At 34.5% G+C, this 53,511-nt stretch carries 48 protein-coding genes, 1 tRNA gene and 3 pseudogenes; 9 read left to right on the top strand and 43 right to left on the bottom strand.

Features of this window, described 5'->3' with window-relative positions; all coding sequences use genetic code 11:
- The 4 genes from CAT7_RS07775 to CAT7_RS07760 form a co-directional block, all read right to left on the bottom strand.
- Positions 1-383: serine hydrolase (locus CAT7_RS07775; protein WP_007724130.1), on the bottom strand; the 383-nt coding region annotated here is incomplete at its 3' end.
- Between the two features lie 202 nt (positions 384-585).
- Positions 586-1,824 carry an MFS transporter gene (locus CAT7_RS07770; RefSeq protein ID WP_007724128.1) on the bottom strand — a complete coding sequence of 413 codons (1,239 nt, stop codon included), beginning with the start codon at positions 1,822-1,824 and terminating at the stop codon, positions 586-588.
- Between the two features lie 394 nt (positions 1,825-2,218).
- Positions 2,219-3,727: a DUF1846 domain-containing protein gene (locus CAT7_RS07765; RefSeq protein WP_007724124.1), complete on the bottom strand. Its 1,509-nt coding sequence runs from the start codon at positions 3,725-3,727 to the stop codon at positions 2,219-2,221.
- 315 nt (positions 3,728-4,042) lie between these two features.
- A complete protein-coding gene (locus CAT7_RS07760) occupies positions 4,043-4,567 on the bottom strand; it encodes a DUF1456 family protein (RefSeq protein ID WP_007724122.1) in 525 nt (174 codons plus the stop codon).
- A 332-nt stretch (positions 4,568-4,899) separates the two neighbouring features.
- Between CAT7_RS07760 and uraA the strand changes: the two genes are divergently transcribed.
- Complete coding sequence (gene uraA / locus CAT7_RS07755) at positions 4,900-6,174, top strand: uracil permease (RefSeq protein ID WP_007724120.1); 1,275 nt, start codon at positions 4,900-4,902, stop codon at positions 6,172-6,174.
- An 85-nt stretch (positions 6,175-6,259) separates the two neighbouring features.
- Here the strand turns inward: uraA and CAT7_RS07750 are convergent, their stop codons facing one another.
- Complete coding sequence (locus CAT7_RS07750) at positions 6,260-6,817, bottom strand: NUDIX hydrolase (RefSeq protein WP_007724118.1); 558 nt, start codon at positions 6,815-6,817, stop codon at positions 6,260-6,262.
- 453 nt (positions 6,818-7,270) lie between these two features.
- Between CAT7_RS07750 and CAT7_RS07745 the strand changes: the two genes are divergently transcribed.
- Entirely contained in the window at positions 7,271-8,461 is a 1,191-nt protein-coding gene (locus CAT7_RS07745; protein ID WP_007724115.1) for a coenzyme F420-0:L-glutamate ligase, read from the top strand.
- A 198-nt stretch (positions 8,462-8,659) separates the two neighbouring features.
- Positions 8,660-9,256: an acetate uptake transporter gene (locus tag CAT7_RS07740; RefSeq protein ID WP_007724112.1), complete on the top strand. Its 597-nt coding sequence runs from the start codon at positions 8,660-8,662 to the stop codon at positions 9,254-9,256.
- Between the two features lie 109 nt (positions 9,257-9,365).
- Here CAT7_RS07740 and CAT7_RS07735 read toward each other — a convergent pair whose 3' ends face one another.
- From CAT7_RS07735 to CAT7_RS07715, 5 genes are all read right to left on the bottom strand, one after another.
- Entirely contained in the window at positions 9,366-10,241 is an 876-nt protein-coding gene (locus CAT7_RS07735) for an alpha/beta fold hydrolase (RefSeq protein WP_007724110.1), read from the bottom strand.
- Between the two features lie 29 nt (positions 10,242-10,270).
- Positions 10,271-10,978, bottom strand: coding sequence for a DNA alkylation repair protein (locus CAT7_RS07730; protein WP_007724104.1), 708 nt, complete (start codon positions 10,976-10,978; stop codon positions 10,271-10,273).
- A gap of 62 nt (positions 10,979-11,040) precedes the next feature.
- Entirely contained in the window at positions 11,041-11,742 is a 702-nt protein-coding gene (gene gloB / locus CAT7_RS07725) for a hydroxyacylglutathione hydrolase (protein WP_007724101.1), read from the bottom strand.
- A 632-nt stretch (positions 11,743-12,374) separates the two neighbouring features.
- The gene (locus CAT7_RS07720) at positions 12,375-13,541 is read right to left on the bottom strand and encodes a GTPase (RefSeq protein ID WP_007724099.1); all 1,167 of its coding nucleotides are present in this window, start codon (positions 13,539-13,541) and stop codon (positions 12,375-12,377) included.
- 493 nt (positions 13,542-14,034) lie between these two features.
- On the bottom strand, positions 14,035-14,637 hold the full coding sequence (locus CAT7_RS07715) for a DUF4230 domain-containing protein (RefSeq protein WP_007724097.1): 603 nt from the start codon (positions 14,635-14,637) through the stop codon (positions 14,035-14,037).
- A gap of 578 nt (positions 14,638-15,215) precedes the next feature.
- Between CAT7_RS07715 and fabV the strand changes: the two genes are divergently transcribed.
- A complete protein-coding gene (gene fabV, locus CAT7_RS07710) occupies positions 15,216-16,409 on the top strand; it encodes an enoyl-ACP reductase FabV (protein ID WP_035019529.1) in 1,194 nt (397 codons plus the stop codon).
- A gap of 69 nt (positions 16,410-16,478) precedes the next feature.
- Here fabV and CAT7_RS07705 read toward each other — a convergent pair whose 3' ends face one another.
- The 4 genes from CAT7_RS07705 to CAT7_RS07690 all read right to left on the bottom strand — a co-directional run bounded on the left by CAT7_RS07705 (position 16,479) and on the right by CAT7_RS07690 (position 19,684).
- The gene (locus CAT7_RS07705; protein WP_007724091.1) at positions 16,479-17,198 is read right to left on the bottom strand and encodes a YoaK family protein; all 720 of its coding nucleotides are present in this window, start codon (positions 17,196-17,198) and stop codon (positions 16,479-16,481) included.
- Positions 17,199-17,256: 58 nt separating this feature from the next.
- Entirely contained in the window at positions 17,257-18,045 is a 789-nt protein-coding gene (gene yghU / locus CAT7_RS07700; protein ID WP_007724089.1) for a glutathione-dependent disulfide-bond oxidoreductase, read from the bottom strand.
- 102 nt (positions 18,046-18,147) lie between these two features.
- Positions 18,148-18,765 (bottom strand): NAD(P)-dependent oxidoreductase, encoded by a 618-nt coding sequence (locus CAT7_RS07695; protein ID WP_007724086.1) that lies wholly within the window; start codon positions 18,763-18,765, stop codon positions 18,148-18,150.
- Positions 18,766-18,889: 124 nt separating this feature from the next.
- Positions 18,890-19,684 (bottom strand): CPBP family intramembrane glutamic endopeptidase, encoded by a 795-nt coding sequence (locus CAT7_RS07690; RefSeq protein WP_007724085.1) that lies wholly within the window; start codon positions 19,682-19,684, stop codon positions 18,890-18,892.
- Between the two features lie 228 nt (positions 19,685-19,912).
- On the opposite strand from CAT7_RS07690, the gene CAT7_RS07685 reads away from it, so the two are divergent.
- Entirely contained in the window at positions 19,913-20,293 is a 381-nt protein-coding gene (locus CAT7_RS07685; protein ID WP_007724081.1) for a VOC family protein, read from the top strand.
- Positions 20,294-20,507: 214 nt separating this feature from the next.
- On the opposite strand, the pseudogene yghU (CAT7_RS07680) reads toward CAT7_RS07685, so the two are convergent.
- The 5 genes and pseudogenes from yghU (CAT7_RS07680) to CAT7_RS07660 all read right to left on the bottom strand — a co-directional run bounded on the left by yghU (CAT7_RS07680) (position 20,508) and on the right by CAT7_RS07660 (position 23,960).
- Positions 20,508-21,296 (bottom strand): annotated as a pseudogene (gene yghU, locus CAT7_RS07680) (glutathione-dependent disulfide-bond oxidoreductase).
- A gap of 148 nt (positions 21,297-21,444) precedes the next feature.
- The gene (locus CAT7_RS07675; RefSeq protein WP_007724077.1) at positions 21,445-22,095 is read right to left on the bottom strand and encodes a hypothetical protein; all 651 of its coding nucleotides are present in this window, start codon (positions 22,093-22,095) and stop codon (positions 21,445-21,447) included.
- Between the two features lie 344 nt (positions 22,096-22,439).
- Entirely contained in the window at positions 22,440-23,189 is a 750-nt protein-coding gene (gene arr, locus CAT7_RS07670; RefSeq protein ID WP_007724073.1) for an NAD(+)--rifampin ADP-ribosyltransferase, read from the bottom strand.
- Positions 23,190-23,230: 41 nt separating this feature from the next.
- The gene (gene rlmH, locus CAT7_RS07665; RefSeq protein ID WP_007724069.1) at positions 23,231-23,710 is read right to left on the bottom strand and encodes a 23S rRNA (pseudouridine(1915)-N(3))-methyltransferase RlmH; all 480 of its coding nucleotides are present in this window, start codon (positions 23,708-23,710) and stop codon (positions 23,231-23,233) included.
- A gap of 67 nt (positions 23,711-23,777) precedes the next feature.
- Positions 23,778-23,960 carry a CxxH/CxxC protein gene (locus CAT7_RS07660; RefSeq protein WP_007724067.1) on the bottom strand — a complete coding sequence of 61 codons (183 nt, stop codon included), beginning with the start codon at positions 23,958-23,960 and terminating at the stop codon, positions 23,778-23,780.
- 279 nt (positions 23,961-24,239) lie between these two features.
- Between CAT7_RS07660 and CAT7_RS07655 the strand changes: the two genes are divergently transcribed.
- The gene (locus CAT7_RS07655; protein ID WP_007724064.1) at positions 24,240-24,749 is read left to right on the top strand and encodes a ClbS/DfsB family four-helix bundle protein; all 510 of its coding nucleotides are present in this window, start codon (positions 24,240-24,242) and stop codon (positions 24,747-24,749) included.
- 57 nt (positions 24,750-24,806) lie between these two features.
- Here the strand turns inward: CAT7_RS07655 and CAT7_RS07650 are convergent, their stop codons facing one another.
- The 7 genes from CAT7_RS07650 to CAT7_RS07620 all read right to left on the bottom strand — a co-directional run bounded on the left by CAT7_RS07650 (position 24,807) and on the right by CAT7_RS07620 (position 32,737).
- Complete coding sequence (locus CAT7_RS07650) at positions 24,807-26,123, bottom strand: S1C family serine protease (protein ID WP_007724062.1); 1,317 nt, start codon at positions 26,121-26,123, stop codon at positions 24,807-24,809.
- A gap of 195 nt (positions 26,124-26,318) precedes the next feature.
- A complete protein-coding gene (locus CAT7_RS07645; RefSeq protein ID WP_424650656.1) occupies positions 26,319-27,128 on the bottom strand; it encodes an MBL fold metallo-hydrolase in 810 nt (269 codons plus the stop codon).
- Positions 27,129-27,313: 185 nt separating this feature from the next.
- Positions 27,314-28,171 carry a two-component system regulatory protein YycI gene (locus tag CAT7_RS07640; protein ID WP_007724058.1) on the bottom strand — a complete coding sequence of 286 codons (858 nt, stop codon included), beginning with the start codon at positions 28,169-28,171 and terminating at the stop codon, positions 27,314-27,316.
- Between the two features lies 1 nt (position 28,172).
- Positions 28,173-29,474: a YycH family regulatory protein gene (locus CAT7_RS07635; RefSeq protein ID WP_007724057.1), complete on the bottom strand. Its 1,302-nt coding sequence runs from the start codon at positions 29,472-29,474 to the stop codon at positions 28,173-28,175.
- Complete coding sequence (gene walK / locus CAT7_RS07630; RefSeq protein WP_007724056.1) at positions 29,471-31,315, bottom strand: cell wall metabolism sensor histidine kinase WalK; 1,845 nt, start codon at positions 31,313-31,315, stop codon at positions 29,471-29,473. Before walK ends, CAT7_RS07635 begins: the two co-directional genes overlap by 4 nt.
- A gap of 6 nt (positions 31,316-31,321) precedes the next feature.
- A complete protein-coding gene (gene yycF / locus CAT7_RS07625) occupies positions 31,322-32,029 on the bottom strand; it encodes a response regulator YycF (protein WP_007724055.1) in 708 nt (235 codons plus the stop codon).
- Positions 32,030-32,218: 189 nt separating this feature from the next.
- Complete coding sequence (locus CAT7_RS07620; protein ID WP_007724054.1) at positions 32,219-32,737, bottom strand: PTS sugar transporter subunit IIA; 519 nt, start codon at positions 32,735-32,737, stop codon at positions 32,219-32,221.
- A gap of 336 nt (positions 32,738-33,073) precedes the next feature.
- Between CAT7_RS07620 and CAT7_RS07615 the strand changes: the two genes are divergently transcribed.
- Together CAT7_RS07615 and CAT7_RS07610 are read left to right on the top strand one after the other, a co-directional pair.
- The gene (locus CAT7_RS07615) at positions 33,074-33,529 is read left to right on the top strand and encodes a hypothetical protein (RefSeq protein ID WP_007724053.1); all 456 of its coding nucleotides are present in this window, start codon (positions 33,074-33,076) and stop codon (positions 33,527-33,529) included.
- A gap of 27 nt (positions 33,530-33,556) precedes the next feature.
- Entirely contained in the window at positions 33,557-33,940 is a 384-nt protein-coding gene (locus CAT7_RS07610; protein ID WP_007724052.1) for a YtxH domain-containing protein, read from the top strand.
- Between the two features lie 114 nt (positions 33,941-34,054).
- Here the strand turns inward: CAT7_RS07610 and CAT7_RS07605 are convergent, their stop codons facing one another.
- On the bottom strand, positions 34,055-35,515 hold the full coding sequence (locus tag CAT7_RS07605; protein ID WP_007724048.1) for an alpha-amylase: 1,461 nt from the start codon (positions 35,513-35,515) through the stop codon (positions 34,055-34,057).
- 224 nt (positions 35,516-35,739) lie between these two features.
- Here CAT7_RS07605 and CAT7_RS07600 point away from each other — a divergent pair, with 224 nt between their 5' ends.
- Positions 35,740-35,955 carry a DUF378 domain-containing protein gene (locus tag CAT7_RS07600; protein ID WP_007724045.1) on the top strand — a complete coding sequence of 72 codons (216 nt, stop codon included), beginning with the start codon at positions 35,740-35,742 and terminating at the stop codon, positions 35,953-35,955.
- Between the two features lie 66 nt (positions 35,956-36,021).
- On the opposite strand, the gene CAT7_RS07595 is transcribed toward CAT7_RS07600, so the two are convergent.
- The 16 genes and pseudogenes from CAT7_RS07595 to dnaA all read right to left on the bottom strand — a co-directional run.
- A complete protein-coding gene (locus CAT7_RS07595; RefSeq protein ID WP_331279873.1) occupies positions 36,022-36,834 on the bottom strand; it encodes a ZIP family metal transporter in 813 nt (270 codons plus the stop codon).
- Between the two features lie 318 nt (positions 36,835-37,152).
- Positions 37,153-37,225, bottom strand: a tRNA-Lys gene (locus CAT7_RS07590).
- A 142-nt stretch (positions 37,226-37,367) separates the two neighbouring features.
- Positions 37,368-38,660, bottom strand: a complete 1,293-nt coding sequence (locus tag CAT7_RS07585; protein ID WP_007724040.1) for an adenylosuccinate synthase — start codon at positions 38,658-38,660, stop codon at positions 37,368-37,370.
- A gap of 188 nt (positions 38,661-38,848) precedes the next feature.
- Positions 38,849-40,234, bottom strand: a complete 1,386-nt coding sequence (gene dnaB / locus CAT7_RS07580; protein ID WP_007724038.1) for a replicative DNA helicase — start codon at positions 40,232-40,234, stop codon at positions 38,849-38,851.
- Between the two features lie 202 nt (positions 40,235-40,436).
- Positions 40,437-40,892, bottom strand: coding sequence for a 50S ribosomal protein L9 (gene rplI / locus CAT7_RS07575; RefSeq protein ID WP_007724036.1), 456 nt, complete (start codon positions 40,890-40,892; stop codon positions 40,437-40,439).
- 4 nt (positions 40,893-40,896) lie between these two features.
- The gene (locus tag CAT7_RS07570) at positions 40,897-42,897 is read right to left on the bottom strand and encodes a DHH family phosphoesterase (RefSeq protein ID WP_007724034.1); all 2,001 of its coding nucleotides are present in this window, start codon (positions 42,895-42,897) and stop codon (positions 40,897-40,899) included.
- A gap of 518 nt (positions 42,898-43,415) precedes the next feature.
- A complete protein-coding gene (rpsR, locus tag CAT7_RS07565) occupies positions 43,416-43,655 on the bottom strand; it encodes a 30S ribosomal protein S18 (protein ID WP_007724031.1) in 240 nt (79 codons plus the stop codon).
- Between the two features lie 30 nt (positions 43,656-43,685).
- Positions 43,686-43,769 (bottom strand): annotated as a pseudogene (locus tag CAT7_RS12700) (single-stranded DNA-binding protein); the annotation flags it as partial.
- A pseudogene (gene ssb / locus CAT7_RS07560) lies at positions 43,749-44,204 on the bottom strand (single-stranded DNA-binding protein); the annotation flags it as partial. The pseudogenes CAT7_RS12700 and ssb, both read right to left, overlap by 21 nt.
- Before the next feature lie 48 nt (positions 44,205-44,252).
- On the bottom strand, positions 44,253-44,552 hold the full coding sequence (rpsF, locus tag CAT7_RS07555; RefSeq protein ID WP_007724024.1) for a 30S ribosomal protein S6: 300 nt from the start codon (positions 44,550-44,552) through the stop codon (positions 44,253-44,255).
- Positions 44,553-44,919: 367 nt separating this feature from the next.
- Positions 44,920-47,505, bottom strand: a complete 2,586-nt coding sequence (gene gyrA / locus CAT7_RS07550) for a DNA gyrase subunit A (RefSeq protein WP_007724014.1) — start codon at positions 47,503-47,505, stop codon at positions 44,920-44,922.
- Positions 47,506-47,528: 23 nt separating this feature from the next.
- Positions 47,529-49,466, bottom strand: a complete 1,938-nt coding sequence (gyrB, locus tag CAT7_RS07545) for a DNA topoisomerase (ATP-hydrolyzing) subunit B (protein ID WP_007724011.1) — start codon at positions 49,464-49,466, stop codon at positions 47,529-47,531.
- 2 nt (positions 49,467-49,468) lie between these two features.
- Positions 49,469-50,590, bottom strand: a complete 1,122-nt coding sequence (gene recF / locus CAT7_RS07540) for a DNA replication/repair protein RecF (RefSeq protein WP_007724008.1) — start codon at positions 50,588-50,590, stop codon at positions 49,469-49,471.
- Positions 50,590-50,841: a S4 domain-containing protein YaaA gene (gene yaaA, locus CAT7_RS07535; RefSeq protein WP_007724005.1), complete on the bottom strand. Its 252-nt coding sequence runs from the start codon at positions 50,839-50,841 to the stop codon at positions 50,590-50,592. Before yaaA ends, recF begins: the two co-directional genes overlap by 1 nt.
- A 267-nt stretch (positions 50,842-51,108) precedes the next feature.
- Positions 51,109-52,251, bottom strand: a complete 1,143-nt coding sequence (gene dnaN, locus CAT7_RS07530; RefSeq protein WP_007724002.1) for a DNA polymerase III subunit beta — start codon at positions 52,249-52,251, stop codon at positions 51,109-51,111.
- Between the two features lie 182 nt (positions 52,252-52,433).
- A partial coding sequence (dnaA, locus tag CAT7_RS07525; protein WP_007723999.1) for a chromosomal replication initiator protein DnaA occupies positions 52,434-53,511 on the bottom strand: 1,078 nt, incomplete at its 5' end.

The following is a 53,511-nucleotide window of genomic DNA, read 5'->3' as shown; positions in this document are numbered from 1 at the left end:
TCTTTTATCCAAGCTTTTAAATTCTCTAAACCGGCATAAGAAATTAATTGGTTTGTCGCTTCATTATCTGAAACAGCGATCATCAATTGTAAGAGTTCTTCAATACTCCACTCTTCAACAGATGTCAGAATATGAAGTACTCCCGATCCATTTGCACGACCTGACTTTGAAACGTTTATTCTATCTGTTAAATTAAAATTCCCTTGAATTGCTTGTTCGTAATAATAGAGATAGATAGGCAGCTTTATGATACTTGCTGAAGGAAACATTGCTTCTTTATTTTCACTAAATAACAATTCTTTTCCATCATGAATATAAATTCCACTTTCCATATAAGGTGTAAAATCTGTTTTCAATTCTTGAATTTCCTTATTCCAGTCCATTTTCACCCTCGTTTCTTTTCTCACATTAAAATTTCATATATTTATTACTTAAAATTAATTATATAGAATTTTTTTATTTACTACAACATTATTGTAACGCTTTCATGTCAGGTGTGTTATTTGTCTCATACTTTATAAAAAAAACCCACGACTCAAAAAAATTGAGTCGTGGGTTTTTAATTACGCATAGTTTTCAACGGATTTAAGCTCTTTTTTTTGTTTGATTTGCAAGGAAGAAAAAGATTAAACAAATGATCATCAATGCAATACATACGATAATGGTTAATTGGTAAGTTCCAGTTAAGTCATAAAGCAGACCTAAAATTGGATTTCCAATTGCCAAACCAATATTTGCTGCAACAGCTAGCATGCCCCAGATAGCAGTGAAATCTTTTTTTCCAAATAAATCTAATGTAATCAATTGGTGTAGAACGTTTGGTGTTCCTGCACACATGTAATACATCAGTAACGCTACGAATAAAATAATTGGTGAACTGGTTGAAAAGAAAATGACGAAGGCTAGTGTAAAGATAATGGCTAAACCTGTATACGTCGTTTTAGCACCAAGTTTATCGCTGATGGAACCCATAGCAATCTTAGAGATAATCATAGCCACTGAAGCTACAGACATCATAGCACCTACTTGAACGATGTTAATACCCGTTGAAACTAAGAATACTTGTAATTGTTGAGTGAATGTACTAACCATTACAAACGAGATAAAGGCAATTGCAGCAAAGTAGAAGATAGGTGAACGTACTGCTTCAGCAAATGTTAATCCTTCAGACAACACTTCTTCTGATTCGTTCGTTGCCATTACTGCATTCGGCTCTTTAATAGTTGATTCTTCCTCGCCATAAGCTACTGCTCCCAAATCTTCCGGTTTATCTCTAAGCAGCAAAGCTCCTCCAAGAACAGCTACCCCGTAAAAGACAGCCATTAAATAATACCCTGCGCTGAAACCACTATTTTCTACAACAGATGGAATAACAGCATTTACTACAACTCCACTTAACCCCATTGATGCTGCAATTATACCCATAACGGTTCCATGTTTTTTAACGAACCAATTATTTACCATTGTTATTGCTACCATACTTGTGGAAACCATTAATAACAAACCAATTAGAGATGCTGCAAGGTAAAATGACCAAATTGTTGTACTATTAGCCATCCAAATGAATCCTATAATTCCTGTAATCCCACCCACAAAAGCAGTCTTTCTCAATCCTATTTTTGGCATCAGGCTTTTAGATAAGACTGGGATACTGACAATTCCAATTAAACTTAAGCAACTGCTTACAATACTGAATTGAGCAACAGTGAATCCTAATGCAGTTGTTACTGGAACAGTAAATACTCCCATTCCATTAATTGGAATACCTAGACCTAACATCAATAACATTCCCGCGATGACCATTCTATAGTGTTCTTTTTTCATTTTGTATTTCCTTCCATAATTAAAGTATGTGCTTTCATTTCAATTGAAATAAAGCCTTTAGCTCAATTCTTATCTTTATTATTTCATAAAAAACGAATCCTTCTCACTTTCGATTAGTATCACATTACAAAAATACATATCATATTGTGATATCCTACTGCATTAGTCAGTATAATAAAAATAGTTACACCGGTCAACCTCTTTTTTATATTAATTATTATTAAACGCTTCCATTTAATAGCTGAGTTATTCTTGTAAATCTCCTTCTTATTTTGCACGTTCTCTTTACTTCTTTATTTTATAACGCTTCTTTTATTTGTCCATTTAATTGAATCCCTGTTTTTAGCCCTAAAAAAGAGAGGTTAGACAAAAGTCTCACCTCTCTTTTTTCTATTTAAATATAATATAAATTTTCTGATGGATAGAACGGATCACATGTGATATCTAATCCTAATTTACGCAGAGCTTGTTCATCATCTTTATTCAGCATAACCGTTGAATGTGCTTGAACATCTTGTAGCCCAGAGAGTTTATTATACGCTAATTGAGCCGTCGGATTGGTAACTGCACTTATAGCTAGTGCAATAAGCACTTCATTTGCATTCAACGCTGGCATTTTACTATGAAGATCTGTTACTTTAAGTTTTTGGATTGTTTCTAAAATATTTGGTGATAACAAATGAATTTCATCTGAAATATTAGCCAATACCTTAATTGAATTTAAAATACCTGCAGAACAAGAATCCATTAAAGCTGTCGTTCTACCCGTAACAATTTGACCATCCTGTAATTCAAATGCGATAACAGCTGGCATATCAGGTGCTTCAGACTGTTCTCTTATCTGCTCTGCATATTTACGAGCTGGTGCAACCGGAACTCGATCTTCTTTTTTCAGTTCAACTTCTTCCATAATTAATTTCATATGGTTTAAAATTTCTTCGTCAATCAGCCCTTTTTTAAAGTCACATTCCGTTAAAAAGCTTCTGCGAATGATTTCTTGTTTAGAGGCATCTCTAATAACTTCATCATCAGTAATACCAAATCCTACTCGATTAACACCCATATCTGTCGGAGATTGATAGACGGATTCTTTTCCAGTAATTTTTTCAATGATGCGTTTAATAACTGGGAAAGTTTCAAGATCTCGATTATAATTGACCGCTACTTGATTGTATTTTTCAAAATGAAAATTATCGATCATATTCACATCTTTCAAATCTACAGTAGCCGCTTCATAAGCAATATTAAGCGGATGTTTTAACGGTACATTCCAAACTGGAAAAGTTTCAAATTTTGAATACCCAGCTGTCTTCCCTTGATGGCGTTCATGGTATAGTTGATTTAAACACGTTGCTAGTTTCCCACTTCCAGGACCGGGTGCTGTAACAACAACGATTGGTTTAGTTGTTGGAATATAAGCATTTTTTGCAAAACCTTCTTCACTAACAATCGTTTCAATATCTGATGGATATCCTTCAATTGCAGCATGCGTAAATACTTTGATATCTCTTCTTTCTAGTTTATTAATGAACAGTTTTGTAGAAGGTTGACCGTTGTAGCGCGTAATAACTACACTGTTTACTTCTAAACCATATCCTCTTAATTCATCAATTAATCTTAAAACATCCATATCATAAGTAATGCCGTAATCGCCACGAATTTTATTCCGTTCGATATCTCCAGCGTACACACAAATAATGATCTCAGCTTGATCTTTTAATTTTTGTAACAACTTAATTTTTGCATCTTCATCAAAACCTGGTAATACTCGTTTGGCATGTTTATCACCAATCAATTTTCCACCAAATTCAAGATACAACTTGTCGTAATCATTTACTCGTTCTAAGATATATTTTGATTGTTCTTCAATATATTTCTGTGGATCAAACCCTGCTTTTTTCATGTGCTTTCCTCCTATATAATTGCTGGATTTTAGCAGCTGCCTTTTTAAACAAAAAAAAGTTAGACGATTTTTGTCGTACTAACGATTTTTATTTTCTAACCACTATTAAGAATAAATAAGTTCACTTATATCTTGCCTAAATCTAACGTTTTATTTTTACATCCTTTTCAATTATAGTGGTTTATTTTTTATAATCAATGTATTTTCTCTATGATTTTTTGTTTCTCTACAAAAAAAATACCAGACTGAACTTCAGCAATGAAAACAGAAGTTTAATCCAGTGTTTTTTTTAGAACAGCTTATTAGAGCAATTAACTATTCGCGCCACGCTATAGCTAAACCTTTCAAAAAATTCCTAGCGTAGCGATCGCCACATTCTTTGTAATTTCGATGTCCTTCTTTTCTAAAAACTGCACTTAATTCGCTTTTTGAAATTTCCACTCCCGCATTTCCTAGAACACCCAGCATATCATCACTTGTAAGGGAAAGAGCTATTTTAATTTTTTTCAGCAAAATATTATTTACGTTTTTATTCGTTATTATCAATGAAACAGGCTTTTCTGGTTCTGTGACTTCTGAATCTTTTTTGCCTCTTTTGAAGATAATTAAACCATTTAAAAAGCATTCTAACGTTTGGTTAGAGCAATCTTTCACGTATTCATTTTTTTGAAACTCATCTTCTTTTGCCGTTTCATCTTTTTGTTTTTTCGACTTATCCAGCATTTTTTTTACATCTTCTTTTGTTATTTCTAAACCGCCTAATTTAAAAATTTCTACCATATCTGCATCTTTAATATCTAATGCGTATCTTAATCTTACCAATCGATCATTATTGTTCATCTTATTTTGCCCTCCAAAAGCTTTTTCAAATTGCTATCTTCTATCTAGTATAAAGCTTTATTCACCTTATTGCACCTTTTGTCAGCAGATAAAAATCACTTATTATCCCTTTAAGGTGCTTCTGCTTTTAAGAATTATGGGTTATTTACAGATTGATTGTTGTAATCCAAATTGTTTACTGCTAGAATAAATCAAAGCGAAGTCCTTTTAAATTAATCCAGAGAGATTAAAAAGGGTAACAAGTCAATTTATGATACGATACCTGAGGTCCTTTTGCGAATACACCATTCAAGAAGGGCATTTTTTGTGCCCAAAAATAGGAGGAATCGTATATGTCAAGCAAGAAAATTATTCAAGTTAATGAAAAGGTCCCTGTAAAATTACTGGTGCCGTTAAGTTTGCAACACACTTTTGCAATGTTTGGCGCTTCTGTATTAGTGCCTATCATCTTTGGTATTGACCCTAGTATTGTCTTATTAATGAACGGAATTTCTACGTTATTATTTATTCTTATCACCAAAGGAAAAGCTCCTGCTTATCTTGGTTCAAGTTTTGCTTTCATTGGACCTGCAAGTATTATTATTGCGAATCAAGGATTTGCTTATGCTCAAGGAGGTTTTGTCGTCTTAGGGATTATTGGTTGTCTTTTAGCCTTATTCATTCGACGTGTAGGTACAGCATGGATCAACATTGTTCTTCCACCAGCAGCAATGGGTGCAGTCGTTGCTTTAATTGGGTTGGAACTAGCTGGAAACACCGTTCAAGGCGGTTCAATCGGTGCAAACTTAATGACCGAAACGGCCTCATCGCAAGACTTCATTGTCTTTTTCATTACATTAGGTGTAGCAATTTTAGGTTCAGTACTGTTTAAAGGATTTTTATCAACCATTCCCATTTTAATCTCAATTGTTGTCGGTTATCTCTCTGCTGCAGCTTTTGGAATGGTCGACTTTACACCTTTAATGGAAACCTCATTGTTTACCCTGCCCCATTTTCAATGGGCAAAATTCGATGTGAATGCCATACTAACAATGCTCCCGGTTCTGCTTGTCTTAACTTCTGAACACATCGGGCATCAGGTTGTTACTTCAAATGTTGTCGGCCATGATCTGATAAAAGATCCTGGATTACATCGCTCTTTATTCGCCGACAATTTGGGCACTGCTTTATCTGGTCTGATTGGTGGGGTTCCAACAACAACTTATGGTGAAAATATTGGAGTAATGGCTATCACACGCGTATACAGCGTTCGCGTAATCGCTGGAGCAGCCATCTTTTCAATCTGCATGGCTTTCATTGGGCCTTTAGCAGCGTTTATCTCGACAATTCCAGGAAATGTAATCGGTGGAGTAACCTTCTTGCTTTACGGGATGATTGGAACAAGTGGATTGCGCTTATTAGTGGAATCTAAAGTAGATTATAGCAAATCAAAAAATTTAATTTTAACTTCTATCGTTCTTGTTGCTGGTTTAAGCGGATTGACGGTTAATTTTGCGGGAATCGAATTAAAAGGAATGATTCTTGCGAGTGTAGTTGGAATTGTTTTAAGTGTCGCCTTTTATTTATTTGAAAAAGCCGGCATAATGAACGAATCAGACGAAGACTAAAAGGTAAATAAAAAAGCTGGGTACAAGTTTCTTCTATGACAAAATAGAGAGAAAACTTGTATTCAGCTTTTTTTTAATTCTTTATTTACGATTTTTTTAATTTTTCATTCAACTTTTGATAAATGATTTTCATCTCGGGCTCCACACATGCTTCGACAGCTTCCTCTAGTTTCATCCATTTTATTGCACTATTTTCGTCCTCATTCACCATTGTTTGCTCAGTTTCATTCGCTTCAATCAAATAGGTTACGTTCAAATGCAAATGTGTTGCAATTGGATTACCCTTTTTTATATGACTAGGAACGCCTAGAATTTCTACCGAATAAATCGTAGTTGCTAAAGGAATGATCTGCGTCAAACCGGTTTCTTCTGTTGTTTCTTTCAAAGCCACTTGTAACAAATTTGCATTCCCATCTGCATGTCCACCAACCCAAGACCATGATTGATAGATGTTGTGATAGGCCATTAAAACTTTTGTACGTTCTGGATTAACAATCCAAGCTGAGGCTGTAAAATGCGCAAATTCATTTTCGCGCGTCAGCAAATTGTCAAAAGTATCTATATACTTTAGGATAACTTCTTGTTCTTTAGCTTCTTGAGTAGTATAAGGTATGTAATGGCTGATTTGTTCTCTTAAGTTCATCTAAGATTCTCCTTTAGTAAATTCTATAGATAATATTGAACCATTCAACTATTTACTGATTTGACTTTCTATAATTAAATAGGTCCTTTTAAGTCTACTTTTGTTTAAAGTACGCTTAGTAATTATACCACAAATGCTCTATTGCATTTAAACTATGGATGTCTCCGAAACCTATGTTAACCGCCCTTAATTCTTTGTTTATCATACTATTAATTCATAGTACACAAACTCCTTTTGAGTACAAATGAGTTTAAATCCATACTTCACTAACGGAGTAGGAGACAATTTTATTTAAAATAGAGATATAAGAGAAATACTTTTTTCAATAACGCACTATAGTCACCTAGTATATTATTCTATTTTACTTCTAGCCATTCAAAAAGGTATAATAAGGATATAGTGTGTAAATTGTTATGCCTATTTTTATAAAGCAATATATTAGAAGAGATCAAATTGGAAAACACAGTAGGAACAGTAGTACGCGGCCTTCGCGGTCCAATCATCAATAAAGGCGACGATATTGAACAAATTGTAGTGGAGACTGTATTAAATGCAGCTAAGAATGAAGATTTTTCTTTTGAAAATCGGGATATTGTTACTATAACCGAGTCAATTGTGGCACGCGCACAAGGAAACTATGCATCAATTGATGATATTGCTGAAGATATCAAAGCAAAATTCGGCGATGAAACAATCGGCGTCATTTTTCCAATATTAAGTCGTAATCGCTTTGCAAATATCTTACGCGGTATTGCAAAAGGTGCAAAAAATATCGTTTTAATGTTGAGTTACCCTTCTGATGAAGTAGGGAATCAACTTGTTGAGATCGATGAACTGGATGTCAAAGGTGTGAATCCATGGACAGATGTTTTAACTGAAGCTGAATTCCGTGAGCATTTCGGTTATAAAAAACACCGATTTACTGGAATCGATTATATCGATTACTATAGAGAGTTGATTGAAGCTGAAGGCGCAACTTGCGAAGTCATTTTCTCAAACAATCCCAAAACTATTTTAACGTATACTAAACATGTCCTAACGAGTGATATACATTCACGTTTTAGAACAAAACGTATCTTATCAACTAATGGTGCTGAAACAGTATACGGCCTTGATGATATTTTAACAACATCAATCAACGGCAGCGGCTTTAATGAAACTTATGGCCTGCTTGGATCCAATAAAGCAACAGAAAATACCCTGAAACTCTTTCCAAACAATTGCCAACCAATTGTTGATGGTATTCAAGCCAAATTAAAAGAACTAACAGGTAAAACAATTGAAGTCATGGTATATGGTGACGGGGCATTCAAAGATCCAGTTGGTAAAATTTGGGAACTTGCAGATCCAGTTGTTTCGCCTGCATACACCATAGGACTTGAAGGCACTCCAAACGAAGTGAAGTTAAAATATCTAGCCGACAATAACTTCTCTCATCTTCGTGGAGAAGATTTAAAACAATCTATTTCTGAATACATCCAGAATAAAAAGGAAGATCTAGTTGGCACGATGGAAGCGCAAGGTACTACTCCACGTAGATTAACAGACTTAATCGGTTCATTATCTGACTTAACCTCTGGCAGCGGAGATAAAGGGACACCTATTGTTTATATTCAAGGTTACTTCGACAACTATACAAAATAAGTTTAATACAAAAAAGACAAATTTCAAAATAAGTCATTCCCTAAAAATCTAATTTTTAGGTTTTTTTTGTATATAAATATGATTAATAGCTTCAAAGCATTTAATTCAGATTTTTATTTGACTTGCATAAACTACCTTCTGTATAATAAGAATCGCGCGATTTTTTTGCGACTATTATATTTAGAGGAGATTTACAAATTGGATAAAGATAAATTAGGTAAAACAGTTACCTTTAAAGAAATCACTGCAAACCCTGCTCCACTTGGGCTTTTGGGTTTCGGAATGACTACTGTATTGTTAAATCTTCATAACGCTGGATTTTTCCCAATGGATTCAATGATTTTTGCAATGGGCATCTTTTATGGCGGGTTTGCACAAGTTATTGCAGGAATTATGGAATGGAAGAAGAATAATACATTTGGTGCTACAGCATTCACATCTTATGGATTCTTTTGGCTATCATTGATTGCAATAAACATTTTACCTACTATGGGTTTAGGCGAAGCGCCTTCTAGTCAATCTATGGGAGCTTACTTATTCATGTGGGCTATCTTTACATTTGCTATGTTTATTGGAACTCTTAGAATCAATAAAGCTTTACAAGTTGTATTTGGATCATTAGCACTTCTATTCCTTTTATTATCTTTAGGTCATTTTACAGGCTCTGCACTTATTTTAACCATTGCTGGTTACGAAGGAATCATTTGTGGATTCTCAGCAATTTATGCTGCAATGGCACAAGTTTTGAATGAACTTTATGGAAAAGTTATTATGCCAATTGGCGAAGTGAAATAATAAAAATTAGTAAAGGCACACCGTCCAGTAATAAATGGATGTTGTGCCTTTTTATATGAGTTTATTATTCTGGTTACCGTTAGTTACAGTTAAATACGCTCAGGGAGAACTACAAAGGGGGCTCTTCACTAATAATAAAATCAAGAATCAGCTTATTGACACGTTCGGGTTCTTCATGGTGTACCCAGTGAGTAGCTTCTCCCAGCAATACTCCTCGACCATCATCACAAAATTCGAGACTTTTACGGGCCAATTCAGGACCTAAAAATTGATCTTTAGCTCCCCAAACCAAGAAAGTTGGCACAGTTACTCGGGAAGGAACATCCGAACTAGTATAGTTGGATACCAAAGCACGGTACCAATTGATCATTGAGCGCATAGCACCTGGCTGAGACCACGCAGTTCGATATTTTTGTAAGTCTTCTTCACTGAAGGTTCCTTTTCGGCTGCTGGCCACTAATGCCTTCTCCACAACTTTCCAATTAGACATGCCAAATAGTTTTTCCGGCAATCCTCGTAATTGGAAGAAAGCAATATATGAACTTTTCAGAATTTGTAAGGGATGTGTTAAAAGTTGGTTACTCATAGCTAATTCGTGTGGAGCGTTAAGAATAATTAACTTCTGCAGTAACTCGGGATATTCTCTCGCTACTCTCCAAGCCACGATTCCACCCCAGTCATGACCGACTAGAATCACTTTTTCTTTTCCAGACGCTTTGATCAAACCAGCAATGTCTGCAGCTAAATGATCCGTTCGGTAGTCACTTACTTTTTTAGGCTTATCGCTAAGATTATAGCCTCTTTGATCTGGTGCCCATACTCGAAATCCTTTATTTGCCAGTTCAGACATTTGGCTATTCCAACCATACCAAAACTCGGGAAACCCATGTAATAAAATCACTAACTGCCCGTCTTCAGGTCCTTGTTGGACAACATGCAACTTAATCCCATTCGTTTCAATAGACTTATGCTCTTGCATTCCCATACCTTAAAACCTCCTATGTGAAGCTAGTCTTAACACCTTACATATTTACGTTTAAAGCCGATTCTTCCTTTTTCTACTTGTTTTTGAATACTCTCATAAGCATTTAAAGTACTGTCTTTTTTGTTTTCACGTTTGACTTCCACTGTACCTACTTCCATTGCTGTCTCAATTGCCTTTTCATGTAAAGGAGAAAATGAAATCCCTACAGTGGATAGAAAATTATTCATGGACGCTTTCGTTCGTTCCGGCGCATCATGAATCGTCTTTTTCACATGATCAAGCATGCCAGAGATCTTGTCCTCAGAAAATTCATTGTCTGAACGATTTCCTAAAAGCCAACAATAACAACTCCAGCCCGCAGACATCCTCAATTCTTGACCACTTGCGATCCATTTATCCGCAACATCTTGTGCAATATCTGACTCAGATAATGTCACAGCTACCACAAAATCAGATAACATATAAAAATAAGCTGCATCCATCCAACGATCAAAATCCAACTCCGTCATAACTTTTGGATCCGAAATGACACCTGCAAAATACATGGCATCGTAATTACCTGTAGCATAAAGCTCTTCTGCTAAAGGTTGATTTTTTTTTATCTTCTTTGACATAGGTTTCATTTCACCTGTTGTTACACCAAAAAGCGGCTCCTGTGCGCCATTAGATAGATATATTTTCTTCATTCTTGGCTTACTTAAGTCTTCAAGCTCTTGCATAACTGTTTCAAAATTCATAATTGTTTGTATCTCCTTACATAATTTAGTAAAAACTTAGTGTCAGGATTTGAATGAATAATCTAAAACTCATCACGAGCATTACGCAACTCTTTAAAGTCTTCCATCTTCTCTGCTTGCAGAAAGAGATTGATTTTTTTCTCCCTGCCAATCGTTGTGGGTAAAGTTGGTTTTCCTTTTGCACGCATTTCATTGACTTGGTCTAAGGCTTCAGAAAAGAACGTGTTAGATGGCTGCATAGAATGCGCAAAGCGTAAATTGGTTTGCGTGTATTCATGAGCGGCATATACTTGTACCTCATCGTCTAATTGTTTGAATTTCTGTAAGGCATCATATTGAGCTTGATAATCTTTTGTAAATACTCGGCCACAGCCTGCTGAGAATAAGGCATCCCCGCAAAAGAGAGCTTTTTCCATTAAGAAACTAACATGTCCGTGAGTGTGTCCGCCTGTTTTTAATACTTGGACATTTTGACCTAGCAACTTAAAGGAGTCCCCATCCACTACGATATGGTCAGCTATGTCCCCCGTTTCTTTTGGGCCATAAATTAAAGCATCTGGGTATTTTGCTGAAATTTGTTGAACTCCTCCGATATGGTCGTCGTGATTATGCGTTAAAAGGATGGAGTTTAACTGTAGCTGCTTTTCTTCTAAGTAGTCCATGACTTGTTCAGCTTCTCCTGGATCGACTACCACTGCTTCTGTGCCTTCTTCAATAATCCAAATATAATTATCAGAAAAAGCTTTTATTGGATGAATGTTCATAACTATGTCTCCTCACCTTGAATGACTGACGTCAAATCAAATATATTTTTAAGTTCTTTCATAAACGCTTAAAGTGCATACTGAATATATTTCACTCTATTATTTCCATAAGACATTAAAAGTTATTTTCCTATACATCAATTTACAAAAATTAAATTTTCTCATTTATGTATCTTACTCATTCTTTTTCTAGTTTCTTTAAGCTCATTCTAACAAACAACTTTTAATAGTGCGAAAAAATTGCATAGATATAGAAATTTAGAATAACTAATCGTTCTACTTCTTCTAAAAAATTATTTATTTATAGTACGATTCTCTGTAATATTGTAGTATCCATAACAATATTTTATAGCATAAATAAAGGTAAGAACACCTCATCTCCAGTTTTTCTTAGAACGAGATATAATCGGCACTCATACTTCTACTACATTCATACTAGATATTTCAATTATCTCACATTAAAAAGACAATTGAATATCACAAGTATGTTAGTATGCTGATTGAAAGATTATGTTGCTGTGGAATTAAAATGTAGAGTTAACATCGACACTGAAAGCTAACACAAAGAGCACGTCTTTCTAATATCATAGTTTATCTTGCTCTTCTATCATAGGTCCTTTTTTATTAGTAATTTATAGTTTTATTTTGAGCTTCGATGATGATAGCGAATTGATTAGTTTACCGATATCCTTAGTACTACCACTATTCGCTATTTTTTCTACAACAACCGTTACATTTTCTATGAATTGAGATGATAGTTTAGACTCCATTACATTTTTAACCCATTCAATATCTTTAATACTTTTTTCTCCAGTATATACTTTTTCAAACACATAAATAGAACCTTCCCCAATTGCAGCAACAATTGCGCCTGCAATAATAGCATTTAGTACACTCGCTGCTATGTTGATTCCCGGAATAGCTTTCAATGAGTTAATTGCAACTTTCGCAGCTACACTAACTGTTCCGACTTCAACAATAGCATTTAATAATTCTTTAGAGTCTTCATCTTTGCTAATTTCGTACAGATGGGCAAGAGCTTTTACTTGGGCAACTTCAATCGGACCCAATATTAATGCATCAGCGAATGGAATAGGTACAGCACCTACCGTTACTGCAGTTGTAGTTGAAAATCCAACAACACCTTGAGCTAGAGCCTTTTTCCGTTTTAATTTAAATTTGTATACGTCGTTCTCGCCAGCTTTTATTCCTTCTGGCATCAATTCATTTGTCACATCAATTAGCTCTGTAATTCCTTCAGGCGCTGCAAATGCTGTGTCATTAAGTACATAGGTGGATGCAACAACAGGGACAGTATGTTTCAGATTTTTTGAATATTTCTTTTGTTTCGCAAAAGCATTATCCACCATTTCTTTATTCTGCACCCTCTCTGGAACAGAATAAGATTTCGTAATGACTACGACAATCGGAACAGTCTTCCACATTGCAGTTGCTCTAGAAAGGTCTTTGATGGTCTTTGGAAACAACTTACTCGATGTTCCCTCAATACAAAACCAAATCACATTAATTTTGGTATCTTCTTCTCTATCTTTAATGCTCTCCTTTGACCATTTTTTTACTGCATTGATCGCTTTAAATTGTTTAACCAACGATGGTTCAAAGCCAACCGTATCGATAATTCTAAAAGGTACTTCTTCACTTTCATATATTTCCAGCTTTTCCGTTGTACCAGAAGAACCATATCCAGTCTTCGCTATTTCATCTCCAAGAACTGAATTTATCAAAGTTGATTTTCCTACTCCTGAATTTCCAATTACTAATACATTTCCTCTTTCCATATTAATATTTCCCCCCTATCTAATATAAGAGCTAATTCACTCTACTATACTGCTTGTAATTCTTGCGAATCTTGATCTTGCTATATTTCCGTAACATTTAAAATAATTATACCACTCTCAAAAGTAATATACTTTAGGCTAATAGAACTCTATATATTAAAAATGTGTCTGAAAAAATATTACTTATTCCAATAAATTCGAATACTATTTTGTTTTAAAACTATTAGACTTAAAAGTTGCTATTTCATTGAATACCATTGATATATTATTGAGCGCGGACAATAGAAACTAAAAAAACAACTGATTCAAACAAGTATCAACCGCAAGACCAATACTGCCTTTCATAAACAGCCATTCAAAAGTTGCAAAACAAAAATAAAACTATACTTATAGAATTAAATACCATCATCTCAGACTAAGTTCATTCTACTCAAGCTGGGATGATGGTTTATTATTCTCTGTATAGTTTCATTACTAGAATTATGTATTTAATTTAAAAGAATTCAATAACAACATCATTGAATCCATTAGAATCCAAAAAAGAAGTTAACAATACTTTTATTCTTTTGTCTGCTTCTTCCAAAAATCCTTGACTAACTTTTTCTTCTTCAAGATTTTTTTTATTACTATTTATTTCGTCAAAAACTATCTGAGTAGGATAATCTGAAAATATATCACCCTTAACATCTTCTACTTTCGTTTTATCAGTATCAACAACATTATCAAGTATTTGAGATTTTGGGACTCTTACTAATAATTGCTTGGATACTTCATCATACGATATTTCAAGTTTTGAAAAATTTGTCCCAGCTTTTAAATATCCGGAATATTCAATTAGCTTTATCGCCTCTGCATAATTAATATCAGTTATACCAAGCACGGATACACTCTTATCTGTGCGACTTACTATTACATTGCTATATTCATACTTTAATGTTGTCCACTCTGACAACTCCACTAATTTGTCTTGCATTAATGCTGTTTCAGAAGTTTTATTAGCAGAGGTTTCAATTAATTTAGTTTGAAAAAATATAAAAAAACCAAATACTCCAATGATTGATATAAAAACTATAGTCTTTACTTTTAGCTTTTTCATATTAATGTTCTCCTCACATACTGTTCCGTTCATATATCAAGTCAGATTTTTTATCTCTTGGCTTACAAATTAAAAAAATACACAATACAAATCCTTATCGTCATCAAGTATTCCGGCTCCTCCCTCAATAACTTTAATGTACTAAGGTGCTCAAAATTTGTGAGTATTACAGTTCGATCAACATTTTCCCAATCAAACTAATTACCAATATTTTATCATGATATTTTAGAAAAATATATACTTAACGGTTTTAATTACTCTGGATTATATTTCATCATTACTTATGATACGGTTCACCGAGATGTATCTAAATGAGGTTCCGCTATATTACTCTACTTTCTACAACAGCAATATTTCTTTGCAGATTTCATTAAGCTCCTTCTGCAAATCATCTCAGCGCTCTGACTCAGTTTCTTACTAATGTTCTCTCTGTTCTATTTAACAGTTATTCTGTTTTGCCTATTGATTAATACACAGATAATCAACTTTGACTTGAAATTTTGATAAGTAATTTCTCATAAGAAGCTTTTTCTGATATTATATTCTTATAACGATTTAATGGAGGAAAATTAATTATGATGGAATTCACACAAAATATTAGAGGTAATGTAGCTTTAGGCATAAATCCACTTGGATGCAAACAAGAAGTATTGAATCAAATTAACTATGTAAAAGGCAAAGGAACTTATGAAGGTCCCAAAAAAGTATTAATTATTGGCGCATCATCAAGCTACGGCTTGGCTACTCGAATTAGCTTAGCTTTCGGTACTGGAGCAGACACAATTGGTGTTTCTTATGAAAAAGGACCAAAAAATGAAAAAAATCTAGGGACAGCCGGTTGGTACAATAATATTGCTTTTCGAGAAGCTGCTGAAGATGAAGGATTGATTGCTAAAAACTTTGTTCAAGACGCCTTCAGCCATGAAAGCAAGCAAGAAGTTATCGATTACATCAAGAACGAATTTGGTGGAAAAGTTGACTTAGTTGTTTACAGTCTAGCAAGTGGTAGAAGAACAGACCCTGATACTGGAGAAACATACACTTCTTCAATTAAAGCCATTGGAGAGCCCGTGGTTGGTCCGAATATTAATATGCAAAATCAAAGTTATTACACGGAAACACTAGACCCCGCAACGGATCAAGAAATCGTTAACACAGTAAAAGTAATGGGTGGCGAAGACTGGGAATTATGGCTGAAAGCACTAAAAGAAGCAGACGTTTTAACAGATGGCGTTCTAACAACAAACTATTCTTATTTAGGAACAGAACTTAATCATGATTACTATGGTGGAGGTACTCTTGGCCTTGCTAAAGCAGACTGTGATGAAAAAACAGAGAATATTAATGCGTTACTAGCGGACATTAACGGCAAAGCGCAAATCGTTGTAGCTACTGCAGTTACCACCAAAGCAAGTTCAGTTATTCCTTTTTTCCCAGTGTATTGCATTGGTCTTTACAAAGTAATGGCAGAAAAAGGCACTCATGAAACACCTATTATGCATCAAGACCGCATTTATCGCGAAATGATTTACGGCAACAAACCTGAATACGATGAAGTGGGCCGTCTTAGACCTGATAATTGGGAACTTGATAGCGATACTCAAGCCAAAACTAAGGAACTTATCCTAAAATTAAATGAAGAAAACTTCGCTTCTGATATGACAGCTTACGATGTCTTTTATAAAGAGTTTTCAAATTTAAGTGGCTTCATGGTTGACGGTTATGTTGAAAAAGATGTTACTATAGAAGATTTAAAAGCACTACACTATTAAGCAGTTGTGACTCTATAATCTAAACAAAGAACCCCTCACAGTTTAATGCGAGGGGTTCTTTGTTTAGGTTTATTTTAAATAATCAAATAAATATTTTCCTTTTATTTCAAATTCATCATGGGTCGATTTTATGTAATTGACGTGATGATACAATGAGAAATATAAGAGACCAAGAAAGAGGTATAAGCTACTTGCTACAAGCCAAATATCAACACTAGTATATAGCAATAAGCCGGCACCAACTATGCTACCTAATAGAAAGAAGCTGAGATTCAGTAGTTGGAAACGGGCTTTCCTAAATTCGGATTTTCGCCCTGCTAAACTTCTACCTAAAGCCAAACCAGCATCCGTTAGATTTCCGGACATATGTGTCGTACGAACAATCATCCCTTTATAATAGACAAACATCCCATTTTGCAGACCTAAAATAAAGGTTGTCTCTAGCAAATACCACAAAGAATTATTAAACATCATGCTTCCCGCTAAAATCGCTAAACCGGATAAGAGTTGAATATAACCATACCGACGTTTCAATTTAAAGACCTGTTCTGGAAATAAGAATCCACTCAACATCGTTCCTAAGAAAAAGGCTAGTATAACGATTGCCAAACGAATAAAATTCTCAAAATCCCCTTTTACTAAATGAATCATACTATTTGATAAACTCCCCGTATGATGGGAGCTAGTAGCTGAAAATAAAATAATTGTTACAACGTTCATAAATCCTGCAGTTGCAGTTAAGAGGAAAATCCAACTCGTTAACTGAATCTTTAGTGCTTTTTTTCTCAATACAAACCCTACTATCATAAACATTTTTATTTAGTGACATGTTTTATTATTTTATAACCTATTCTTTAATTGGTTGAGACTCCGCTGCTAGACCTTTTTGAACACTTGGTCGTTCTGCAATGCGGTTAGACCATTCCAAGAGATGAGTGTATTCATCCAGATTTAGAAATTCATAAGAACCTTCATATAATTTTCCTAAAGCTAAACGACCATACCAAGACCAGATGGCAATATCTGCGATGGTATAAGTATCGCCTGCTATATAAGGACGATTTGCTAAGGTTTTGTCGAGTAAGTCTAATTGACGTTTTGTTTCCATCGTGAAGCGATCAATCGGATATTTCATCGGTTCTGGAGCGTAAGCGAAAAAGTGGCCAAATCCTCCACCAACATAAGGGCCTGCACCCATTTGCCAGAATAACCAATTAAGCGTTTCAGTCCGTCCATGGATATCTGTCGGAATCAGTTGCTGGAATTTTTCTGCCAAGTAAAGAAGAATAGAACCGGATTCAAACACTTCTAAACGAGGACTTTGACTTTGGTCAACTAGAGCTGGAATTTTAGAGTTCGGATTGATCTCAACGAAATCTGAACCAAATTGGTCCCCTTCTCCAATATTAATAGTGTATAAATCATAATCTGCGTCCACTATGCCAAGTTCCTTTAGTTCCTCAAACATAATTGTGACTTTAATACCATTAGGTGTTCCTAATGAATAAAGCTGGAACGGAGCCTTTCCGACTGGTAATTTTTGTTCGAAACGACTTCCAGCGGTTGGGCGATTGCCACCTGTTTTTGAATTTTCTTCTTCCCACTGCCACACTTTTGGTAATTCATATGCTGTCATTTTACCACTCCTCATACTATTTATTCATACCTTTATCATACTACTCATTTATCAATATGCCCAAATTTCTGCTTATTTATAAGACATCAATTTTTGGTTAATTTATGTCGCAACTGCGATTGACGTATTTACGTAATTTGAATCTGCTAAAGCCTTTAATATAAAGTGGGCTACATCTGCGCGTGGTATGGAACTTGATTTGCTAGGGACGTTTGTTGCAGACTCTCTGTATTTCCCTGTGAAATCATGATTTGTTAAACTCATAGGGCGAACAATCGTGTAGTTTAACTTATAGCTTTTAATATACTCGACTGCTACACGGTGATCAATTAATGTATTCTTAAGCAACATCATCACCAATTTCCCACTGATACCTGTTAGTTCATTATGAACACCTGCAGATGCAGTATACACGATCCGCTCAACCTTTTGTTCTTGCATACCTACCACAATATTTTTCGTCATCTCTTGAAGTTCAGTTGATTTTTTCATTCCACGGCTTGATCCTAAACAGGATACCACAGCATCCTGTCCTGCAATTGTAGCCGTTACTTCTGCTTGATTGAAAGCATCTCCTTGTATAACCGTTAAGTTCTCGTGTGAAATAGCTAACTTCGCTGGTGTTCGTACAAATGCCGTTACTTCAAAACCGGCTTCTAATCCTTGTTTCACAACAAATTGACCAACGCCGCCTGTTGCCCCAAAAACGATAATTTTCATGATAAACCACCTGTTTATTTTTTTTTTAAATAGGTAAAAATAGAATCTGTATCATACATCGAAAATAAAGAAGACCATGATACTCTTTTCCATTCTTATTTCGTTAACTATACTATAGAAAAGTCTATTTGTTGTTCTTTTTTTCGAATATTATAACCGTTACAATTGAAATAATGACAATCGCAGCATTTGCAACCATTGTTCCTATCCAGGTCATAGTCATTGTCCCAAAGATAGGAGATGCTGCATTGAACATAGTATGAAATAAGACACACATAAAAACATGACCTTTTCCTGATATTTTAGAGATTGCTCCATAAAAAAAACGAAAGGCTAGAATCTGAACGGCAAACATCCAAAAGTTAATCAGTCCCTCACTATGGTTCGTCCCTGGAATGAAGAAGAGTGGGATGTGCCATATTAGCCAAATTATTCCGACCAATAACGAAGACAAAATATAACCATATTTTTTATTGAGCCCAGGTTGTAATATATACATCCAACCAGCTTCCTCTAAACCACCGATAATAAGATTACCGGGTAAGTAAAGAAAAAATGCATAAAATGGAAGGACTATTTTACTATAATCGGAAAGTGCAAGATGAATCCCAAAATACAGGATGAGCCCTGCAATGACATATATGTAGAGGAACAAATTATTTTTGACATAAAAAACAGTTTTTAACCACTCCTTAAAATTCATTATTTTTTTATTTTTCTTTAAAATGACATATGAAGCAATAGCAGGCGACAAAATATAGATCGCAAAAGGAATATTCATAGCAAATTGCTGTAATGAATTAACCCAATTGTAAATTGTATACCCAAATTGTTCCAAAAAAATCAAAATACCTGACACAAAATAGGCTATACCAAATGTCAGCATCGTAAATTGTAGAATGATTTTTTTATTTTCCACGATTTCTTCACCTCAGATTTTTAGTATAAATCAATTCTAATACTTTCCAACAAAAGAAGATTTAACATACTAAAAGAATGGTGCTAATGACTATCAAAATACCCGCCAGCCCCGCCTATTTATAAGATGGTGTTCTCAATAGAAGACAATACAGAAGTTATCAAGGGTGCCTATATGACCTATTCATGCTAGAATAAACATAAGAAACTATTGGAGGATGATATTATTATGCACCAAACACTCGTTGAAATTTGCTTACGCGTCAGAAATCTTGAGGCTACTTTAGATTTTTATACTAATCTGTTCGATTTTGAAGTTGCTAGCCACAGAAAATTCCCTGAAAATAAATTTGATTTGGTTTATCTGAATTCTCCTGGCTCTTCTGTACAAATTGAACTTACTTACAATTACGATGCCGAGCCATATAATGTAGGAGATGGTTTCAGTCATTTAGGTGTAACTGTCAGTGACTTAGAAAAAATGCATGAAATTTGTAAAGGTTCTGCTTACGAAACAGGGGAGTTAAAAGGACTCTCAGGCGGCACACCTACCTATTTCTTTGTTACGGACCCTGATGGCTATCGAATTGAAGTAAAACGTGCAAAATAATTTTTGCCTATTTTAAATATAAGCATGTTGGTTGTTGCCAACATGCTTATATTTTTTTAATCTCTTCTTTTATCACCTTACCGCCACTTACAAGTTTCCTGTTAATTCATTACTGTCTAAAAACCTCACCTACTTATGATACGGTTCTCTTCAGTATGTTTAAATGAGTTTTCAGTTCTACATAAAGAGACTACATAATACTTTTTTTCTTGAACTACTTTTCGAGCGGTTGAGACTCCGCTGCCAGACCTTTTTGAACGCCTAGTCGTTTTGCAATACGATGAGACCACTCTAATAGATGAGTGTATTCATCTAGATTCAAAAATTCATATGATCCTTCATATAATTTTCCTAAAGCTAAGCGGCCGTACCAAGACCAGATGGCAATATCTGCGATGGTATAGGTATCTCCAGCTATATAAGGTCGTTGTGCTAAAGTTTTATCGAGTAAATCTAACTGACGTTTCGTTTCCATCGTGAAGCGATCAATCGGATATTTCATAGGCTCTGGAGCATAAGCGAAAAAGTGACCAAATCCTCCACCAACATAAGGACCTGCTCCCATTTGCCAGAATAACCAATTAAGGGTTTCAGTCCGGCCGTGAATATCTTTCGGAATCAGTTGGTTAAATTTCTCCGCTAAATAAAGAAGAATGGAACCTGATTCAAAAATATCCAAACGAGGACTTTGACTTTGGTCAACAAGGGCTGGAATTTTAGAGCTAGGATTAATTTCAACGAAATCCGAGCCAAATTGGTCGCCTTCTCCAATATTAATAGTGTATAAGTCATAATCTGCACCCTCTACACCCAATTCTTTTAGCTCTTCAAACATGATCGTGACTTTAATGCCATTCGGTGTTCCCAATGAATAAAGTTGAAACGGAGACTCTCCAACTGGTAATTTTTGCTCAAAACGACTCTCAGCTGTTGAACGATTGCCACCATTTTTTGAATTCTCTTCTTCCCACTGTCACACTTTTGGTAATTTATATTCCGTCATCCTAACACTCCTCATACTATTTATTCTTATCTCCATCATACTACGCAAGCACCATTTTGCCCATATTTCATCTTATTCATCTACTTATAATACAGTTCTTCTTGATGCATCAAAACAGCTACAAGGACCATAACTAAATATACTCTATCTATAAATCTATCTTTTCTCCATCAATACTAAACTCGATTATTTCAGCAATTTTATAATCATCTCTGTGTTCAATTATGTAAGCAACTTTGTAAGGTTCTCCATCTACATGTAGCTCATGATATACAGAGGTCGTTAATTTTTTCTCGTCAAAATTATATCCACTACTATACTGTTCAATCTTTTCCCCCACGATGTTTTTCTCAAGAATTTCAGTCATCAGTTTATCATTAGACTCTGACAAAATAGCATAATTACCATTGTCACCGTGCATTATTGCATCCCAAATCTCTAACCAATCAAAATATAACTCTTCAGGATCTTCTCCGTATTCTTCAGCTATCTCGTATACAGTCTCCCGATCACCTGAGAAATCATCTATAGCATTTAATCTTGTTATAATGATATCGTACCACTCCAGGTCTTCTTCAGTAAGATGCCTTAATCTCGTTACTTCTGGATAGAAGGTTGTTGTCATTTTATCGGCTACAATACTTTTTTCTTCAGTTTCTTCAACTACTTCTATAGTCTCTACTACGGCCTTTGTTGTTATATTCTCTGAGCTTTCTTCTGTGTCAGTTGTTGCAGAACAAGCACCTAGCACTAACCCTAACGATCCAATTACTACTAATTTATTAACCATAAATCCCATTTTCTTTTTCCCCCTAAAATAGTAAATCAATAAGGTCATAACTAATAGTTACAACTGAATGTTAGTTTATCACTAAACTCAATTCTGTTTCTAGGATATTTGCAAAACTTCGCTCATAGGCATCATTTACTTTAATTATTTCCAATACTTATATCCTATGTATGCATTATTGTATTAAATTCCTAAGTGATTTATATCTGTACCAGCAGAAAAAGACGAAGATAAACCATCATTTAACCATGGCTCTTCTCCATCTTTATTAGTTTTCATTAAAGTGTATAAAATTGATAGAAAACCGTAATTACTAAACTACCCCATCCATTTCACTGCTATGATAGTTAGTTTTAGTTAATAATTTCCCCTTTATTCTTAGCTAGTCTGTCATCCCATTCTTGTCGTTCTAAATGAGTCAGTTTTTCCCAGTTCGTTACTTCTCCCAAAATTTTTAGCGGTTCTCGTGAACGATATGAACGTGTTAGGTTACCAGGGAATTTCTTGTCAGTTACATTAGGGTCGCTTTCAAATTCACCCGTAGGTTCTATGATATAAACACGTTCATTCAATTCGCCTTTTGATAATGCTGCAGCAAGTCCCGCACCATTGATATTTGCGGTAAAATAAATGTGGTTCATTTTAAGATCTTTTTCGTAATTTGATTTCTTGCCCGATGTCAGCAATTCACCAACTTGCAAATCTACCTTTGACCCATGATAAAAGGGGCCAGTGTCAGTTGGTCTACCTTGATGTAAATATGATAAGTCCATATTTTTTCTAGCATTTCTAGTATCATTCGTTGCTTCATAACATTTAGCGATAGTTAAATATAAAGTTGGATAAGCACTCTTAACATCATCATCATTAATTTTTAGAGCAAAGGCCAATGATTTTTTCATCCATTTTAACTTATCGTCGATATTATTCTGTCTTAATCCTAAATGATAAGCTGCAATAAATCTTTCATAGTCGTCACTAGTTTGGTTCCATGCTTCAAGAAAAACTTCGATGGCATCATCCAAATCCCCACTTTCTTCTAAGGCCATCCCTTTCATACAAAGCTGGATAATAGGATTACTCGGGTCAAATTTCATCCTCATATTATTTTTTCCTCCTACTTTAACTAACTGAATTTTTATTATTACTTATGATAGGGTTCATTCCGGACAATTTTAAAGCCACGATAAATTTGCTCGATTAAAACTAATCGCATCAATTGATGAGGAAGCGTCATTTTCCCAAAAGAAATAGGTGTATTGCTTCTTTTCATTACAGCATCACTTAAACCTAATGATCCACCAATGACAAAAACGAGCGTACTTTTTCCTTGAACACCTAATTGCTCAATTTCTTTAGCAAATGCTTCTGAAGTTCGTTGTTTGCCTTCAATTGCCAATGCAAAAACATGAGCTTGATCTGGGATTTTTGCTAAAATGCGTTCGCCTTCTTTTTCTTTGACTTGAATCATCTCAGCTTCACTTAATTTCTCAGGTGCTTTTTCATCCGGAACTTCAATTAATTCCATTTTACAATACGCTGATAATCTCTTAGCATATTCTGCAATACCCATTTTCAAATATTTCTCTTTTAGTTTACCCACAGTTATTATTTTAATGTTCAAAAAAGTTATCCTCCTATAATCACAGGTTATCCACAAAAGTTATCCACATGTCCACAACTTCATATCATTATCTAGTGGTAGAATGCTTGTTCGACACTACATATATTGCATCTTCCTCGCAATAACCACATTTTTGTTTCAAGTTATCAACAGGCAATAATTGGTCTAGTACTGGCATTTCAAAACCGCCGTAAACCGCGTCATCTAATGCTTCTTCTATATGTTCTTTACACGCTAAAATTTTATCCATCCACAACACCTTCCTAGTTTTGTGGATAACTTTTTTTGCCTCCACATACCTATGTAGTTTATTTTACAGCACTTATCCACATTGTTCAAAACTTTTTAAACTTACTTGTCCACAAAAAATAAAAAAACCAATTAAAAATTGGGCTTTTTATCATTTATTCAAATTAAAAGAATTCGTTTCCATTGTTTTTACGAAGAACTAGACTTTTTACATTCTACATCTTATTATTTTTATATCGAATCTTCTTTTCTTATTACTAAACTATTAGGGGCGGTTTTTATGAGAGAATATCAAAATAAAACTGAATTAATCAACGCCATTAAAGAACATTACCAAAAATATATCACTGAATTTGATTCTATTTCTGAAGAGTTTAAAAATAAACGAATCATAGAAGTAGAGCAAACTCCTTCTGAAAACTTATCTTATCAGATTGGTTGGGTGACTCTTTTACTTCAATGGGAAAAAGATGAACAACAAGGAAAAATTGTTCAAACGCCTACTGAAAAATATAAATGGAATAATTTAGGTGGATTGAATCAATCTTTTTATCAAGAATATGGGAACTATTCTTTGGCAAAACAAAAAGAATTGTTAACTCAGTTGGTTGAAGAGCTTTGTCATTGGGTGGAAAGTCTATCTGATACTGAACTATTTGAATCAGAACAACGAAATTGGGCTACTACAAAAGCCAAGTGGCCTATTTGGAAATGGGTTCACATAAATACAGTTGCACCATTTACGAATTTTAGAACCAAAATTCGTAAATGGAAAAAATTAAATAATTAAAAAAGAGTCTAAGGTTTTCGCTTAGACTCTTTTTTCATTTTAAATTTTTCATTCTATTTATAAACTTTTTTCAGCAGCAGTCATTGTAACTGTTGTTTTTTGCAATTTACCATCATGATAATATTCAATTTCAATCTCTTTACCCAGTTCTGAAGCATAAATTTCTTTACGTAAGGAAATGGAATCTGTAACTTCTACACCGTTGAATTTTACAATAACGTCGTATTGTTCTAGACCGCCAATTTCAGCTGCTGAACCTGGTTGAACTTCAGCAACTACAACGCCAGAAGAAACTTTTTCAGGTAAATTCAGTACAGAGTCTTGTTGTTGTTCTGATATTTCAGTTAGATCTAATAAACTAATACCTAATATCGGGCGAACAACTTCTCCATTCGCTTCTAATTGATTGATAATACTTACTACATCATTACTTGGAATAGCGAATCCCATTCCTTCAACCGTATCACTAGAAATCTTCATTGAATTGATTCCAATAACTTGGCCTGCTATATTAATTAATGCCCCTCCTGAATTACCTGGGTTGATTGCCGCATCGGTTTGAAGAGCTGTTACTTCCCAATCGACAACTCCATCACCTGTAATATCCGTTTCAACACTACGGTTTTTAGCAGATATAATTCCTTGAGTCACTGATGAAGCGAAGTTTGTACCTAAAGGAGAACCTATTGCAATTGCTGGTTCACCGACTTTTAAGGTTTCAGAATCACCAAAATTAGCCACCGTTGTTACTTTTTCAGCCGGAATTGATAACACGGCTAAATCCGTCCAAATATCTGTCCCAATTAATTTTGCTTCAACTTTTGTACCATCTTTTAAGATAACTTCAATCGCATCTGAACCATCTATAACATGATTATTTGTTACAACATAAGCCGTGTCATTATCTTTTTTATAAATAACTCCACTACCTTCACCAGCTGTCTCTAAGCTGTCTTTTTCTTGCATACTTTCCTGAGTTTCAAATGCACCACCAAGCCCACCAGAAGTTTGTTTTGCTTGCATATTTACAACTGAAACGACTGCATCTTCTACTTTAGTTACAGCTTCTGTTACATCGGAAGTAACATTTACACTGACATTAGTTGTAGTTACTTCTCCTTGTTCATTTACTGTACCGTCGGTGTTTAAATCATTATCGTCCGTAGCCAACAAGTATCCACCGCCTAATGCGGCCACTACTAAACCACCTATCAAACCTCCAACCAGTCCATTTTTCCAAGAATTAGTCTTTTTGCTCTTTTTTGAAGGGGGTTCTGTATTTGTGGATTTCACTTGGTTTTGGTCATTTGATTTAACATCTTCTTTATCATGTAACGGCAAATTTGTTTGATCGTTATGATTTTCATCACTCATTGCAATCACCCCTAGTATTTTTTTATAGTTCTATTATATTTTTTACATTTGAATTTTATATGAAAAATTTGGGATATTTCATATAATTCTTCTATAAGTTTAACATTAAATCTGCTTTAAAGGACACTGTTAAACACTCGAAAAAAAAGAATTGACCTCTCGTGAAGGTAAGATCACAAAAAGCCAATTTTTTATTTAAACCACGAATAAAGAAGTCGGTTCCACTGGATCAGTATCAAAAACAATAAATTTATCCTCTACACCAGTCTCTTTTTCTTTTAAAATACTTACAGCCGTCATATGAGCCAATTCTTTCAGATTATTGTCTTTACTTAAATGACCTAAATACACTCTTTTAGTAGCGTCTCCTATAATTTCAGATAATGCTAATGCACCATCTTCATTTGAAAGATGCCCTTTGTCTCCTAAGATACGTTGCTTTAAGTGCCATGGGTAATTGCCCATTCTCAGCATTTCAAGGTCATGATTACTTTCAAATAGATAAGCATCTGCATTCGAAACAATACCTCTCATACGGTCACTAACATAGCCAGTATCAGTCAACATGACAAACTTCTTATTGTCTTTATGAAAACTATAAAATTGAGGAGCGATAGCATCATGTGAAACACCGAAGCTTTCAATATCTATATCCCCAATAGTCATCGTTTTACCCATTTCAAATAAGTATTTTTGTTCTGTTTTAATGGTACCAATAATAGGTGACATAGCTGCCCAAGTTTGTTCATTTGCATAGACATCTAAATTATATTTTCTAGCTAACACACCCACTCCATGGACATGATCTCGGTGTTCATGCGTTACCAAAATACCATCCAAGTCTGCTACATTTCGGTCTATTTTTTTTAATAGTTCAGTTACTCTTTTTCCACTTAATCCACTATCTACTAATAATTTTTTTTCTTTGGATTCTATATAAGTCACATTTCCAGAACTTCCACTGGCAAGAATGCTGACCTTTAAGCCATTATTTTCATTGGATATCATCTAAAAAATCCTCCTCTATTACCTTTATCATTTTACATCAAACTTATTTAAATTCAAGTTTTCATGACGCAAAAAAAAGACCCAAAGAAAAAGGTTTAACGTCATTTCGTTACTTACACCTTTACCTTTGAGTCTAACTATTAACTGACTAATTAATTTGTTCAGTGAGCTGCATGACCGTCTTAATTGGCATTCATATTTTCTTCTGCAGCAGATTCTTCAACTGTAGTTGCTTCATTCATATTAGATCGAATAATACTTCCATTGAGAGCATCTACTCGTTTATACTCTGTATTCCCGCTATTGATAATTTCAATATACCATATAGGTGCATACATACTTAATTTTTGTAACGAAAGTGTTTTAGAATAAGTTAATACTGGTTTTCTGACCGTAGCATTTGCAGGTATCTCGTCATTTTGGTATAAAATTTCCACCGCATTTTTATCTGTAATTAAGGTTCGACTTTCCCCTTGAACAGTGACAGGACCCGCAAACATTTGATCATAAGAAATGATTTGTTTTTTATTATTCAAATGAAATATGATTTCAGATGTTCCATCTGCTATCGGGATGTTATTCGCGATTTGAGTATACTTTATTTTTTGATCACTTGAACTGTAACTAAAGTAACGGTATTCTTTACCAAATAAAACTTGATCACTTAATACAAAGTCATCGATTTGTTCAATATCATCTTCTGTTAAACCTGTTCCTTCTGATAAAGTAAGCGGCTTAGAAAGTAAACTGCTATAAAGTGACCCATCTTCTTCAGCTGTTCCAGAACGATTTTTTAATTGATTGATATTTTCTGCTAACAAATTATTCGTTTCAGCTTGAACATAAGGAACTTTATTTTCGATTTTTGAAAATTTTGGCAATTTAATATTTTCATTTTCCATTTCTTCAATAAAATCGATTACTTGATTTGAACTACTAGAATAATAATTTTTATTTTTATCTATATACGTAAAAATTAAGAACGCATTTAAAAAGAGAAAGGTAATAATAAAAATAATTTGAATTCGTTTAAAATCCATATTATTGACCCCCTTCATCTAGAAGCAGGCGTTGAGCAATTTCCCAAGTGCCGTTAATATTGACATACCAATTAGGTTCCAAATTGATAACACGGTCTGATTCTGTACTATTTGTCCAAGTATAGCCAATTTTCAGATCATCAATTTCCGAACTATCATAGCCATGTTCTACCAAAGCATCTATGACACTTACTCCACTTTGAAGCGTTTTTAGTTCTTCGACATCAGAAATAGGCGTTTGTGCAATGACTAAAGGAACTTGCAACCGTGATAGCCCATCTTCAACGACTGTAATATAGGTTGTTCCATAATCAGATATCTCACTGAAAACGGGAAACCCTTGAATATAACGACGATAAGTGACTTCTTTTGTTGAGTCATTATAATTAAAATAATGAACAGCAGATGCCCAATTTTCATATTGAATCAATTCATTGTAACTTGATCTGAGAGTGTCTGTAATAGACAACTTATTTTCAGCACTCCGATTTCTATAATAAGTTAGAATATCTGTATTTTCATTAATTTGTAATTCGCTAACATAATCGTTATAACTAACAATATTGTCGCCATTATCGCTATTTTCTCTTACTTCAGAAGTATCATCAAATAAACGTTCAATAAATAATTGATTGGTTTGTCTCTCAACCAAATAGCTTAAATACGGCAATTCAATTTCTTCTTTGGACGTATATATTTGCTTTCCTTCATCCAGAGCAGGTGTTGCTAAATAAGATTTAATGCCTTCGGAATTGAATAGTTTATCCAATTTGTCTTGATTTATTCCTTCTATTGCCTCACTGTAAAATAATTTAGAATGAGTGTTATAAAAATAAATTTGGCTTAAATCATTTTCCAAAAAATACATCCGGTTAAATGAGCGATCTTGGTATTCACCTGCAAGATTATTAAACCTATCTGAAAATATACCAAAAGATATATTTTCTATAAAAACTAATTCTACTGCATTAACTTGGCTTATTTTTTTTTCATATTCTTCATTTGTTAGTTCAACAGGCTCATCTAAAGTATCTACTTGCCAGTTAGTCATCTCTTTCGTTAACGATTCCACAACATCTGTCTGTACGAATACATTTATTTCGTCATTTCTATGAAGGGCAATTTGAGTAGGACCAAATACTTGAGAGAGCTTTCGCTCAATGGAAATGGAAGAAGTTGTTCCTTGGCTGGTATTTGTCTCTTCACTAAACTGACTAGGTTTAGTCCAAATAATAAAGGTTAAAAAGAGACTTAACACAATAAGAGATACTAAAAAAACATTTAAAACTATATCTTTTCTCATTCCCAATCATCCTCCTCATACGGAAGATAAGGCAATGAAATATAGAACGTTGTTCCTTTTCCTTCCGTACTTTCCGCCCATATTTTACCTTTATGTTTTTGAACGACTTCCTTAGATATAGCTAACCCTAATCCGGTCCCTCCCATAGAGCGAGCCCGAGCTTTATCAACTCTAAAGAAACGATCAAATACATTAGCTAGATCTCGTTTTGGAATACCCAAACCTTCATCACTAATACTAAAAATGACACTAGTGTTTGTTTCAACAAGACCACACGTAATCGTTCCCCCGTCTGGAGAATATTTAATAGCGTTATTCATAATATTATCTAAAACTTGAATCATTTTATCTGCATCTACTTCTACCCACAATTGACTCTTAGTAAATTCTCGTTTAATAGAAAATTCTTTCATTGTCTTATCAGAAGATTGTAACATCATTTCAAAGCGTTTAATGACATGGTCAAATAATTCATTTACATTAAGGTATTCTAAATCCAATACACTTTTATTAGAATCCATACGTGAGAGCTCAAGCAGATCTTTAATCATACGAATCATGCGATCTGTTTCTTCTTGTGTGACTTCTAAGAATTGAGGAGCAATTTCCGGATCTTTCCAAGCCCCATCTAATAAAGCTTCTAAATAACTTCTCATACTTGTTAAAGGTGTTCTTAGTTCATGCGATACATTTGAAACAAATTCTTTTCGTTCATTTTCTATTTTCTCTTGTTTCGTTACATCATGCAATACACATACGATTCCACTGATAAAGCCAGTTTCTCTTTGAATTAGGGTAAATTCGCCTCGTAATGTAACCAACATCTCTTCAGTTGAGAAGTCGAACAGCATATCATCTTCATTTTCCAATAATTTGCGTAAGGTATATTCCTTATCAATTTTCAATACTTTTAAAATGGAAACTCCTAAGGCCATTTCCTGGGAAATATTTAACATTTCCATTGCTTTGTCATTAATGATAATAATTATCCCTCTACGGTCAGTGGCAATTACGCCATCAGTCATATGAGTTAATACACTATTTAGACGTCTTCGTTCAGATTCTGTTGTTTCTTGAGCCTCTTCAACTTTTGTCGATAAATCATTGATTGCAGTAGACAAAATACCCAATTCATCTTTGCTATAAACTTTTACTTGTCCAGAATAATCTCCGTCAGCCATTTGAATCGTTTGTTGCGTCATTTCAGTGATGGGTTTAGTTATTGCCCGGGAAATAAACAATGCTAAAATAACGGTTACTGCAACTGCAACTAAAGAAGAGTTAAGAAAAATAAGCGTTATTTCACTTATTTGTTCATATACACTCTCGATATTTGTTGTTAACGCGATTACTCCAAGTATTTCATTGGAACCATTACTTGCCACAATAGGAGAAACCAACTTCCAGATTCGGTCGTTGGTCGCTTGGTCTTTATATTGACTTGTAACAGTATTTCCCAATAATAAGGCTTGATGGACATCTTTATCACTAGTCTTACTGCCCACACTATTTTGTTGCGTACTGTCACTAGTCCCTAAAACATAATGTTGAGCATCAATAATTTGAACTTCTAAAATACCATTTCCAGAAAAATCTTCGATTAATCTTGCAATTTCTTGACTATCTTCTGCTATTTCATCATCTAACAGCATAGGCTGAATCGTATTGTCTAAAAATCCTACTTGTAATCTTTTTTCTTCTTGAAAGTTAGTGACTAATTGTGTTTCTAATTGCCTCACAAAATAAGTTCCAATCAATTCTAATGCTACTAACAGCAGAACAATAAAGACGAAAATGATTTTAAAGTCAATAGATTGAAAAAAAGTAGTTTTTTTCTTCATGAAACATTACTCCTGTTCAGGATTTCTTAAATAGTAGCCCACTCCACGTCTTGTTACAAGCCATGTTGGGTGACTCGGGTTATCTTCAATTTTTTCTCTTAATCTTCTAACCGTTACATCTACCGTTCTTACATCACCAAAGTAATCATAGCCCCAAACGGTTTGCAGTAAGTGTTCTCTAGTCATCACTTGACCTAAATGTTTTGCCAAATAATGCAGCAATTCAAATTCACGATGCGTTAATTCAATTGTTGCACCTCTTTTAGAAACAATATAAGCATCTGGATGTACCGTTAAAGCTCCTACTTCAATATCATTCGTTTCAACTTCTTCAACAACTTGTGTTTTGGCATTATCATGTCTTCTTAAATTCGCCTTCACACGTGCTGCCAGCTCTCTATTTGAAAAAGGTTTTGTCACATAATCGTCAGCACCAAGCTCTAATCCAAGAACTTTATCAATTTCTGAATCTTTTGCTGTAACCATAATAATAGGCATATCATGATTTTTACGTACTTCACGACAAACTTCTAGTCCGTCTTTTTTTGGCAACATCAAATCTAAAATGATAAGATCCGGTAAAACTTCTTCTACTTTTTCTAACGCTTCTTCTCCATCATATGCTGTGAATACTTCATAACCTTCTTTTGTTAAATTAAATTTCACAATATCTGAAATTGGCTTCTCATCATCAACTACCAATATTTTTTTCAAAATGAAACCTCCTTAGAGTTTCTTTCTTTTTAACTTAACTTATTTTTTAATGAGTTTACTTTTTAGTCTAATTACGATAGTTTAACAAACAGTTCTATCTTTCATTATACCGAACATAAGATAAGAGTGCAAAAAACAAAATCAAGCGCTTTATATAGTCTATTAATCAAGAAATTAGAGTTGTTTTTCTTAGTACCCTTCAATGGTTAAAGCAATTGTTTTTCCAGCTTGAGCTTTAACTTCATTATTAGGTTTCAAAACGTAGTGATAATTTTCGTTTTCTCCATTTATCACAATGACAGGAATAAAGAGCCGGCAACCACGACTAATAAGATAATCTTTATCAAAGCTTACTAGAGGGTCTCCTTGTTTTACCACCATGCCTTTTTTTAAATCCGTTTTAAAGCCTGCTCCGTTTAAAGTTACCGTATCTAGCCCAACATGAATTAAAACTTCTAACCCATCATCTGTGCGAATTTCAAATGCATGAGAGGCATCTGCTACTTGAAATAACTTTCCACCAATTGGTGCGTAGACTACATCTGAAGTCGGAATCATAGCAAAACCTTCTCCAATCATTTTTTCAGAAAAAACCAGATCTGGCACTTCTTCTATAGGTATTATACTACCATCTGTAACAGCTACCAACAGAGCTTTTTTCTTCTCAGGCACTTCATTTTGTATTTCTGGTTTTGAAGATAAATTCATTCCAATAATCCTCCAATGTTAAACTCTTATTCTTGTACATTAAGAGTCACCTACTCTTTATTTTATCTCTAATTGTACCGGATTCTATTCCTTTTGACCATCTTTTATAAAAAACTAGAAGTTTAGTTGATTATGTTGATTTCTTTTTTTATTTATTAGTGTATTTTTGGCATTAATGCGATTTCATTTTGTTTGGATATTCCTTTTATTAATGGTATTCTATAGAAAATAAAGGTGTATGAATTACTTATAGACAAAATAAGTGAGACTCATCTGATTTTATAACCAATTATTTTTCTTCAAAATTTATTCTAATGAAAGGAGTGTAAAAGCTAAATGTCAATCGAATTTATAGTAGCACTTGGTATTGTCGTTTTAGCCTTGGTTGCTTTAGTTATCGTCGGAATACTCATTGGCAAGAAAATAGGAACCGTAGTGAAAGAAATCAATTCAACACAAACTACCGTTCAAGATCATATAACTCACTTTACAAAAGAAGCAAACGCTATAACGAGTAAGATAGATAATATAACTGCTCAAGTAGATGGTATAAATAAGGATATAGCGGTAAAACAAACTTACATTTCTGACTTTACTCAAACAACTACTACATTTGGAGACTCTGTCAACGACTTAAAACAAACTAGCACTAACGTTGTTTCAAATTTTTTCAAAAGATCAAACAAAAAAACAACGGTGACTCCTCCTCAAATATCAAAAGTAGGAAAAACTGCTCTAAAAATGTATCAACATAGAAAAAAAAGAACAAAAAAACGTTTTTCATTTAACTAAACTAACTTAGAAAAGAGGAATTTTATTATGGCTAATAGTTTTACTAGAACTTTATTTGTAGGTGCTGCTGCTGCAGTTACTGCTTTATTACTTGCTCCTAAATCTGGAAAAGAATTGCGTCAAGATATCAAAGCACAAGCAAACGATTTAAAAGATCAAGCAATGGATCAGGTGAATAGTTTTGCTGAAGAAGTAAAACAAAGTTACAAAGAAGTTGAAGAAGAAATTAGCTACACTGATCCAGAATTAGCTGCTACTATTGAAGATATTGAAACGGATTTAAACTTACATTCTGAACCCGTCGCTAATTCAGAGTTCCCTGGAGTAGTAGAAGTTCCTTCATCTACTGTAGTTGAAGATTTATCTGATACCCCTGATTTAACAGTTGAAGATAGAAGAGGACAATTATAAAAAAAATAGGATTTGGACAAAATGTCCGAATCCTATTTTTTTATTCAAATGATTTTCTTAAATTTTGTTTCAAAAAATAAACTTCGCATCACTTCATACTAGTGACTTTATCTGTTAATCTTCTCTGCTGACCCATACTGATAAAGAACCCGGTTCTACGATAAAATGCCCATTTCCTTCTTCATCAATCGTGACAGTTTCGGTACAATTACCTAAATAATCTTCATAAACAAAGCCATTTTTTTCTTTTCCTACAAACATATCTTTATATCCTGCTTCACTATTTGAAATGACTATGGCACATCCTTTTGGATATTCTTCATTTCCTGAACGAGTCCAACCAATGCAATTTCCATGATCAAGATAATCGGTTTGATCTCCATAAGCAAAATTCTTTTTAAGGTACATCAATTTATCGATTACTTCACGTTGAGGCTCGATTGGATGATCTCCTTGGATGCCGTAATAATCACCATAAAACAGAACAGGATAACCATCTTTTCTTAACAAGATGATTCCGTAAGCTATTGGTTTAAACCAAGGTTCAACAAATGACTCGAGCGATTGATTTGGCTGTGAATCGTGATTGTCAACAAACGTTACAGCTTGCATTGGATTGTTTTTCAATAATGTTTGGTCAAATAGATGGGTTAGATCAAATTCTTGACCTTTTTTTGAAGCTTGTTCCAATTGATGATGTAGACCAACATCAAATAAATCCAATTTGTAGTCTTGACTGTCTAAATAACTATTCAAGTTCGTATAGTTTTGATCCCAATATTCACCAACAATAAAGAACTCTTTTCCAAAATTAGCTTCAATACTTTCACGCAACTCGTAAATAAAGTTTTCGTTTATATGTTTAACGGCATCTAATCTAAATCCATCTACTCCTGTTTCTTTAATAAACCAATTGGCCCATTTTTTTGTTTCTTCAATGACCTCAGGATGACTATAATCGATATCAGCATACATTAAGTAGTCGTAATTGCCATATTCATTATCGACTGTTCCATCATCTGCCCAGCCTTTATTTTGACCTTCAATGCGATAAATAGCTTTTTTTTCATTTTCTTGATTGTAATCTGTTCCAGAAAAATGATACCAATGCCATTGGAAATCGGAATACTTTCCTTTTCTGCCAGGAAAAGTAAACTCTGTCCATCCTTCAATTTCATAAGCTTCGCTAATCGTTTGATTACGATTATCTGGATCTACTTCAATAGCTTTAAACCGTTCAGTACCATCTGCACCTGCTTTATGATTCAAAACAACATCTGCATAAACTTGAATATCATATTTGTGTAGTTCATCAATAGCGGCAATTAATTCCTCTTTTGTCCCATACTTAGTACGCACAGTCCCTTTTTGATAAAACTCTCCCAGGTCATACAAATCATAGATACCGTATCCATTATCGTTTTTCCCTGTACCTTTAAAACAGGGTGGAATCCAGACACTTGTTACACCGATTTCACTTAGATGTTTCGCATCTTCTTTTAACCGTTTCCAATGCTTTCCATCATCTTCTGTATACCATTCAAAATACTGCATCATTACCCCATTTTTTAGCATATCTTTCTTCCTCTCTAAAGCTATCTGATTCTATTTTTTTCATTTTATACAGCATTAACTTATTGCTTGTTTCAATTTTCTTATTCAATGTAATTTAAATGATTTTACCATCTTTTGTTCAGAAAGAATAATAAAAAGGATGTAGCGATTTTATAAGATTGTTTAATTGACAACTGATTCTGAAACAAGCATAGCTAGCTTATCAAATAAAGGAGGTTATCTAGATGAAAACACTGGATAGTATTGCTTTAGCATTACTAATTGTTGGCGGCTTAAACTGGCTATTGATAGGACTCTTTGAATTTAATCTCGTTGCTACACTTTTTGGTGGACAAACCTCGTTATTATCAAAAATTATTTATATTATCGTTGGTTTATATGCACTATATTCCTTGAAATTTTTCCCTTTACTAAATTCAGAACGCAGCGATAGACACTAATTAACTAAAACAAAGGGACCCAACAGTAATTTGTTGAGTCCCTTTTTGCGTATCTAGTTGCTTCTTCTAGCCAAGAGCTACATCTAAGATCATCATGATCGTAAAACCAATCATCAACCACATAGACGCTAAATCTTTATTTCCATTTTCTTGCGAGCCAGGTATAACTTCTTCGGCAACTACAAAAATCATAGCTCCCGCAGCAAAACTTAAAGCATATGGAAGCAAAGGTTCCATTACCGTAACAGCCAATACCCCAACTATGGCTGCAATTGGTTCAACAGCTCCTGATAGTTGTCCATAATAAAAACTTTTCGCTCTAGACATACCATCACGTCTCAGAGGCATAGAAACGGCAGTTCCTTCTGGAAAATTTTGAATTCCCATACCAATTGCTAAAGCAATCGCTCCTGCAATAGAAGCTTCTGGGTTACCCGTTGCAACGGATCCAAAAGCAACTCCCACTGCTAAACCTTCAGGTATATTATGCATCGTAATTGCTACAACTAATAACGTACTCCGTTTTCTTTTTTGAGGGTTCACACCTTCAGCTTCTGCTGGAGGCATATTAGGATTTAAATGGGGCAAAACGTTATCTGCACTCCATAAAAATATCCCACCTAACATGAAACCTATAGCAGCAGGCATCCAGGCTGGTAACGGACCGCTTTCAGCCATTGAAAGTGCTGGTGATAAAAGCGACCAAAAACTTGCAGCAATCATTACTCCCCCAGCAAAACCTAGCATACCATCCATTAGTTTTTGGTTGACACTCTTAGTGGTGAAAACTAAAGAAGCTCCTAAAGCTGTCATTCCCCAAGTAAATAAAGTAGCAATTAGCGTTTGTACTAACGGACTTAATGAACTTATAAACTCAATCAATTACGTCACTCCTTATAATAATAACGAACTATTTTATCCTTCTTATTCAGTATAATGCTCTTTCCTTTTTTTAACAAACAGTTGAATAACGATGTACTTAGTAAATAACCTCTTTTTTTTATTCTCTGAAAATAATGACAATCGTTTCCATTACTTACACTTAAGCCATTCACTAATGAGCTGACCATAATAATACTATTTATTTTTTGATGAATTGATTTCAAAAATATTTTTAGCACAAAAAAAGAGACGCAATAAACGTTTTCGAAATGCTTTCGCACCAACATTTATCCGTCTCGTGGGTTTGGCACCCAATGGGCTGTGGGGGGTTTGAACCCTCGACCCGCTGATTAAGAGTCAGCTGCTCTACCAACTGAGCTAACAACCCTTTATTTCTTACAAAATACAGTTTAACACATTTTTATACCTTTATGTAAAAAAATAAATAAAATTAGACCTTTTTGTATCCTTATCGAGTAAAAAAATTAGCTAAGCAAAAGAAAACTTTTGCTTAGCTAGTCACTTACTTATTAAATTTGTGCCCAAACACTTTCTAAAATGTTTGTTTGTTCACGGTCAGGTCCTACTGAGAATGTTGAAATACGAACACCAACTAATTCAGAGATGCGGTGGACATAATTTCTTGCATTTTCAGGAAGGTCTGCCAACGTACGGCATCCTGTAATATCTTCACTCCAGCCTGGCATTTCTTCATAAATTGGTGTACATTCAGCCAATTCTTTTAAACTTGCTGGATAATGAAGAATTTCTTCTCCATTACGTTCATAAGAAGTACAGATTTTAACCGTTTCTAACCCACTTAAAACGTCAATTGAGTTTAAAGAAAGGTTAGTGATTCCAGATACTCGTTTTGAATGACGCATCACTACAGTATCAAACCAGCCGATACGTCGCGGACGTCCAGTAGTTGTACCATATTCACGACCAATATCGCGAATACGTTGTCCTACTTCATCAAATAATTCAGTTGGGAATGGACCATCACCCACACGTGAAGTATAGGCTTTACATACGCCCACTACTTTGTCGATTTTTGAAGGACCAACACCACTACCGATTGTTACTCCGCCAGCTACTGGATTAGAAGAAGTAACGAATGGATATGTCCCTTGATCGATATCCAACATAACTCCTTGAGCCCCTTCAAATAATACACGTTTGCCATCATCTAAAGCATCATTTAAGACTACTGAAGTATCACAAACGTATTGTTTAAGTTCTTGTCCATATTGATAATACTCTTCAAAGACATCATCAAATTCAATGGCACTAGAATCATACATTTTTACAAAACTACGATTTTTTTCTTCTAAATTAATACGCAAGCGTTCTTCAAAGATTTCTTTATCTAATAAATCAGCAATTCGGATACCGACACGAGCCGCTTTATCCATATAGGCTGGTCCGATTCCTTTGATTGTTGTTCCAATCTTTTGATCGCCTTTAGAGTCTTCTTGTAATTGATCTAATTGAATATGGTATGGCAAAATAACATGAGCACGATCAGAAATACGCAAATTATCGGTTGTTATTCCTTTTTCGTGTAAATAAGCCAACTCTTTAACAAGAGCCTTAGGATTCACAACAACACCATTTCCAATGATACTGATTTTATCTTTATAGAAAATACCTGATGGGATTAAATGTAATTTATACGTTTCACCATCAAATTGAATCGTATGTCCGGCATTATCGCCACCTTGATAACGTGCAATGACTTCTGCATTCTCACTTAAAAAATCTGTGATCTTACCTTTTCCTTCATCGCCCCATTGTGTACCAACTACTACTACTGAAGACATATGAACACCTCATTAATTTTTTTTTTACCCAAATACTTATTAATTCTATCAGTAATTGTTGCTTGTTTCAACAAATAAACGAATATTCATTACTTTTTTAACTAAAATATTAGAAAAAAACGAACATTATTTTTATTTAACCAAAAAAAAAAGACAAAATGCGAACAATTATCGCATTAGTCCTTTTTTTAACGTTGAGCCATTTCATCTGGGTAATAACTTAACGAAGAAAATTTATTGTATTCTTTTATAAATAAAAGTTTTACAGTACCCCTTGCACCACTTCTATTTTTTTCGATAATAACTTCTATTACATTATCTTCGCCTGCAGATTCATGGTCTTCGTCATCTTCTCCACCTTCACGATCATAATAATCATCACGATACAAAAAGGCTACTATATCAGCATCTTGTTCAATCGAACCAGATTCACGAATGTCACTTAACACAGGACGTTTGTCTTGTCTCTGCTCCACACCACGCGATAATTGAGATAATGCTATTACTGGAACTTTTAGTTCTTTAGCAAGCTTTTTTAACTGACGAGAAATCTCAGAGACTTCTTGTTGTCTACTTTCACGCCCAGTACCTTCAATCAACTGTAGGTAATCAATTAATACTAAACCCAGATTACCTTTCTCTTGTTTTAATCGGCGACATTTAGCACGAATTTCAGCTATCCTGATCCCTGGAGTATCATCAATATAAATATTGGCCTTTGATAAACTACCCATTGCTACAATCAAGCTTTGCCATTCTTCTTCTGATAATGTTCCCGTTCTTAAATGTCCAGCATCGATACTTCCTTCTGCACAAAGCATCCGATTGACTAGTGATTCAGCTCCCATTTCTAAACTAAAAATAGCAACTGTCTCATCGGTTTTTGTTCCAATATTTTGAGCAATATTCAAAGCAAATGCGGTTTTCCCTACAGCCGGACGAGCAGCTAGAATGATTAATTCTTCTTTTTGAAGACCAGCAGTCATTTTATCTAATGCTTGATAACCAGTTGGCAAACCAGTAATTTCTTCATTATTTTGATAAAGTTGATCGATTTGTGCAATAGAACTGTTTAACACATCTGAAATAGCTAAAAAACCGCTCCTGTTGCGTCTTTCAGATACTTCTAGAATACTACGCTCAGCCTCGTCTAAAATCGTTGCAAGCTCGTCTCCTTCTTCATATCCTTTAGTAACGATATCCGTAGCTGTATGGATTAAGTTTCTTAAAATAGCTTTTTGCTCTACTATTTTTGCGTAATACTCCATATTAGCAGCAGTGGGAACAGAAACAGCTAGCTCAGCTAAGTAAGCCATTCCGCCCACATCTTCTAACTGATTTTTAGATTCTAATGCATTGGTTACTGTAACGATATCAATTGCTTCATTATGATTATTCAGTTCTAACATTGATTGAAAAATCACCTGATGACCACGACGATAAAAATCTTTTGACTCAATAAATTCTAAAGCACCGACAACAGTTTCAGGATCTAAAAATATGGAACCTAACACAGCTTGTTCAGCTTCAATACTTTGTGGCGGTAAACGGTCTTGAAAAGCTTCTTGTGCCAATAAATTCTCTTCCTTTCACTATCAATACTCTGATTATTTTTCCTTAACTAGTAAGATTCAATTCTATTATTTTACCTTAAAAAGATAAGTAATACAATCTGCTAAAAAGAACATTCGTTCCTTTCTTCTATCTATTCCAAATTAAAAAGCGTTTGGCTCTTATACTGCTAATGAGCCAAACGCTTTTACTTTTCTTACTATGTTAATTTTCTGGTAAAACATTCACTGTTATAGTTGCCACCACTTCAGGATGAATTTTTACATCCATCTTCATTGATGTTACAGTGCGAATCGGAAAAGCTAGATCAATTTTACGTTTATCAAGTTTTACATTTAATTGTTTTTCAGCTGTGGCAGCTATCTGTTTAGTCGTAACAGATCCAAATAAACGCCCATCCTCAGCAGCTTTAGTTTTAATTACAATTGCATTCTCTTCTTTTTCGAGAAATTCTTTGACTTTTTTAGCTTCTTGTAGGATTTCTTCTTCTTTCTTTTCGTCAGCTTTTATTTTTCCATTTAATTCACTAATACTTGCTGACGTAGCTTCTTTAGCTAAATTATTTTTCAATAAAAAGTTATGTGCGTATCCATCAGCAACGTTTTTTACATCGCCTTTTTTTCCTTTACCTTTTACATCTGCTAAAAATATGACTTTCATAATTTTATTCCTCCTCTTTTTTCATTACAATAGCATCGCGTAATCGCTCTTTTGCTTCTTTTATGGTTGTGTCTTCTAATTGCGTAGCAGCATTAGATAAATGCCCACCACCACCAAGTTGCTCCATAATAACTTGAACATTGATTTCGCCCAAACTACGAGCACTAATGCCAATTCGGTTATCAGAACGCTTAGTTATAACAAAAGCTGCATCAACATTAGACATTGATAACATCGTATCAGCCGTTTGCGCTGCTACTACTGTATCATAAATACTGTCTTCTTCACCAATTGCAACGGCTATATTTTCAGTAATAAATTCAATTGTTTCAATCAAATGACTACGAAGAAGGTAGGTTTCCTTATCTTCTTTCAACAATCGTTGAATCATGATAGCATCAGCACCACAAGACCTTAAATAACTCGCTGCATCAAAGGTACGAGAACCGGTTCTCAAGGAGAAACTATTTGTATCTACAATAATTCCACCTAATAAAGCCGTGGCTTCAATTTTATTAATCGGATTCGCTTCTTTTGATTGGTATTCAAACAACTCAGTAATTAGTTCAGCTGAAGATGAGGCATAGGGTTCAATATAAACTAAAGCAGGATCCTTTGGAAAAGCTTCTCCACGGCGGTGATGATCAATCACAACTACTTTATTCGTTCGTGAAATCAGTTCCGGTGCTATCCCCATAGAAGGACGATGGAAATCGACTAAAACGACTAAACTATTGGCGGTAATCATTTGTTCCGCAACTGACGGTGTAATGATATAGCGACTAATTTGACTGTCTTCTTCCACTTCTTTCATTAACTTAGATATATCTTTACTAAATTCTTCTGGATTTACAACGACCCAAGCTTCTTTATTATTCATTTCAGCGATTCTTCTAATGCCTAACGATGAACCTATTGCATCTAAATCAGGATATTTATGTCCCATAATAAAAATTTGATCAGAATGTTTCATCAGTTCTTGGAGTGCTTGACTGATCATCCGAGAACGAACACGCGTTCTTTTTTCCATTGGATTTGTTTTTCCACCATAATAACGGGGTTCAGTTTCATAACCTTTAACAACAACTTGGTCTCCACCTCTGCCTAAAGCTAGATCCAAATTACTTTGAGCTAATTTAGACAGCTCACTTAAATCATCAGATCCATAAGCAATACCTATACTTAATGTTAATGGGAAATTTTGTTTTGATGTTCTTTCTCTTATTTGATCAATAATGCTGAATTTCTCTTCTTCCATCTTTGTCAAAGAGTTGTAGTGCATCATAACAATAAAACGATCTTCAGTAATTCGTTTCAAATATACATGGTGCAATTTCGCCCAATTAGATAATTGAGTTGTAATAAAATTATCTAAGTTAGATATATTTCGATCCGTCATCCCTTGAGTAATTTCATCGTGATTATCAACAAAGATATTACCAATAACAATTTTTTCATCTTCATATTTCGATTGAATGATAGCGTATTCAGTAATATCCATAAGATATACCACTTTTATGTCTTTTTGAACAATAATTTGAAAAAACTTATCGCCCCATTTAGCTGTTTTCAAGCCAGAATCACGACTTTCTTCAATAAGTGTGGCTAATTCACTATCAACGTCTTCTAATTGTTTGCCTAAAACTTCTTGATAACCCAAATGAGATTGAAGATATGGATTAATCCACTGCAGTTGTAAATTATCATTAAACAAAAGAATTCCAATTGGCATTTTAATAAGCGCTTCTTGTTCTCCCCGTTTAATTCTAAAAGCTAAATCAGAAATATATTTTTTATTTTCAGCAGTTAATTTTTTTAGCAAATTATACAATAAAACTAGTACAACTATAAATATAACCAATAATGCTAAACCAATTCCAATGTTGGCGAAGAATCCCAGAATAATCGTACTTAACTGCAATGCGATTATAATTGCAATAATAGTCTGTATTTTTTTATCATTTAAGAATTCTGGAAGCTTTTCTTGAGACAGTTTTTTATTCATAATAAACTCCTTTTTCCATCTCTTTCCTAATTCAAGTTCACTCTCTATTTTACCACTTGTTCTCTAAGTAGACAACTTGTTTCACATGAAACAAAATCAGCAATGTTTCACGTGAAACTTTCTTGATTTAATTCTTTTGAGTTACCCATTTTTTCAGTTTACTCAATAGCTAGAGGAATGATTGAACAGAAATTTATTGTACCATGAACAAATTTGCCCCTTAGGAACTTATAAGCATAACAAACTTTGACATAAATACCTAAAGTAATTTTAAGGATTACTGAAGTTACCAGCAATACGAATAACACAGCTTTAACGCTTTAGCGATTAAGCTGTGTTTGAGGCTTACGATGGCACTAGGGCTCTTACAAGCAAATTCATCTATTCCATACTATTTTAAGAAGACCTCTTCTTTCAGAGTTGATTGGCACTAAAAAATAGTCTATCCAAAATGCATGAAGTACTTAATAAATAAAACAAAAAGAGTTGAGACATTTGCCTCAACTCCTTTATTTTTTTTATTGTTCGTCAGTTACGAAAGGTAATAATCCCATAATACGAGCACGTTTAATTGCTTTAGTTAATTTACGTTGGTTTTTCGCGTATGTTCCAGTAACACGGCGCGGTAAAATTCTACCTCTTTCAGAGATAAAACGTTTTAAAAGATCAACATCTTTATAGTCCACATGTTCAATGTGGTTTGCTGCAAAGAAGTCAACTTTCCGGCGTTTCTTTCCGCCTCTACGTTGTTGAGCCATTTTATTTTCCTCCTTTATTTCCCATTCATTCTAGAATGGTAAATCGTCATCTGAAATATCAATCGGTTGTCCGCTCTTTTCAAAAGGATCAGAGTTTCCAAAGTTTTGATATTGTTGGTTACGGGGAGCTTCTTGTGAGTTACTTTGTGCATTATTGTTATAAGGTTTTTGTTGAGAACCATAAGATCCTGCTTGAGAATCACCTTGGTCTTTACGTTGATCATTTTTAGATTTTGATTCTAATAATGAGAACGTTTCAACAACTACTTCTGTAACATATACACGTTGCCCTTGTTGATTATCATAAGAACGCGTTTGGATACGGCCTTCCACACCTACTAATGCACCTTTTCTGGTGAAATTCGCAAATGATTCAGCACTTTTTCTCCAAATAACACAGTTAATAAAATCAGCATCTCTTTCACCTTTTTGGTTCGTAAACTGTCTGTTTACAGCCAATGAAAAAGTTGCTACCGCTGTACCATTTGAAGTGTATCTTAAATCAGCATCTTTTGTTAATCTTCCAACTAAAACAACATTGTTAATCACATTGCCCACTCCTTCCGATAAAAATGTTTCATGTGAAACATTTTTTGCTTAGTCTTCTTCTCTAATTGTCATATGACGCAGAATATCAGGGCTGATCTTTGATAAACGATCGAATTCGTTAATTGCAACTGCATCATTAGCAGTAAGTTTTACGATATGGTAGATTCCTTCGTGGAAATCTTTGATTTCGTAAGCAAAACGACGTTTCGACCAGTCTTTAGATTCAGTGATTTCAGCACCATTATCTTTTAAAATAGTGTCAAAGCGTTCAACTAAAGCTGTTTTTTCAGCTTCTTCGATGTTTGGACGGATAATGTATAAAATTTCGTATTTTGCTGCTTTACTCATCTTGACTGTCACCTCCTTATGGACTTTGGCTCTTTTTACAGAGCAAGGAGAGTATTCTATTGATAACTCATTAGATTACTCACGTCCGTTTAGTATATCATATTTTATTTTGAACATCAATACCTGAGTAGCATTTTAAATACGTTTTTTTAGCTTTATCGTTTTTAGTGTTAGATATCTGTCTGCTGTTATTTGTTCAAAATTTCTGGATTTTTACCCTTATATAATTCTACAAAGGTAGTACTATGTCCACTCTTCTATTTAAGTATTCGTACTATTTATCGAAAAGCTTTTTTAAAATTTGATTGTCCTGATAAAAGCAAAAAAGAGTGGACCAATAGAGGTCCACTCTTTTTTGCTTTGTTTTTTATTCTTCTGTTGAATCAGTGTCAGTAATGTCTTCTATGTCAGTTTCAGAGTCGTTTACAGGATTAATTTCTTGGATTGAATCATCTAATCCTGACTCTTTTGTAGTGAATGCTTCAGAAACGATTTCGGTTTCATCTATTTCATCCTCTATCACTTCTGCGTCTACTTTTGCCATAGTCGAAACTTTTACTTCCTCTGCTACTCGAATAACACGTACACCTAATGTGGCACGACCTGTTTGCGATACTGCTGAAACATTAAAGCGAATAATAACACCTGTATTTGTTATCAACATAATATCTTCATCGCCTTTGACAGTTGTCAAACCAGCTAAGTTACCATTTTTACTTGTGATATTAGCTGTTTTAATTCCTTTTCCGCCACGGCCTTTAATAGCATATTCACTTGCTTTAGTTCGTTTTCCATACCCTTTTTCTGTAATGATCAGAACTTCAGAATCCTCTTTTAACAGATCGACTCCAATGACATAATCATTTTCTCTTAATCGAATACCACGAACACCACCAGCAGTTCTACCCATGTTTCGAACATCTTTTTCATGGAAACTTACGGCATAACCCATGTGCGTTCCAATAATGATATTTTCGTCACCATTTGTTACAGAAACAGACATCAATTCATCATTCTCTTTTAACACAATAGCTTTTAGTCCATTGCTTCGGATATTAGAGAAGGCTTTTACATCTGTACGTTTAACTGTTCCAAGGCGCGTTGTAAAGAAGAGATACAGACCATCTTCAGCTTCTCCTCTGACATTTATAACCGCTTGAACGGTTTCACCAGAATCGATACCTAATAAGTTTATGACTGGAATTCCTTTAGCTGTACGGCCATACTCAGGTATTTCATATCCTTTTGAACGATAAACTTTTCCGTTATTCGTAAAGAATAATAATGTATCATGAGTTGAACAAGAAACTAAGGTTTCAATGAAATCATCATCATGAACTCCCATTCCTTGTATACCACGTCCGCCACGTCTTTGTGATTTGAATTCAGAACTTGGAAGACGTTTGATATACCCTTTGCTTGTCAACGTAATAACAATATCTTCTTCTTCAATCAAATCTTCATCTTCAAGACTTAGAACTTCTCCTACTAATAATTCCGTACGACGAGCATCGCCAAATTTTTCTTGTACTTCAAGAAGCTCCGTTTCGATAATCTTGTGTATCCGTTCTGGTTTTGCCAAAATATCAGCCATATCTTCAATCAAGGCTATTAATTCAGTATATTCAGATTCGATTTTATCGCGCTCTAAACCAGTCAATCGGACCATACGCATATCTAAAATAGCTTGTGCTTGTTTCTCTGATAAGCCGTACGTTTCAATTAACGTCGTTTTAGCCACATCACCCGTTTTTGAACTACGGATAATTCGAATAATTTCTTCAATGTGGTCCAAGGCTATTCTTAAACCTTCTAAGATGTGTGCACGTGCTTCAGCTTTGCGTTTATCATAAGCCGTTCTTCTACGAATAACCACTTCTTGGTGTTTTAAGTATTCTTCAAGAATAGATTTTAAACTTAATACTTTCGGAACACCATTTACAATTGCTAACATGTTAAAGCCAAAAGATGTTTGCATTGACGTTAGTTTATATAAGTTATTCAAGACAACACTTGCACTTACGTCACGTCTCACATCAATTACGATGCGCATACCATCACGATCGGATTCATCTGCTAAATCAGTAATGCCTTCGATTCGTTTGTCTCTTGCTAAATCAGCGATGCGTTCGACTAATCTCGCTTTATTCACCATGTACGGTAATTCGTGCACGAGAATGCGTTCTTTGCCATTTTTTTGTATTTCAATTTCAACTTTAGCTCGAACCATAATCGAGCCTTTACCCGTTTCATAAGCTTTTCTGATACCAGATTTACCCATGACTAATCCCCCAGTTGGGAAATCAGGCCCTGGGATTGCTTCCATCAAATCAGCTGTTGTTGCATCAGGATTATTCATCAAAATGTGTAATGCTGAGATAACTTCAGTTAGATTATGCGGTGGAATATTGGTAGCCATACCAACAGCAATCCCTGTCACACCGTTTACAAGTAGATTAGGGAAACGAGCTGGTAATACGTCTGGTTCACGTTCTGAGCCATCATAGTTATCATGGTAATCAATCGTGTCTTTATTAATATCACGCAGCATTTCTAAAGCCATTTTCGTCATACGCGCTTCCGTATAACGCATCGCTGCAGCTCCATCGCCATCGACTGATCCAAAGTTTCCATGACCATCCACTAACGGATAGCGGTAACTCCAATCTTGAGCCATCCGAACCATTGATTCATAAATCGCACTATCTCCATGAGGATGGTATTTACCCATAACATCCCCAACGATACGTGCTGATTTCTTATGTGCTTTATCTGGCGTTACGCCCAATTCGCTCATTCCATACAAAATACGACGATGTACTGGTTTCAAACCATCTCGTACATCTGGCAACGCGCGCGCTACAATAACACTCATTGCATAATCAAGGAATGAACTGCGCATTTCATGGCTTAATTCAACATTTTTTATATTTTCTTTAAATTCTTCAGCCATTTTTTATTGTCCTCCTAGTTGGATTAAATGTCTAAATTTTGCACGTAACGTGCGTTTTCTTCAATGAATATACGTCTTGGTTCAACACGGTCACCCATTAACATGTCACAGCTTTTATCTGCTTCAATTGCATCATCAACAGTGACTTGCAACATCCGTCTGTTTTCAGGATTCATAGTTGTTTCCCATAATTGTTCAGCATCCATTTCTCCAAGACCTTTATACCGTTGAATTGCAGGTTTTGGTGAAAGAGGAATTTCTTTCAAATACTCATTCAATTCATCTTCTGAATCTAAGTAAACCATTTTTTTACCTTGGCGCACTTGATACAAAGGAGGCTGAGCAATGTAAACATAACCCGCTTCAACTATTGGACGCATGTAGCGATAAAATAAGGTCAACAATAAAGTACGGATATGTGCTCCATCGACATCGGCATCGGTCATAATCACTAATTTATGATAACGAGCTTTAGAAACGTCAAAATCGCCACCAAATCCTGTTCCCATAGCTGTAAACAATGATCGAATTTCTTCATTAGCTAAAATTCTGTCTAATGTTGCTTTTTCTACATTTAGGATTTTTCCACGAATGGGTAAGATTGCTTGAAATAATCTTGAGCGTCCTTGTTTAGCAGAACCACCGGCAGAATCTCCCTCAACGATAAATAATTCACTGATAGAAGGATCTTTACTTGAACAGTCAGCTAGTTTACCAGGAAGGTTACTTATCTCTAGTCCACTTTTTTTACGTGTTACTTCGCGCGCTCTTTTTGCAGCTAAACGTGCTCTAGCAGCTAACAAACCTTTTTCAACAATTTGACGAGCTACTGGCGGATTCTCCATTAAGAATTTTTCGAAATGCGCGGAAAACAAACGATCTGTAATCGTACGTGCTTCAGAGTTTCCTAATTTTGTTTTCGTTTGTCCCTCAAATTGAGGATCTGGATGTTTGATGGATAAGACGATTGTTAAGCCTTCACGCACGTCTTCTCCAGTTAGATTTTCTTCATTTTCTTTAATGATTTTATTCTTTTTAGCGTAGTCATTTATCACACGTGTTAAGGCTGTCTTGAAACCAAATTCATGTGTTCCACCTTCATAAGTATGGATATTGTTAGCAAAACTCATTAAATTATTATGGTAGCCATCTGTATGTTGCATTGCTACTTCAATAGTGATTCCTTGTTGTTCGCCTTCTAAAAAGATCGGTTCATCATACAAAACAACTTTATTTTCATTCAGAAATTCTACGTAACTCTTAATTCCACCTTCATAGTGATACTCTAAAAAGGCTTGTTTGTCTTCACGTTTATCTTCAACAGTAATTTTCAATCCTTTATTTAAGAACGCTAGCTCACGTACACGTGTCGCTAATTTGTCAAAATTAAATTCAACCGTTTCTTTAAAGATCTCAGGATCCGGTACAAAATGAACAGTCGTACCGTGTTTATCTGTTTCACCGATTACTTCTACATCATGGACTACTTTTCCTTGAGCATATTGTTGGTGATAGATTTTACTGTTTTTATAGACATAAACATCCAATGTAGTCGAAAGAGCATTAACCACTGAAGATCCTACTCCATGTAAACCACCGGAAACTTTATACCCTCCTCCGCCAAATTTACCACCTGCATGTAGAATCGTAAAAACGGTCTCTAATGCTGGACGGCCTGTTTTAGCTTGGATGTCGACCGGAATTCCACGGCCATTATCCATGACAATGATACTTCCGTCTTTTTCGATACTTAAATTAATTTCGTCAGCAAAACCAGCCAAAGCTTCATCAATTGAATTATCTACAATTTCCCATACTAAATGGTGTAATCCTTCACTACTTGTTGCTCCAATATACATACCTGGACGTTTACGAACGGCTTCTAAACCTTCTAGAACCTGTATTTGACTCGCATCATATTCATTTGCTAAATCTTGTTTGCTTTTAATTTCTTCAGACACACTCATTCACTCTCCATTTCTACTTGTCCATTATCAATCAGAAAAATTTTCGGGGTTTCCAACATATTTTTCTTTATTCCATCTAAACTAGTTGTCGTCAAGAATGTTTGAACTTTATTTTGAATTGCTTTCAATAAATGCGTTTGTCTTTCATCATCCAATTCTGATAAAACATCATCTAATAATAAGACGGGATACTCGCCTGTCATCTCTTTCATCAAATCAATTTCTGCCAATTTAACACTTAGTGCAGTCGTTCTTTGTTGACCTTGAGAACCATAAGTTTGAACATTTCTTCCATTCACAGTGAATTTCAAATCATCTCTATGAGGACCAAAAATAGTCGTTCGCTGCTCTAATTCTCTCTGCCTACCTTGTGCAAAAGCGTTCATTAAATCTGAATAAAGCTGTTCTTTGCTTGTTTCATCTGTAATTTTCAAACTACAAGCATATCCAATTTCAAGCAATTCCTTTTGTTTAGAAATTTCACTATGAACCGGTTTAGCCCAATTTTCTAATTTTTTTACAAAAGAAAAGCGTTCTAATAAAATAGCCGCTCCATATTCTGCTAACTGTTCAGTTAGAATATCTAGAAACGTTAGATCTTTTTCTTTTTTTAGACTTAATTGTTTAAGGTAACTATTTCTTTGCTTTAAAAGATGTTGGTATTGTACAAGATGGTGTAAATAAATAGGGCTCATCTGCCCCATTTCCATATCTAAAAATTTTCTTCGGACAGAAGGCGAACCTTTTACCAGAGATAAATCCTCTGGAGCAAATAAAATAACATTTAAGTTTCCAATGTATTCACTTAGTTTTTTTTGCTCCAGGTGATTAAATTTTGCTTTTTTCCCTTTTTTTGAAATAGAAATTTCAAGTGGAAAACTAGTGTTTTTCTTTTGGATTCTGCCACTTACACGGGCAAAATCTTGGTCCCAGCGAATAGTTTCTTTGTCATTGGCAGTTCTATGGCTTCTTGCCATTGCTAAAACGTAAATAGCTTCCATCAAACTAGTTTTCCCTTGGGCATTTTCTCCTAAGAAAACATTAATCCCTTTAGAAAAAATAACTTCAGCATGCTCATAATTACGATAATTGGAAAGATGGATTTCTTTCAATAGCATTATTTTTCTTCCTTATTTGATTCATCAGTTGTACCTTCTGATTGGATAAAAAAAGTCCCCTCATTTGGTATTTCAACAACAGAACCTGGATAGATTTTTTTCCCTCTTCGATCTTCAACTTCATTATCCAACATTACTGTGTGTTCAGCCAAATACCATTTAGCCATACCGCCACTGCTAATAATGTTTACATGTTTTAAAAATTGTCCTAATGTAATGAATTCACGATTGATTTTAATTGTTTTTTTCATGTTTTTCACCTACTTTTCAATAAAATAAGCGTGGACATAATCCACGCATCACGCTGTCGCTTATTAATCTTATTATACTCCTTTTTAGCCAAAAATACAACCAAATCTAAAAATAACCCTACTATTATCGATTTTAACGACAAGATAAAAAAAGACCTTAAATCACTCACAATTGCTTAAAACGAAAAAAACATGGTTATTTGGAGCATAATAAAAAAAACTACTTTTCAAATTGCTTGAAAAGTAGTTTTTTACTTGCTTAATTTTTTAAAAAGTTCGAACAGGAGTAATTAATTGAATAAAGTCTTGTCCATTTTCACTTGGAACCAGAATAAAAGGACGGACTGGAGATGTAAATTTAATTTTGATATCTGTTTGTCCAAAAGTTCTTAATGCATCTTTCATGTAATCAGGGTTAAACGACAGTTCAATCGGCTCCCCTTCAACAGATAGATATTCTAATTCCTCTTTAACATTACCGACATCAGGTGAGTTCCCCGAAATTTCAATTAAATCTGGCGTAATAGTAATTTTTACAACATTGTTCTTTCCTTCATGTGAAAGTAAAGAAGCACGTTCGATAGAACCTAATAAAGCACTCGCATTAAAACTAATTTCTGTTGAAGAATTGTCAGGAATCAATCGTTTAGTATCAGGATAATACCCTTCAAGTAAACGAGAATAGAAATATAGATTTTCTGCTTTAAATAAAACTTGATTTTCAGTGATCATCATTTCAATCGTATCTGATGTTTCATCCAATGTCCGAGATAATTCGATCAAACTCTTACCTGGGATAATAATGTTGTATTTCTTTGTCGCTTGCTCGTCATTCATTTCAATCGGAATGACACGTTGACTTAAACGATGACTATCGGTAGCAACTGCTAGAAACTTTTCATTTTCAATAACAATATTTACACCTGTTAAGATTGGACGACTTTCATGGGTAGAAATAGCAATAACCGTTTGTCCGATAACTTGTTTAAATAAGTTTACAGGTAAAGTAAATGTTTCTGATGTATCAATGATTGGCAAATGTGGGTAATTATTAGGATCTAAGCCATTAATTCTAAATGAGGCTGTTGCTGAAGTAATTAATGCTTGAAAATGATCTAATATTTCAATTGTCATTGTTTCTTCAGGAAGTTTTTTTACAATTTCACTAAAAAAGCGTGCTTGTAAAACAATTCCGCCAGTTTTTTCAATGGTTAAAAGATTTTCTTCTTCTGATACAGGAATAAAAGCTTCAATCGAAATATCTGAATCACTACCTGTTAAAGTTAATCCTTCATCATTAGCAATGATTTTTAAACCTGTCAATATAGGTATGGTTGTTCTAGAAGAAATCGCACGCTGTACATCCGCTAAGCTTTTTAAAAAGGCACTTCTCTTTATTGTAAATTTCATTAATTTTACCTCCAAATATAGTTATATTAATTTTATAAGTTCTTTTAGTAATAGTAGTAGGGCTTGTTGATACTGTGGAAAACTGGTCCAAGCCTATTAGTAAAAAGGTTTTGCACATGTGGATAACTTGTTGATAAAAAAAGGATAACTCGCTTAGTTATACACATGTGTAAAAGAAAGAACTAGGTTAATTTTTTCTTTAAATCTGTTATTTCTTGTTTTAATTGATCATCACTTGTTAAAGCATGAACGATTTTTTCATACGCATGAATAACTGTCGTGTGATCTTTTCCGCCAAATTCAGCACCGATTTTGGGTAAAGAATTTGAAGTAAGTTCTCGAGATAAATACATAGCAATCTGTCTTGGTAAAACAATGGACTTGATCCTCTTTTTGCCTTTAAGGTCAGCAATCGATAATTGATAATATTTACTGACAGCCTGTTGGATATCTAAAATAGTAAGTGTTGTTGGTTTTGCTGAAGGCAGCATGCTCTTTAATGCATCAGCAGCTAAGCTAGTGGTAATATCGCGACTTTCGATTGCTGCATAAGCTTGCACCCGTACTAGTGCGCCTTCTAGTTCTCTAATATTTGAATCAATTTGACCAGCGATATAACTTAACGTGTCACCAGGAATTTCTAATCGTTCAGCATTAGCTTTTTTTCTCAAAATAGCAATTCGCGTTTCAAGATCTGGCGGTGTGATATCAACTGATAGACCCCAAGCGAATCTGGAGACTAATCGTTCTTGTAGTTTGGGAATTTCATTTGGCAAACGATCACTTGTCAATACGATTTGTTTGCGATCATCGTATAAAGCGTTAAAGGTATGGAAAAATTCTTCTTGCGTTCCTTCCTTATCTGCAAAAAATTGAATGTCATCTACTAGAAGCAAGTCAACACTGCGGTATTCGTTTCTAAATTTTTCTTGTGTTTTGTTTTGGATGGAATTTATAAAATCATTCGCAAATGTTTCACTACTAACATATTTAACTCGTGCGTCAGGGTTTAGCAGCAACATTTGGTGACCTATAGCATGCATCAAATGGGTTTTTCCAAGTCCAACTCCACCATAGAAAAATAAAGGATTGTAAATAGTTCCCGGTTCTTCTGCAACGACTAAAGCAGCAGCGTGAGCCATCTGATTTCCTTTACCGATAACAAAGGTATCAAAAGTATATTTTGTATTTAATTGAATATCTTTTTTAAACCAGTTTTTTTTAGGAACGTCATTGTGAAGATTATGATTTGCAAGTTTA

The sequence above is a fragment of the Carnobacterium sp. AT7 genome, from assembly GCF_000171855.1.
Taxonomy (GTDB): Bacteria; Bacillota; Bacilli; order Lactobacillales; family Carnobacteriaceae; genus Carnobacterium_B; species Carnobacterium_B jeotgali.
Note: the sequence above shows the minus strand (reverse complement) of the source record. Positions and strands in the feature narration are given on the sequence as shown.

Coding starts and splice junctions, on each gene's coding strand:
- CAT7_RS07620 (WP_007724054.1), bottom strand. CDS start 32,737: ATGAATTTATCTTCAAAACCAGAAATACAAAATGAAGTGCCTGAGAAG.
- CAT7_RS07640 (WP_007724058.1), bottom strand. CDS start 28,171: ATGGATTTTAAACGAATTCAAATTATTTTTATTATTACCTTTCTCTTT.
- CAT7_RS07605 (WP_007724048.1), bottom strand. CDS start 35,515: ATGCTAAAAAATGGGGTAATGATGCAGTATTTTGAATGGTATACAGAA.
- rplI (WP_007724036.1), bottom strand. CDS start 40,892: ATGAAAGTCATATTTTTAGCAGATGTAAAAGGTAAAGGAAAAAAAGGC.
- CAT7_RS07600 (WP_007724045.1), top strand. CDS start 35,740: ATGAAAACACTGGATAGTATTGCTTTAGCATTACTAATTGTTGGCGGC.
- CAT7_RS07675 (WP_007724077.1), bottom strand. CDS start 22,095: ATGGGATTTATGGTTAATAAATTAGTAGTAATTGGATCGTTAGGGTTA.
- CAT7_RS07760 (WP_007724122.1), bottom strand. CDS start 4,567: ATGAACAATAATGATCGATTGGTAAGATTAAGATACGCATTAGATATT.
- CAT7_RS07615 (WP_007724053.1), top strand. CDS start 33,074: ATGTCAATCGAATTTATAGTAGCACTTGGTATTGTCGTTTTAGCCTTG.
- CAT7_RS07685 (WP_007724081.1), top strand. CDS start 19,913: ATGCACCAAACACTCGTTGAAATTTGCTTACGCGTCAGAAATCTTGAG.
- CAT7_RS07650 (WP_007724062.1), bottom strand. CDS start 26,123: ATGAGTGATGAAAATCATAACGATCAAACAAATTTGCCGTTACATGAT.
- CAT7_RS07570 (WP_007724034.1), bottom strand. CDS start 42,897: ATGAATAAAAAACTGTCTCAAGAAAAGCTTCCAGAATTCTTAAATGAT.
- CAT7_RS07585 (WP_007724040.1), bottom strand. CDS start 38,660: ATGTCTTCAGTAGTAGTAGTTGGTACACAATGGGGCGATGAAGGAAAA.
- CAT7_RS07715 (WP_007724097.1), bottom strand. CDS start 14,637: ATGAAAAAGCTAAAAGTAAAGACTATAGTTTTTATATCAATCATTGGA.
- CAT7_RS07765 (WP_007724124.1), bottom strand. CDS start 3,727: ATGAAAAAAGCAGGGTTTGATCCACAGAAATATATTGAAGAACAATCA.
- yaaA (WP_007724005.1), bottom strand. CDS start 50,841: ATGAAAAAAACAATTAAAATCAATCGTGAATTCATTACATTAGGACAA.
- CAT7_RS07730 (WP_007724104.1), bottom strand. CDS start 10,978: ATGAATTTTGAAACAGTTATGCAAGAGCTTGAAGACTTAAGTAAGCCA.
- rpsF (WP_007724024.1), bottom strand. CDS start 44,552: ATGAGTAAAGCAGCAAAATACGAAATTTTATACATTATCCGTCCAAAC.
- CAT7_RS07695 (WP_007724086.1), bottom strand. CDS start 18,765: ATGAAAATTATCGTTTTTGGGGCAACAGGCGGCGTTGGTCAATTTGTT.
- gloB (WP_007724101.1), bottom strand. CDS start 11,742: ATGAACATTCATCCAATAAAAGCTTTTTCTGATAATTATATTTGGATT.
- CAT7_RS07655 (WP_007724064.1), top strand. CDS start 24,240: ATGAGAGAATATCAAAATAAAACTGAATTAATCAACGCCATTAAAGAA.
- yghU (WP_007724089.1), bottom strand. CDS start 18,045: ATGACAGCATATGAATTACCAAAAGTGTGGCAGTGGGAAGAAGAAAAT.
- CAT7_RS07720 (WP_007724099.1), bottom strand. CDS start 13,541: ATGGAAAGAGGAAATGTATTAGTAATTGGAAATTCAGGAGTAGGAAAA.
- CAT7_RS07610 (WP_007724052.1), top strand. CDS start 33,557: ATGGCTAATAGTTTTACTAGAACTTTATTTGTAGGTGCTGCTGCTGCA.
- CAT7_RS07660 (WP_007724067.1), bottom strand. CDS start 23,960: ATGGATAAAATTTTAGCGTGTAAAGAACATATAGAAGAAGCATTAGAT.
- rpsR (WP_007724031.1), bottom strand. CDS start 43,655: ATGGCTCAACAACGTAGAGGCGGAAAGAAACGCCGGAAAGTTGACTTC.
- CAT7_RS07770 (WP_007724128.1), bottom strand. CDS start 1,824: ATGAAAAAAGAACACTATAGAATGGTCATCGCGGGAATGTTATTGATG.
- CAT7_RS07635 (WP_007724057.1), bottom strand. CDS start 29,474: ATGAGAAAAGATATAGTTTTAAATGTTTTTTTAGTATCTCTTATTGTG.
- CAT7_RS07750 (WP_007724118.1), bottom strand. CDS start 6,817: ATGAACTTAAGAGAACAAATCAGCCATTACATACCTTATACTACTCAA.
- walK (WP_007724056.1), bottom strand. CDS start 31,315: ATGAAGAAAAAAACTACTTTTTTTCAATCTATTGACTTTAAAATCATT.
- uraA (WP_007724120.1), top strand. CDS start 4,900: ATGTCAAGCAAGAAAATTATTCAAGTTAATGAAAAGGTCCCTGTAAAA.
- fabV (WP_035019529.1), top strand. CDS start 15,216: ATGGAATTCACACAAAATATTAGAGGTAATGTAGCTTTAGGCATAAAT.
- dnaN (WP_007724002.1), bottom strand. CDS start 52,251: ATGAAATTTACAATAAAGAGAAGTGCCTTTTTAAAAAGCTTAGCGGAT.
- CAT7_RS07735 (WP_007724110.1), bottom strand. CDS start 10,241: ATGGGAATGCAAGAGCATAAGTCTATTGAAACGAATGGGATTAAGTTG.
- gyrA (WP_007724014.1), bottom strand. CDS start 47,505: ATGGCTGAAGAATTTAAAGAAAATATAAAAAATGTTGAATTAAGCCAT.
- arr (WP_007724073.1), bottom strand. CDS start 23,189: ATGAGGATGAAATTTGACCCGAGTAATCCTATTATCCAGCTTTGTATG.
- recF (WP_007724008.1), bottom strand. CDS start 50,590: ATGCTATTGAAAGAAATCCATCTTTCCAATTATCGTAATTATGAGCAT.